Here is a 56,997-nt window from a genome sequence, read left to right on the forward strand (position 1 = left end):
GAAGAATGTGCTCCATTTTTGAAGTGCGTCGCCCAAGTGATGGCCGCGCCACCTCGCCGCACTGTTAGGCGGAGAAACTCGAACGACACCGTTCGAGTCGTGGAAATTATAGAATGGCACCCAAAGCAATCCGATATACGGAATGAGCAGAAGCCAGAGCACAGGTCGTGAGCGTTTTTCCATCGTCATTTCCTCTCCAAATCCAGGTCAAGGTGTTACCGCAACGGTCGCAGTCATACCCGCCACCAATTGAGTGTTTTCAGGTAGGTCGTTGAGCGCTATCCTCACCGGAATACGCTGAGCGAGACGAACCCACGTGAAAGTTGGATTGATGTTGGCAAGAAGGCCAGAACCTGCCGTTCGTTCACGATCTTCGATCCCTGCCGCGATGCTGTCGACATGGCCTTCGATGGTGCCAGGTCGTCCCATCAGTTTGATCCTTACCGGATCGCCAATGTGAATGCGCGAGAGCTTCGTTTCTTCGAAGTAACCCTCCACGCGGAGTGAATCCGTATCGACGAGCGCCATTTCGGCACTTCCTGTCGTCACATAATTGCCCGGGCGAAGGGAAAGATTGGTGATGGTGCCGTTGACGGGCGCCCTCACCTGCGACCGTTCCCTGTTGAGGCGGGCAAGATCGAGATTCGCTGATGCCTGGAGAAAGCTCGCCTGAGCTTGCGCTTCAGCGGCCTGGGCCTCTTCCTTCTGTTGCTGCGATATCACCCCGCCGAGTTGTTCGCGACGCTTGCGGTCACGTGTCGCTTGGTCCAACGTCGCCTTGGCTCCTGCAACTGCAGCTTCTGCCTGCTCCTCGGCAATCTGGAAACGCTTCTCGTCTACCTTGAACAACACGTCGCCTTTCTTGACGACATCATTGTCTTTAACGAGAACTTCACTCACCAGCCCTGATACGTCTGGTGCAACCGCAACAATGTCGGCGCGGACACGAGCGTCACGCGTCCAAGGGTCATTCATATAATGGTTCCAAAGCTCGCGGCCGACGAACAGGGCGCAAACAACCAAGGACAGGGTCACGAGCACGCGCCCTGCAGTTTTCAAATTTTGATTCATGACAATAACCGTTGGGTCAGGAAAGTGATGGCGCCAAGCGTGACGACGTAAAGTGCAACATCGAACAACCCCCGATGCCAGACGATTGCATAAAGGCCGATCCATGAAAGCGCCCGGCGCAGCACCACGTTGAACAGAAGCGTGACAAGCATCAGCCCGAGAAGTCCGGGTACGTAAACGCCATAGATATCAAACTCACCTAACATTCTGTTTTTACTCCGCGGCCAACAGCATTTCTGGTGCGGATGGTCTCATATCGACGCCTGGAGGCGCGGACGGCGCAGCCGCATAGGGAAACAGTGCCCGTCGCAGGCCGACGAGCGCGTCTAATACCTTGCGTCCACGAACATTCTCTTGAAAGCTGAAGGAAACGAGAGCGCTATCCAATTGCTCCCGCAACTTTACACTTGGCCTCACTGCCTCACGTCGTGCCACGCGCTGCCGGAACAACTCGGCAATCCCTAAAAGGACTGCGTTCACTCGGGATCGTTCCTCCCCGGTCAAATGTTGACGCTCCCGCTGGATTGCGAGGATGTTGAAGCCCATGCGCACTTCTGCAAAGCCATCGATATCCGACAGGTATCGATCGTCCAGGGATGCCAGCCTCGGTATGAGTTGCCCCATCCGGTCCAGCATCCGTCCCGAGAGCTTTTCATAGTCGCTTCGCTTCAATCCGGCGGCAGTTTCAGCGAGATCAGACCAGCCAGCACGGACAAGGCGACGAGCTGCAATCTCGGCACCAAACGGCCTTGCAAGTTGCGTCCAGACCAGAGCGAAACCAATGCCGGCCATTGCAGCAATCCCTTCGTTGGCAAATGTAATAAAATCAGCGCTGAGGCGGTTCTGCATTGCGACGAAGGAGGCCGTGTTCACCGTGAGAAGCATCGCGAGCATATTGAAATGCGGTCGCGGGATCAGCGTCCCGATGAAGAGGAATGCTGGTGCAAAGACCAGCACAAGCATTTCATAACCGCTGATCGCCGGAAGGATCGCAAACAGATAGACGAAGGATGCCACGAGACTCACACCGCACCACACGAACATCGCTGATATGAAAGGTGCCGGCCTGTCCATGGCAGCAAAGAATGAACAGGCAACAGCCGTCATCATCACGAAGCTTGCTCCGCTCTGCCATCCGATCTGTATCCAGATCAGGCCAGCAACGAGAGTTGCTACGACGACTGAACCCGACGAAAAGAACATCATGGCATAGTCGTAGTAGCGATTGCGGCCAACGACCTGGCGGTGGCGGAAGACTGGGCGCCACCGTCCGGAATACTGACCCTTGGCTATTTGCTCACGAAGGGTCAGGCAATCGTGCCAGAGGTTGACGATCTCCAACAATCGGGCAAGTGCACTAGAAAGTATCAGCCTTTCCCATGCCGCAGACTCATCCATTGATTCCAGTCGCTTGATCTGCGCCGCAAAATAATCCGGACCCTTCTCTGTGCCTGATGCTTTGGATGTCAACCAACCGGCGACCTCGCAAAGAAGCGCGCCGAGTTCCGGAGGCAATTGCCGGCCATCAGCCTTAAGGGCATGGAGCCTGTCCGCCAACGACGAAAGCAGAGGCAGAAGCATCATGAGGCGTCCACGCAGTTCTCTCGCATGCCGGGCAACGTCGCGGGTGCCCGCATCATAGGTCAGCTGGCTAATAACGAGATCAAGTCCGGCTATATCCGATGCCAACTTCTGACGTCGTGCTGGCGTAGCGGGAATGGCACCCTCCCCACGTAATATCTCATCCGCCCAGTCCGCGGCATCATCGAGCCATCCAGAAATTCTGGCGCCGAGAAGTGTTCCAACGCTGCTGGGAAATACAAGCAAGCCTACGACAGTCGCGCAGGTAATGCCGATAATGATCTCTTCCGTCCGCGCGAGCGCTGTATCGAAGATCAATTCCGGCGTCATTACTGTTGGAAGCGCAATGAGCGGTAGAGAATAGCCTGCCAGCATGAAAACATAACTGCGCGGCGTACGGTCGAGCATGGATATGTACAGTAGACAACCAGTCCAGAGCGCGACGACAAGCGATAGGAGTTCCGGAGCATTAACAAAGAGCGGCACAAAAAACACGGCGGCGCTGGCCCCGATAATCGTGCCAAGTGCACGATAAAGGCCTTTGGAACTCGTCGCGCCTGCAAGCGGATTTGCAACCACGTAGACAGCCGCCATGGCCCAGTATGGTCGCGGCAAATCGAACCACAGCGCGATATAGAGGGCCATCATCGATGCGAGAAAAGCTTTGGCCGAAAATACCCACTCCCGCCAGGACGGAAAAGTCACGGTGTCAGCTCCGCCTCGCTCGCCGGAGGCCCTATCGTGGTTGAATTGCTTGCGCGATCAAATGCATCAAGTACGCGTAACGCGGCCTCAAGGTCTTCCTTGCTGACATCAGCAAGGATCTGCGCGCGCAAACCGACGAGGATATCCTCAAGTTCTGCCGTGAATTGCTTACCCTTTTCGGTAAGCCAAAGCGTCTTGGCGCGGCGGTCGCTACTATCTTCTTTCCGGATAACAAGTTCCGCCGCTTCAAGCTGATCGAGCAGACGGACCAATGACGGCCCCTCAATCCCTACATATGATGCAAGGGTAATCTGCCGCACGCCGCCGCCAAGCCGTCCAATCCAGATTAACGGCGCAGCCGTGGCTTCAGAGACATTCGAAGCCACCAGCGCCTGATCTGTAATGCGCCGCCATTGCCGCCCTGTCTGAAGCAGGCTCGCTGTAAACGCTCTGCGAAGATTATCAATCTCGTTCATATAGAAATAATTAGCATACGAATAATTAGATATCAATCTTTTATTCGCGGACTTACCAGAATTGTGCGGTCCGTTTGAACTTGCCCCACCTGGTGTTCATCCGGCTGGCGCTCGTCGTTTCGAGATGGCCCTGCCAGCCGATCACAGCGCCAATGGCACGATGCAGGTCAGGACTTTCCGCACGTTCCCGAATATTCGACAGAAGAGTTCGCGAAGTTCTGATATCATTGGCTTCGCCCAGTACATCCTGCAGTCGAGACAGCTGCTTGAGATATTTTCCGGTCGATGCCCGGTTTGCAAAAAGTGGCAAAAAGAACTCTGTAGCATAGCGCAGTTTCTTCAAGGTCAGTCGCAGCTTGTGCCGCGCTTCAGGTCGAAGATGGCGAAAATGTCGCCCGCGCTTGAGTACCTTTCGCTCGATGTGGGTAAGGACGTTGGACGCAAATTTCGTAAGTGGCTCGGCAAGTGTCCGCAAATCCTCGCTGGCAACCTCGTTTCGCCAGCTTTTCCGCTGAATAACGAGCCCCAGTGACAAAAGAAAACGGTTGGTTTGCGAGTCAGCGATATTATCGCGCACAATGCCATAGCCCTCATTCCGGAAGGGTACGCTCGCGTTGCGCAAGCTGGAGAAGTCGATGTCCGGCAGATTGGTCTTCTCGATATCGGCGAGCGTTGAATCGATAAAAACATCCCAGTTGCGTGCTGGTCCCAATGTTCGTGCGAACCACCTCGCCTCGGCATCGAGTGCCTGCAGTGATGGCGTCTCAAACTCGCGCCGTAAAAAATACAAGGCCGTTCGCAGACGTCGTAACGCCACGCGCAACTGATGGACGCCTTCGCCGCCATTTTCTGCCGGAGACAGATTTGCCAGTATCTGTTGTTGGCAGCTCGACAGGAGTTTGGCGATACCTTCATCCACGGTGCCTTGACAATCAAGATTAGACGAGGCCGCCTTCACAGCCACTGGATCAATACCAAGCGCGAGCGCATAGCCGCGCGCAGATTTGCTCTGTGTTTCAAGGCACAGTGGCGAAATATCCATCAAGCCGAGGCCGAGTTGGTAGAGCGCTGCTGCCCTGCCCTGTTTCAATTCAAGTTCGACCTCGCATAACGGTTTCCTTTGCGATCCGGCCTCTACCACGCCGTCGTCGAACGCAACCTCGATCTGCCCCTCAGACACATCGACAGTAACCCGATGCCGGCGGACCTTGGTTACAAAGATCGGCACGAGTTGATCGACAGCGATTTTATCAAAAATCCCATCGATTTCCGACACTGGCAGCACTCCGAGATCCGGGGCCAGGGTCTGGACCGGCGCTTCCCATTCATCGCGCGTCAGTGCATCATCGACGGACACTCGCTTGATGGTTTGCACCAGGTGCTTGCCGCTGCGCCGTACCCGCAGGGAAATGCCGGCGCCAAATAGCTTATGGTCAGCCGTATCGTAATACGTTGTTTCCAGCCGGCGTATCGTACCCTTGTTCCGGGAATCTTGCAGAATAACGGGGGACGTTCGAATCCGGTCGAGCGAACCTGGAGAGGCACGCAGCTTCAGTTCGACTTCGACCGGAGCCGGTGGAGAGGCAACATCGACATCCTTGATGCTCGCTCGCTTCTCCTTGTCACGATCCACCGCGATCATCCTGTAAAACGCCTTTCTTATTTCCTTCCCATCTCAATTCTATATTATCCCTTAGGACCCAAATTGGTAGATGCGTTTGGCCCTTCCCGTTTGGGTCGATGGTCGCGATCTCAACCCAGTACGGTAAGACTGATGATGCGCAGGCTAATGCTTCTTCGTCATGCCAAGTCGGACAGGCCCGACAACGTTGACGACCACGCGCGCCCGCTTGCGGAACGCGGCCGTCGGGCGTGCCCGCTGATGGGCGCATACATGGTGGAACAGGGACTTGTACCCGACCTTGCCATGATATCAACAGCCCGTCGCACGATGGAAACATGGGAACTTATCCGAGCTGCCTTTCCGAAGGATATTACGCAGATCGATGAGGCGCGCATTTACGATGCTTCCGCCAAGGCGATCCTTGACGTCATCCACGAGACGCCACCTGATGTTAAGGCGTTGCTGGTCGTCGGACATAATCCCGGACTCCATGAGCTTGCTCTCAAACTGATCAGAACGGGAAGCCAGCAAAATCTATCCCGATTGCAACAAAAATACCCAACTGCGGCGCTTGTCGTGATCGACTTCGATGCCAGCAAGTGGAACGTCACATCGGAAGGCACCGGCCAACTCGAACGGTTTGTGACGCCGAAGTCGATCAGCAGCGGTTTATCCGGATTGGTATAGTATGTGTCATTGCTGCAGGCGGCGGCGTGAGATCCGTCAAGCTACAAGAGCGGGAGGATGTCAGCCATACGCCACAAGGTCCTTGTCATTGCCCTCCTCTTCGCAGCTCCCGCGTTCGCTCACGACGCCCCGCTTGGCTGGGCCTATGGTGCGGAATGTTGCAGCATGACCGACTGTTGGCAGGAGAAGGATAGCGCCATCCTGGAAACGCCAAATGGCTACCGTGTTGTCGGTACCGGGGAAATGATCACCTACGGTGATAGCCGCATCAAACCGTCAAAGGATCAGTTTTTTCATCGCTGTACTGTCGGCGCCGACCCCAAGGCAAGGCGATCGATCTGCCTCTATGTTCCGCCAAGATCATTGTAGAGCGCTACCCCCTGGCGTGCACGTTGTGGACAAGCAATTAACCGCAGCGCTTCGCCATATTCGCCGCTACTGACTTGGCCTATCCTGCATCCATGAAACCATCACGCGATATAACCCGCTTGCTCGATATCATGGCTGCCTTGCGGACGCCGGTGACCGGATGCCCCTGGGATCTCGAACAGGATTTCAAATCCATCGCACCCTACACGCTCGAGGAGGCGTTCGAAGTGATCGATGCCATCGAGCGCAACGACATCGACGATCTGCGCGAGGAGCTCGGCGATCTGCTGCTGCAGGTTGTCTTCCACGCTCGCATGGCCGAAGAGCTCAAGGCGTTCGATTTTGGCGATGTCGTTCAGGCCATCACCCATAAGATGATCCGCCGTCATCCGCACGTTTTCGGTGAAGAAGCTGCCCGCGGCGCAGGTATGGCCAAAGGCATGTGGGACAAGATCAAGGCCGAGGAAAAAGCTGAGCGCCGCGAACGCCGCGCCGTGCTCAATCCAGGTCTGGCCGAAGCCGACGGTTTTCTCGACGATATTCCCCATGGCTTCCCCGCGCTGATGCGGGCTTTGAAACTGCAGCAGAAAGCCGCCAAAGTCGGTTTTGACTGGTCAGAAGCTGCGCCGATCCTCGAGAAGATCGAAGAGGAGATCGGCGAGTTGAAGGATGCAATCGCCAGCGGCGATCGACAGGATACCGAAGAAGAATATGGCGACCTGCTCTTTGCCCTCGTCAATCTCGGCCGTCACCTGAAGCTGGAGCCCGAAAGCGCCCTGCGCGGAACGAATGAGAAGTTCCGCAAACGCTTCCACTACATCGAACGCAAACTGGCCGAACAGCAACAATCTCTCGACGCGGCGACGCTCGAGGAGATGGAAGCGCTGTGGCAGCAGGCCAAGACGGCGAAATAGCGCCCACTTCTCATGCATCATTGTTAGGCAGTTTCGAAATGCCGAATAAACATTGGGCATTCGATACATCCAATCACAACTGTTGCTTGGTGATTTTGGCCGGGTAGCGTGAATTTAACGCGTCCAAATGGCCCGTCTCGGTTTAAATTAAGTATTCGGCTCCAGCGGAAGCAACATTCCGGCCCAGTATGTTCACTTGGCACGTTACTTGCTCAGAAAGCGTGTGGTTCGATTAAACCACGAAACGCTACGACCAATATTTTCAGCAAATTTGCTCTGGAGTCATAGATGAAAGAAATTTTTGAAACGGGCCGTCCGTCGGCTCGCGATACCGATCAGCCCTCCCCGATGCGACGGAGAATTTTGAAGGCCTGCGCCTATTTGCCGACAGCGCCGCTGCTGGCGATGCTGGGCGGATGTGATGGGGACAGCGGTGGCAGCGGTCTCTCAGGTGACACATCCACATTCACGCCCGAACAGCTAAAGGCAATAGAAACCGAGGTAACCAAGCGTCTGAACCTCAGAATTCCGCCGTTCAGCACAACAGACCCGGTGAAATTGCCGGAGAATAAACTGGACACGCTGACGACCGGCTCGGTCGAGGTCACCCATGTTCCGGACAAAGCGCCGGCACCATCCAAGCAAAAGAAAGTCGGTATTTACAGCCTGCAATATAATGCATTTACGCAGATCTCCACACGCAAGAAGGCGCCAGTCGGAACACCGGAAGGCGATGCACTGGCCGCAACGCCCGGCAGCGTTGAATTCACTGTTGCCGATCCTAACGATGATACCCAGACAATTACGACAATCTATGAAGGGATCGAGCCTTATCTGAAGCGTGCTTTAGAAAATCGCTTCGCGCTTGTCTACCGGGCGATGGTAACGGGCTTTCAAAAGCATTCGCCCAAGGAATTCGATGTCAGCTTCTTCACCGCGCCGGAATTCTACTGGAACGTGCCGTTTAGCGATTTCCTGAATGAGGCCGAACTGCAGGTGGCAGGAGACATATGCCAAGGCATCGTAACGAACAATGTGAAGACCCTCATATCCAAATTTCCGGCGAACCAGTATGGCAACGTCGTCATGCTGCCGGGTACGATCGCCACGCTGAAAGCAACCACCGATGCTGTAAAATCAGATGGCACGCCGGTCGGCGATACCGTCTATATCGCTTCCAATCACCTTACCTGTACGCATAATCTGCCGCTCAACGACAGCAAATATCCGCGCCCCGCATATATGATATGGCCAAAACGGGCGGTATCGGGGATTGATTATATCGATGAGTTTGTTAAGCGGAATAGATGTGGTGATGATGGCAACGAATTGATGCCGAACCCTGCCCATCCTGGTCTCCGTAATCCAATCATGGATTGCCTGCTGAGCAAAAAGAGCGGACTAACGGTTCTGATCGAACATGTGTCTTCATCGCTGGCGCAATCATTCGATATAAACGGCAATCTGCTTTCCAGCAAATTCAACAACAGGATCGTTGAGGACTTGCCCTTCGGCGTCGATATCTGCCTGGATTATATCGAGGCAGACGTCCAGCGGGATCCGGTCCGCATGAGGCAACTTGATGAACAGAATTTCAAGCTGGATTTCCTGATTGCCGCAGGTATGGGTTTGTCTACATCCAACTATGCAAACACACCATTCATTCAATATGCGATACGCAATGAAGGGTATAGTGGCACGACCGGTAAGACCGAGGTCTGGAAACTGAATTGGACCAAAGGTACCGAAAGAAGTTTGGGAAAACTGAGCAAGGACGACGTGGCGCCGCTGGATGCAGCGTCGGCGAGTGACACGAAAGCGGGTGAGATCACCGTCGATCTGACTGCAGCATTCATAGCCCCGAAGGATGCTGATACCACCGGTATTCCCAACATTCTCGATGAGATGAATGCCGGTATTGTCAAGGTCTGGCAGTTGGATGTCGATCAACCTGTGGAGGCGGTTGTCGCCAGCAAAACGGCGCCTGTTAGGGCCATAGCTGACCAGACTATACAGTTCATAAAATAGCGGCGTACCGCCAATAGCGGGGGCGGTGTGGCTGTCCTCGCCGTCCCCAAAATCGCAAAATAATTCGCTTACCTGCTGCTCCTGCTCAGGATCTTCTCGTCGAGCATCGCTTGCGAGTTGACTGTCATATCCATCGTCAAGGCGATTGAACCGTCATCGAGATCCTTGCGCTTCACATTGCTGGAGTGCTGATAAATCCAGTCCATGAGCCGCATCTGGTTGTGCTGCAACGTGACCTTGACCTTGGTGAGCTTGCCGGCGATCCGGTCCTCGATCTCCTTGAGCAGGGCGTCGACGCCCTCACCCGTGATCGCCGAGACCGGGATCGGATGTTCATTACCAATCGCCGCGGCGCTCAAGCGCTGCGCTGCCTCGCGGCCGGCATCATCCAGCAGATCGATCTTGTTCCAGACTTCGATGATGCGCTTCGTATCGCCGCGCTCGATGCCGAGGCTTTCCATGATCGCGTGCACATCTTCCGCCTGTGCTGCGGTGTCCGGATCGGAAATATCGCGCACATGCAGGATCAGATCGGCCTCGACCACTTCTTCCAGTGTCGCGCGGAAGGCGGCGACCAGATGGGTCGGCAGGTTGGAAATGAAACCAACTGTATCCGAGAGAATGATCGTTTCGCCATGTTCGAGCTTGATGCGCCGCAGCGTCGGGTCCAGCGTGGCGAAGAGCATGTCTTCCGCAACGACCCCTGCTCCAGTCAGCCGGTTGAACAGCGTGGATTTTCCAGCGTTGGTATAGCCAACCAGGGCAACAACCGGATGCGGCACCTTCTTGCGTTTGGCGCGGTGCAGCGTACGCGTGCGAACGACCGTCTCAAGCTCCCTCTTGATGCGCAGGATTTTTTCCTGCAAGGCGCGCCTGTCGGCCTCGATCTGCGTTTCACCCGGACCACCAAGGAAGCCGCCACCACCGCGCTGACGCTCAAGGTGCGTCCAGCTGCGCACCAGGCGGCCCTTCTGATAGGTCAGGTGCGCCAGTTCCACCTGCAGCGCGCCCTCCTTTGTTTGAGCGCGGCGGCCGAAGATTTCGAGAATAAGCCCGGTCCGGTCAAGGACCTTGGCATTCCATTCTTTTTCGAGATTGCGCTGCTGTACCGGCGTCAAGGAATGGTCGACTATAACCAGTTCCGCATGTGAAGCCTCAATGATCTCGCCAATTGCCTCTACCTTGCCGGTCCCGAGCAATGTAGCCGGGCGCGGCGCAGAAACCTGCACAATATCGGAATGGACGATGTCGAGGTCGATGGCGCGCGCGAGCCCCTCGGCTTCTTCGAGCCTCGCCTCATCGCTGCGCTGGAACTCATGCTTGAATTGGGACCGATTGGTCTCGCCATTGCCACTATTACTGAAGCGTTGTGGCAAAATTGGCACGATGACAACCGCACGCGTAGCTTCTCTGGCGGTTTCACCGTTATCAGCAATCCCACCAGTTTTCTGTGCGTTGCGCGTAAAGTCCTTGGTCAAATGTGGTCTCAGTCGCTCTCTTCAACTTCGAACATCTGCACGGGCTGGCTCGGCATGATGGTCGATATAGCATGTTTATAGACGAGCTGTGAATGGCCGTCACGGCGCAAAAGAACGCAGAAGTTGTCGAAAGATGTAACAATTCCAGTCAGTTTTACACCATTAATGAGGAATATTGTCAGAGAAATCTTCTGTTTTCTGACTGAATTCAGAAAAAGGTCCTGAAGATTCTGCGATCGTTCAGCCATTGTTTTTGTCCTTTTATGCGATCAGCAAACGTGTCTCATACAAAATTCTGCGGCGGAAGCAAACTTTCTTTGCTCCAGCAGGAGGTGAAAAATAGCGCTCTGTTAGTCCCCTCACTCTCCGGTTAACAGGATGGCGTTTTTTCCGCAATGTCAAAAAACGCTTCCCGCAAGGAAAGTGTAGTTGTTCCAGGATGGCCATTTGCTACCGATTCGCCGTCAATCGCAACGATTGGCATGACAACTGTTGACGCAGCGGTCATGAAAACTTCCTTGGCCTTCTTTGCTTCATCGACCGAAAAGCCCCTTTCTTCGATCTTCAGCCCCAACTTTTTTGCCACGTCGAAAATGGTGGTGCGAGTGATACCGCGCAAAATTCCGCTTTCGGCCGGACGCGTGACCAGAACGCCATCCTTGGTAACGATCCAGGCATTCGTCGCGGCGCCCTCCTTCACGATACCATCCCTATCGATGAACCATGCTTCCTGGGCACCCTGGTCCTTCGCCTGCTGGCGGGCCAGCACATTTGGCAACAAACCGATGGACTTGATGTCGACACGATCCCAGCGGTTTTCCTGCGTGGTTATCACCTTGATGCCCTTGGCTGCCCGAGCGGCCGATACGGCAGGGCTGGTGCGCTTGGCGGTGACGACAATGGCTGGCGGTGTATCTGGCGAGGGAAAGACGTGATCGCGCCTGGCAACGCCGCGTGTGACCTGCAAATAGACAAGACCGTCGTGAACCCGGTTCCGTCGGACGACTTCCTTGACAATGACCTGGAGTGCCTTGCGAGCCATTGGCCAGGAAATCTTCAATTCAGAAAGCGAACGATTCAACCTGTCGAGGTGGCGGGTCATATCCATGATATTGCCACGCGCTATCTCGCAGACTTCATAAACACCATCGGCGAACTGATAGCCGCGGTCCTCGATGTGGATACCAGCTTCGGAATGCTGGACATATTGACCGTTTACATAGGCAATGCGCGACATCGCGGCTCCTTTTAGTGGAATGTACCGAATACGATGCGCATGGGCGTCTCCAGCGCAACGCGTTTGCCGGTATCCTCAAGCGCTCCCGTATGAATATCGCGTTTGAAGATGGCGATACCGCCCCCTTTCTGATTGGCGACCAGCATGAACTTGCCGGACGGGTCAATTGCGAAATTACGCGGACCAATCCCTTGCGATGGCGTCCAGCCGATCAAGGTAATTTCACCCGAAGCTGCGATGGAATAGCTGACTATACTGTTGTGACCACGGTTGGATCCGTAGAGGAACCGACCGTCGGGGCTCACGGCGATTTCCGCGCAAGTATTGGTTCCGGTGAAGTCGTCCGGCAGTGCCGGCAATGTCTGGATTACGGTGAGCGTCGCGTTTTCCGGATTGTAATCCAAAACTGAAACGGTGCTATTCAACTCGTTGATGACATAGGCAATTTTGCCATTTGGGTGAAATACCATGTGGCGCGGGCCTGCGCCTTCTGGCATTTGCGTAAATGGTGTTACGGCAAGTGACAGGCTTTCGCCCTTCTTCGGCAACCTATAGGCCATGATCCGGTCGAGCCCGAGGTCGCAGACAAAGACAGTATGATTGTCGGGGCTTGCAACCGCACAATGGCCGTGCTGGCGCTTCTCGGTCGGCAAGATTGCGTTTTGGCCTTCATGGATCGCAGCGGCAAAGGCAGGCTCCAACCCGCCGTCTGCTCGTAGCGCAAAGGCAGTAATCGCATTACCTGGCCGCACGCCCAATTCAGCGACTGTGTAGTTCGACGCGAAGATCATTTCGCGGGTCTGGTCGAAACCGAGATGGCAGGTAGTGTTACCCAACGTCGATTGCATATTGATATAGGACAGCGCACCGGTCGACGGATCGATGTCGAAGGCTGCGGCGAGATTCTCGTTCCACGCCGGAACTTCCGCAGCGGCGTAGAGCCGCTGGCGCTTCTCATCAATCGCCAGATACCCCGGATTGTCGATCGCCAGATATTCGCTCGCGAGCGTCATATCTCCCGTCTCACCATCGAATTGAAAGACGCTGATTCCCTTTCCCTTACCGGGCAAGGCATTGCGATTCAGGTTACCGACAAAAGCAAAGGTTTTTGGCATTGTTGATCTCATGCGTTCGGAGCGGAGAGGTGGAGAATCTCTCCGTCGCTGGGAATAAGCAGCTTTTGCTTAGCGATGTCGTGGGCGTTCGCATAGGCCTGCAGATCATCGCGGGAAACGGTCGCGTGATCCAACGCTTCCATATGCGTCGCAATGATTCTCGTATCTTCGGGAGCAATGCGGCAGATCTCGATAGTCTGTTCGGCATCCATAACAATCAGCAGATCGTCCCATTTTGCCCCGCAGGAATGGGTGATGACAATGTCCGGAGCAAATGTTGCAATTGTTTCGCGCACGGGCGGATAGAGGATCGTATCGCCAGCCCAATAGACCGATGGTTCGCCCTCGGCCTCGATCGTGAGGCCGATAACGTGTCCCATCTTCTCGAGCACAGGACCTGAGCCGTGATTGCCATCGCGGCGCGTCAAACGAATACCCTCATATGTCAAGCTGTCTGTCAGCGGCGTAACATCGGTGAAGCCGAATGACCGGATCTTTTCCTCGTCGCCTGGTTGGCAAATGAGAGGCAAATGTTTGGGAACGAGCTCCTGCGCGACCTTGTCGAAATGATCCGCATGCAGATGCGAAACAATGACAAGTTCCACTCCGGCAAGGATTTCATCCGTCGATACCGGAAGTTCGACCATTGGATTGGGTGAGCGACCGGTGAAGGACGGACGGCTGTGCTTCGATCCGAAATCCGGGTCAATCAGGATGGTCTTTCCAGCATACTCAAGTTTCAGCGTTGCGTTGCGGAGGAGTTGCAATTTCATAGGGTTGCTTCTCTTTCTGGTGATATTCCACGACATTGCATTAAACGTTCATGCAAATCGGGAGCAAGGGGTGTGCCGGACGTCGAAGGGCTGCCAAAACTAGATGCTTTGATCAGACTCCGAGGGACTTGAGCTTGCGGTGCAGTGCTGACCGTTCCATACCAACGAATTCGGCCGTGCGTGAGATGTTTCCACCAAAGCGATTGATCTGGGCGATCAGATATTCCTTCTCAAACCGCTCGCGTGCTTCGCGTAATGGCAGCGCCATGATGTGCTGGTCCGATTCCGTTGGTGGTTTTGGCAGTGTATCACCAATCTCGGCGGGTAGCAGATCAGCGGTAATCACCGATTCAGGATCGTCGCCCCGGGCAAGAATGATCAGGCGCTCGATATTGTTGCGCAACTGACGAATGTTGCCCGGCCATGAATGCGACTGCAACACTGCCATGGCATCGGGGCCAATCTTTCGCGGCTTGATACCCGCCTGATCGGCGATCTGCCCCATAAAGAACTCGACAAGCGCAGGAATATCATCCCGCCGGTCAGCCAATGGCGGGACGATGACCGGAACGACCGCGAGCCGATGAAACAGATCTTCGCGGAAACGTCCCTCGGCAATCATTGCCTCGAGGTTCTGTGCGGTCGAGGAAATAATACGAACATCGACCTTGATCCGCTTGGTGCCCCCGACCCGCTCGAACTGCTGATCCACCAAAACGCGAAGGATCTTGTTTTGGGTCTCTCGCGGCATATCGGCTATCTCGTTCAGGTAGAGAATGCCGCCATGCGCTTCTTCCAGGGCGCCGACCTTGCGCTCACCACCATCGGATTCGGTGCCAAATAGTTCGACTTCCATTCGTTCCGGTGTGATCGTTGCCGCGTTCAGATTGACGAACGGCCCTTTGGACCGTGTCGACAGGGCATGGATGGCACGCGCGGTCAGTTCCTTGCCTGCACCGGAAGGGCCTGTGATCATGATGCGGCTGTTGGTTGGCGCAACCCGTTCAATGGTCTGGCGAAGATGGTTCATGGAGAGCGAACTGCCAAGAAGTTCGAAGCTTTCGCTCGAGCGCTTGCGCAAGTCGGAAACCTCGCGGCGCAGTTTCGATGTTTCCAAGGCGCGCTCGGCAATCAAGATCAAACGGTCTGCCTTGAAAGGCTTCTCGATAAAATCATAAGCACCGCGGCGAATGGCCGAAACGGCCGTTTCGATATTGCCGTGGCCAGAAATCATAACAACCGGAATCTCCGGATGCCGCAGCTTGATCTCGTCCAGGAGCGCCAAGCCATCCAGGCGGCTGCCCTGCATCCAGATGTCGAGGAAAATCAGCCGGGGTATGCGGTCGTCTATCGAAGCGAGCGCGCTATCGGCGTCGGATGCAACACGGGCCTCATAGCCTTCGTCGCTGAGAATGCCAGCCACAAGCTCACGGATGTCGACCTCATCGTCGACCACAAGAATGTCAGATGCCATATTAATTCACCTGTTTTGCCGATTTATCGGTCTCTGCTTCGACCGGCGTAACGGTCTGTGTGGTTGGAAAAGTCATGCGGATCATGGCGCCCCGGCCCCCGTAAAAATCTTCCGGCGCGTCATGCAATTCGAGGTGTCCAGCGTGGTCCTCGACAATCTTTTTGACGATAGCAAGACCAAGTCCGGTACCCTTTTCGCGGGTCGTCATGTAGGGCTCGAGCAGTCGCTGGCGGTGTTCGCGCGGCAGGCCTTTGCCATTATCAAGTATCTCCACGACGATCGCCGCATCATCCTGTCTGGATCTGACAAGAATGTGTCCGTTCGCATGAGTCTCTTTCACAATGGATTCAACGGATTCAGCGGCGTTCTTGATAACATTTCCGAAAGCCTGTCCCATCAAACGACTGTCAAACTGACCGATGAGCGGGGTATTGCCAAAGTCGCGCTCGAAACGGATATCGCTGCGGCTGACTTCGACGAGGAACGAGGCCTCGCGCAGAGCTTCGCGCAAATCCATCGTTTTGATCTCCGGCTTGGGCATACGTGCGAAGGACGAAAATTCATCGACCATGCGGCCTATATCACCGACCTGCCGAATGATCGTTTCGGTACATTGGTCGAAAACTTCCCGATCTTCAGTAATCACCTTGCTATAGCGGCGGCGCAGGCGTTCAGCCGAAAGTTGGATCGGCGTCAGGGGATTCTTGATCTCGTGAGCGATGCGCCTTGCAACGTCAGCCCATGCAGACGAACGCTGCGCCTCGACCAGATCGGTGATATCATCCACAGTCACAACGTAGGAATGATCAATCGATTCAGCGTCTTCTACGGTAATCTGGACATTGAAGGTCCGTGCGCTGCCGCGACGCGACATGGTCACCTGCTCGCGATAGACGGAGCGGCCCGTTGCATGCGCGACTTCGAAAACCAGTCCGATCTCCGGAACGAGCGCAGTCAGGTTCTTGCCAATCGCGGTTGCCGGGTCGAGCGATAGCATCGTTTCAGCAGACCGGTTGACAATGCCTATGACACCATCACCATTCACACTGATGACGCCAGCGGTCACACCTGAAAGCACGGCTTCGGAGAACCGTCGCCGCTCATCGATCTGATCTTTGGCGGCAACGAGATCACTGCGCTGAGTCCCCAACTGCCGAACCATTGTGTTGAACGTCTGCGAAAGAGAACCAATGTCCCCGTCATTGCGATGTACAGGAACCGAGACATCGAGATTACCAGTTGCCACATCATCAGCTGCACCAATCAACAGCCGAATGGGGCGCACGAGCCTGTCCGCAACCGCTATGCCAGTCCAGATAGCCGATAGGAGCAGCGTCAGGGTCAGGCCGAAATAGAGCAGTGCAAAAAGGATCTGCGTGGTTACCCCGTCGCCGGCGGATGCCTGCTCGTCAGCGGTTCGTTTCTCCATCAATCGGCTCGAACTGAGGATGTCCGCATCGACGGGCCTGACGGTATAAAGAAACAGACCCGGTATTTCTCGCATCATGATGACTGCACTGAGAAGATTGGTTTGTTCTGGCGGAATAAGCACGGGCTTGCCGTCCGATGCAGTCTCCAACACCGACCTTGCTATTGCAGGTATGGCGATATCGGTCTTGATGTCGGCGCGCACAGCGGTTTCACCATTTGACCTGACAAGTGATGCGCCAAGAAGCCCCCGCCCCAGCGCCTGTTGCGTGAGTAAACGCGTAAATCCGCTGCGATCGAGATTATAAAGCGTGCGCTGGTTATCAAGGTCATTGACCATTTCCAGCGTCGTGCCTTGCAAATTGCGTGCACTTTCCTGGATGTAGGAATTGGCAAGGCTGATCGACGAATTCACGATGGTCGTACTTCGCATCTCGAACCAGCGGTCAAGTCCAAGATCGAGTGTAATGGACGCGACGATAGCGACGATCATTGCCGGCACGGCGGCGACGAGCGAAAACAGCACGATTAGACGCACGTGCAGGCGAGATGCGGCTTTCCCGCGTGTTCTGGCTCGCGCAATGCGGTAGGCTTCGCGTCCAATAAGCATCATGAGCGCCGCGATGAGAGCGGCATTGATACTTGTAAGCAGCAACGTAGTCTGGCTGTCCGGGTGGATCGGCGTCATTCCGGTCAAGATCAGAAAAGTGACGCCCGTGGTGAGAAGCGCGAGAACAACCGTGGCAATTCCGGCCCTTGAATAAAACTTCTGTATGCCGCCGCTTGTTGCGCCAGCTGCCGAATTTCCAGATAGGTTGACCGAATTCGATAAAAGCATTGCTGTCGTGATTCCTTACACGTGGCACTCATGCAACACATTGTGGCGGAAATGCAACGTTTTGTCTTGGTTCAACATGGAATATTCAACACTCACCACAATTGCAGGATCTGTGTCGGGGCCAACCTCGCGTCAATTTGTTGTTACAGGTTCATATCGGCATTTCAAAATTGACAAAACGGCTTACGACTGTGGAGACATCGTCCATTTGCCGCGTTGGCAAGAGCCGCCTGCAACAGGCTCCAACGTTCGTGCTTAGACTAAATATGGAGAACTGAGATGGAATATGTACGTTTCGGAAACACCGGCCTGGAAGTCTCGCGGATATGTCTCGGGTGCATGAGTTACGGTGAGCCTGATCGCGGCAACCATGCCTGGACGCTTTCAGAAGAAAAAAGCCGGCCATTCATCAAACAAGCGCTGGAACTTGGTATCAATTTTTTCGATACGGCGAATGTTTATTCGGACGGCTCCAGCGAAGAGATCATTGGCCGTGCGCTGAACGATTTCAGTACGCGCGAAGAAGTTGTCATCGCCACAAAAGTGAACAGCCGGATGCGCCAAGGGCCAAATGGCGCGGGCCTTTCCCGCAAAGCCATCTTCGCGGAAATCGATGCGAGCTTGCGCCGGCTGGGCACTGACTATGTCGACCTCTACCAGATCCATCGCTTTGACTACGAAACGCCTATCGAAGAGACATTGGAAGCTCTTCATGAAGTCGTGAAATCCGGCAAGGCGAGGTATATCGGGGCATCTTCCATGTATGCCTGGCAGTTCGCTCAAATGCTTGCGACCTCTAGTCAGAAAGGATGGACACGCTTCGTTTCCATGCAAGACTACGTGAACCTCCTCTATCGCGAGGAAGAGCGGGAAATGTTACCGCTCTGCAAGGCCGAGGGCATTGCCGTCATTCCATGGAGCCCCCTCGCCCGCGGCCGGCTTACGCGTGACTGGGACGAAACGAGCGCCCGTTCTGAAACCGACGAATTCGGCAAAACGCTTTATGCCGGTACTGAAGATGCTGACAAGAAGGTTGTAAGTGCAGTTGCAAAAATAGCAGAGCAACGGAAACTGCCACGCGCGCAAATAGCACTTGCCTGGGTTCTGACCAAGGTTACTTCGACTATAGTTGGCGCTACGAAAGCATCACATCTAGATGATGCTGTTGCGTCTCTTCAAATAAAATTATCTGACGATGAAATTGCTGCGCTAGAAGCGCCCTATATTCCGCATCGCGTCATGGGTTTTGTTTGATAGAAAATAGTTTTGCATTCTTTTGCGATAGTTCCAGCCGCGAGCGCGTTTATAAAACATGTGGCTGAAATAATTTGCCTCAGATGAACATCCGATAAAAAATAACAACAGTTAAAATTACACTCTTCGTAAAGAGCTTTCCTTATGGTCCTGTCGATATATGGAGTAAGAACACACTCGGCGGACGGCAATGACGACCTACGATTTATGGATGACGAAATTCGGCGACTTGCCACCTTTAAAACAGGTCGCGATCATGGTCGGCATGGCGATTGCTGCCTCGGATTTGCTCACGGTTCTTTTCTTTTTGGTCGTAAGACTGGATCGTCTCGATGTGGCGCTCATCGTCACAACAATCATTGTTATTATCGTGAGCGTCCCGCTCGGCGCTTTTCTCGTCGGGCTTAACTATCGTCTCAAGCAAACCGCTCTAAGACTCGACCTCGCTCTGCGCAAAGATGATCTCACCGGCCTCTCGAACCGCAACGAATTCTACATGCAGGCGCAGAAACAGATTGCCTTGTGCGACCGGGAAAAAAGTGCCGGTGCAGTCCTCTATATCGATGCTGATCATTTCAAGTCGATCAATGACCGGTACGGCCACGCCGTTGGAGACGGGGTGCTGCAGGAGATTGGAATCCTTATCCGGTCCACCATCGGTGAGTGGGATTTCGCCGCGCGGTTCGGCGGTGAGGAGTTCGCCATTTTCCTGACGGGTGCGGATCTTGGAAAGGCCGATTGGATATCGCATCGGGTGCTCACAGGTGTTCGGGATATCTCAAAATATCTCGGGATAAGCGATCTCGACGTCACGGTAAGCGTCGGGATATCAATCCACCGACCTGGACAGGATCTGGAGGAGGCGTTGGTTGCTGCTGACAAGTGCCTCTATGCAGCGAAGAACCAGGGGCGGAACCGCATAGTTCATGCCGACGAGAGTCCCCCCACAATTTTCGAACCCAAGCTTCGCAAGATTTAGCGACCGGGTGGCCTTGAAAAAGAGAGGCCGCGACGTATTTGCGCTTGGCACGCTACAATGTCACAACTCCATTCTAAATTTCATCTCGATCATAGATTCTGCTAGTTCTGAAATGCTTCAAAGGAGCACGCCTATGTCATTATCCATGCACAAGATTTCCGTTCCGGCATTTGTCCGTGGTTTCTCCGTTCTTTCGTCGTTGATCGACAAGGCTGAGGCATTCGCTGAGGAGAAGAAAATTGCTCCGGCTGTTCTCGTCAACGCGCGTCTGGCGCCGGATATGCTGCCGTTCTCCGGCCAAATCCAGCGGGCTAGTGACACATCGAAGGGCGTAATCGCCCGCCTGACGTCAATCGAAGTTCCGAAATTCCCCGATGAGGAAGCGGATTTTGCCGAGTTGCGAGAACGCATAGCCAAGACAGTTGCATTTTTAGAGAGCGTCGATCCTTCAACGCTCGATGGCACTGCAGATAAGGAAGTTACGCTGAAATTCGGCAAGTTGGGGATAACGCTGAGCGGCGAAGACTACATTCAGAAATTCGTCCTGCCGAACTTCTATTTTCATGTCACGACAGCTCAAAACATTCTGCGCCACAACGGCGTGCCTGTCGGGAAACTCGACTACCTTGGCTCATTGGGTTGAACGTCAAGCCTGAATGATTGTGGCCGGCATTGCCGGCCACAATCATTTGTATCTGTGCAGGTCAAGCGACCAGATGTTCGATCTGGTCAGCGGAAAGCTCGCGCTTCCTGCCGATTTCGTCCCATCGCTTCAGCATGGTGCGATATTTTTTGAGCTGCAGTTCCGGCCGATTGTCAGGGCTGTTCGAGACTTCCAGCGGGAACTTCAGGATGTTGCTGAGGAAGTCGGCATAAGCGAAACGCTCGTCAGGCTGGCCGGAGCCAAAGCCAACAAACTCCGTTTTGCCCGGCATGTTGCTGGCCGCACCCCCACTTGAAGCCTTTATTGCGCGGAACAGCGCAAGGATGTCGTCCATTTCCTGGGCCTCTTCCTTGCTCAGTGTCGTCGTTGAAATTCCGAGATCCTCATAAAGACTCTCGAAACCCTTCTCCACGACTTCCTGATGCCGCGCGTAGAGGCTCGATTTTTGAGGATCAAGCTTCTTCAAGATTTCGTACTGATTGAACAACATCAATCGTTCTGCAAAACTGAACACCATGCACCTCCGTATGATCCAATGGCAATTCGGCGCTAACCGATTGCGTTTAATTCACGAGATTTCTGGTGATTACTCTGCACATACTCACCTTAAAAAGGCTCTGTTGCAGTAGTTACAATTTTATCTTCTATTGATATTGTTAGAACTGGTGAATCATTTGATAATACTTAATGATTTCTTAAAGAGCAAAGGCCGCCTGTTCAGCGTTCGCTCTTGGTGCTCTTGTAGATGTTGACGCCCAGTTCGCGGATTTTCTTACGCAATGTATTGCGATTGAGTCCCAGCAATTCGGCAGCCTTGATCTGGTTCCCATGTGTCGCCGTCAGGCAAGAAAGGATAAGTGGATACTCCATCTCCTCCAGCACGCGCTGATAAAGACCGACGGGTGGTAGGTCGTCCCCATAGGAAAGGAAGTAGCGCTGCATGTTCAGTTCGACCGCCTGGCCGATAGTTACATCCTGGTCCGCCATCGAATTCGACGATGGCTCGGTTGGCCGCAGGTCGGCCTTGAGTTCCGCCTCGATGACGTCCGCATTGATCTCTTCCTGGGGATAGAGAGCGGCAAGACGGCGGACGAGGTTTTCCAGTTCGCGCACGTTACCTGCCCAAGGGTAACGCCGCATAAGATCGAGGCCATCAGCCATGATACGTTTTTCAGGCAGACCGTCTTTCGCTGCCATCTTGAAAAAATGGCGCACGAGATCCGGAATATCTTCGCCGCGTTCGCGTAAGGGTGGCAGGCGCAGCGGCACGACATTGAGACGATAGTACAGATCTTCGCGGAAAAGGCCTTGATTGATCAGGGTGCGCAGATCCTTATTGGTGGCAGCAACAATGCGCACGTCGGTCTTGATCGGTGTGCGCCCGCCGACGGTCATATATTCACCCTGCTGCAACACGCGCAAAAGCCGCGTTTGTGCTTCCATCGGCATATCGCCGATTTCGTCGAGGAACAGCGTGCCGCCATCCGCCTGTTCGAACCGTCCGCTCGACCGGTTCTGCGCGCCAGTGAAAGCCCCGCGCTCATGGCCGAACAATTCTGACTCGATAAGGTCACGCGGAATCGCTGCCATATTGATGGCGACGAACGGACCTTTGCGCCGGCGGCCATATTCATGCAGAGCCTTCGCCACCAGCTCCTTGCCGGTACCGGACTCACCGGAAATCATCACCGTCAGATCGGTTTGCATCATGCGCGCCAATACCCGATAAATGTCCTGCATCGCTGGCGAGCGGCCGACCAGCGGCATTGTATCGGGTTGCTCGTCGGCAGCCCATTTTTCCGGCTTTTTCTTCGGTTCCGAAAGTGCTCGACCAACGATGCTGACCAGTTCCGTCAGATCGAACGGTTTGGGCAAATATTCGTAGGCTCCCGCCTCAGAGGCACGAATGGCGGTCATGAAGGTGTTTTGCGCACTCATGACGATGACGGGCAGATCGGGTCGCGATTTTTTGATGCGTGGCAGGAGATCGAAAGCGTTTTCATCGGGCATCACCACATCGGTGATTACGAGATCGCCATCGCCCGCCGATATCCAGCGCCACAGGGTGGCTGCATTCGACGTTATGCGGACGTCATAACCTGCACGGGAGAGCGCCTGATTGAGGACCGTTCTGATTGCTGCGTCGTCATCTGCGACGAGAATACTGCCCAAACTCATGATCAGGATCCTGCTTTCTTCGTATATGGACTGTCGTCTGCATGGTCGTCATCAAGCGGACCGCTCTGCCATGCGGGCATGAGAATTCTGAATGTCGTCTTGCGCGGTACGGAATCGCATTCGATGACGCCGCCATGGTCCCCGACAATCTTGGCGACCAAAGCGAGGCCAAGCCCGGAACCATTCGGCTTTGTGGTTATGAACGGGTCGAACAGATGCGGCATAATATCGGGCGTCACACCCGCACCCGTGTCCGAAACGCAAAATTCGAGCGGCAGCGACACTCGGGTGCGCATACCTGGAACCGACAGGCGAATACCTGGACGGAACGCGGTTGAGAGTGTGATTTCGCCTGGCTCGTTGGCGCCGATGGATTCGGCTGCATTTTTTACGAGATTGAGGAACACCTGAACAAGCTGATCGCGATTTGCGAACACATAAGGCAGCGACGGATCATAGTCCTCGTGAAACTTGATATGGCTGGCAAATCCGTTCTTGGCGATGGCTTTGACGTGATCGAGCACCACGTGAATATTCACCGCTTCCCGTTCTATCGGGCGTTCGTCGGAAAAAACTTCCATACGATCGACGAGTGACACGATCCGGTCGGTCTCATCGGTGATCAACCGTGTCAGCGCCCTGTCATCGTCAGAAAGGCCGGTCTCAAGCAATTGCGCTGCTCCCCGGATGCCAGAGAGCGGGTTCTTGATTTCATGCGCCAGCATGGATGCAAGGCCAGTAACCGAACGCGCCGCGCCGCGATGCGTCATCTGCCGATCGAGTTTTTCCGCCATCGAGCGTTCCTTGAAAAGAATGACGATCGAACCCGGCGATTCACTGACGGGAGTGACATAGAGATCGACAATCCGGTCCTGGCCGAGCCGCGGTGACGAGACATCGACGCGGTACTCGTTCACTGGCGACGGGTTTTCGCGCACTTGCTTGACCAGCGCCAGCAGTGGGCTGCCGAACGGCAGCAGCATATCGAGCGTGTTGCGGCTCAAAATGTTGGCGCTTGAGCGGAAGAACGCTTCAGCATCGGCGTTGGCATAAGAAATATAACCTGCATCATCGAGCATGATCACCGGGTGCCGGATCGAATTCAGGACGATGCCCGCCAACCGGTCGCCCAGCATAGATTTATCCGATGCTGTCATCAGGCCACCTTCCTCATTTCTTCTGTATTTGTGAGCGCAGCGTGGAGACGTCGTGCAACGTGCTGGGGATTGGTTTCGGTCATGATCGATGCGCGGACAAGGGGCCCTACGTCGCATCCGTGTTTGTCGAGATACCAGCCAAGATGTTTGCGCGCATGGCGAATACCCGTGGCTTCGCCGTAATGCGAGAGCATCGCTTCGTAATGCGCGACTGCATAATCGGCGATCATGTGGCTGGCATCTGGTTCGTTTCCGTGAACGATCGTTCCTGGTAGCCAAGGTTGACCGTAAGATCCGCGGCCTACCATGACCGCATCGGCACCCGAGGCCTCTAGGATTGCCTTTGCATCGTCACGGTTAAGAACATCGCCATTAGCCACGAGAGGGATCGAAATGGCGTCCTTGACAGCTCGAATAGCGTGCCAATCAGCTTTGCCTTCGTAGAACTGGCAGCGCGTGCGGCCATGCACGGTGATCATCTTGATACCGGCCTGCTCTGCACGCGCAGCTAGCTCCGGCGCATTGATACTATCGTCATCCCAGCCGAGCCGCATTTTCAACGTAACCGGAATCTGCACAGCACCGATTGTTGCTTCAACCAGTGTCAACGCATGATCGAGATCGCGCATGAGTGCCGAGCCCGACAAGCCACCCGTTACCTTTTTGGCCGGGCAACCCATGTTGATATCGACGATATGAGCGCCCTCGCCTTCGGCGATCCTCGCTGCTTCAGCCATCCATCGCGTTTCACGGCCTGCGATCTGCACAACGTGCGTGCCCAATCCATCACCCCTGAGGCGCAACAGGTTGCCGCGTTCGCGCGTGCAAAGCTCTGCACTTGCAACCATTTCCGAGACGACCATGCCGGCTCCGGCCTGCCACGCCAACCGGCGAAACGGCAGGTCAGAGACGCCAGACATCGGCGCCAGAAACACGCGGTTACGCAAATGTACCCCGCCGATATCCAGTGGTTGATCCAATTCGATCACGCGATTCTGCCTGTTTCGTATGCAATTTCGTAATAGCCTATCCTTTAGACACGTCCGTGCCTCTTCGCAAGGCATTGCGTACAGCGAATGGCCGGATTTCGACCCGGTCGTTGCTAAAGTTCTGGTCTTTCCGTTTGGCAAAGGGTAACGCAGTCTGCATCGAACGGAGAGAAGCGTGCCGGGGAAGTCTGACAATAAGGAAATGCGGGTATCTGCGGTCATTGTAGCGGCCGGACGCGGTGAACGCGCAGGCCAAAGCGTTGAAGGACCAAAGCAATACCGCAAGATTGGCGGAGAGGCCGTTCTGGCGCACACGATGCGCGCATTTCTTGATTGCCCGTTGATCGACCACGTCGTTGTGGTAATCCACAAGGAAGACAATGCGCTGTTCGCCTTGGCTCTTGGAGATCACGCCGCAAGAGTTACTGCGGTGACAGGTGGACCAACCCGCCAGGAATCGACACGTCTCGGGCTTCTGGCTCTCAAGGAGAAAACACCGGATCACGTGTTGATTCACGACGGTGTTCGCCCCTTTATTTCGGCAGATCTGCTGGAGCGGGTCATTTTCAATCTGACCCCGCATATCGGGGTCCTGCCGGTCCTTGCTGTGTCGGATACGTTGAAAGCTGCCGGACCGGACGCGATGGTCAGCTCAACGGTACCGCGCGCAGGCCTTTATGCAGCGCAGACTCCGCAAGCATTTCCCTATTTGCCGATCCTCAATGCGCATAACGCAGCATTTACAGCTGGCCGATCCGACTTCACGGACGATTCGGCGATCGCCGAATGGCATGGCCTGCCGGTGCGGATCGTTGAAGGATCGGCCGACAACACGAAATTGACTTGGGCAAAGGATATCGAAATGGCCGATGATCGCCTGTCGCAAAAATATTCGGCATTTCCGGACGTGCGCACCGGGAACGGTTACGATGTGCATGCTTTCGAGCCGGGCAATGGCGTGATGCTCGCCGGCGTATTCATCGAACATGATCAAAAACTGTCCGGGCACTCGGACGCCGACGTTGCCCTGCACGCTTTGACCGACGCCCTGCTCGCAACACGCGGCGCCGGCGACATCGGCACGCATTTTCCACCGTCCGATCCACAGTGGAAGGGCGCTGCCTCGCATATCTTCGTGGAGCATGCGGTGAAAATCGTCAAGGAAGCCGGCGGCCGGATTGCCAATGCGGATGTTACGCTGATCTGCGAAGCGCCGAAAGTAGGTCCGCACCGTGAGGCGATGACAGCAGCATTGTCAAAAATGCTGGGCATTTCCGTGGATCGCATTTCTATCAAGGCCACGACCAATGAGAAGCTCGGTTTCATCGGTCGTAAGGAAGGCATTGCAGCCATTGCGACGGCATCTGTGATCTACCCGGGAGGGCTGCCGGAATGAGCGGGCTCATCGCAGAAGCCAAGGCAATTGCGGTCCTTGAAGCCTGCCGTCGTCACGGCATTCTACTGGCCACGGCTGAATCCTGCACCGGTGGTTTGATCGCAGCGTCGCTGACTGATATCGGTGGCTCGTCAGATGTCGTGGACCGCGGGTTCGTCACCTATTCCAACGAAGCCAAGCAAGAAATGATTGGCGTCCCGGCAGAACTGATCGCCAAACACGGTGCGGTATCTGAGGAAGTCGCTTTGGCTATGGCAACAGGCGCCCTCGCACATTCGCGCGCAGGCATTGCGGTTTCGGTAACAGGTATCGCCGGACCCGGTGGCGGTTCGGACGCCAAGCCCATAGGACTTGTCTGGTTTGGGTTGGCCCTGAAAGACAAGCCGCCGGTCGCAGCGCGCCACCTGTTTGTTGATCACGGTCGCGCATCAATCCGCAATGCCGCCGTCAATGCTGCGCTTGATATGCTTTTGCGGGCGCTACGGTAGGACTAACGGTTACGCAGCAGATGGTAATAACAGCATCAGCGCGCCTATTGCAGCAACCACAAGGCCCGGCCAATTCGCTTTCAAACCGAGAAAACGCAGACCGCGATGGCGCGGTTCAAGACCGGCAGAATCACCGTTGCGCGAATGGGATTCACTCATCTCACCGCGATAAACCGCAATTCCGGCCATATACAAAAGCCCGCAAACAACGAATAGCGCACCGATCAGTTTGGTCGTTAACATCACAACCTCCTTGCGATTAACGTAACGGATAGCGCGCGGTTTCGTTCCTGCGGGCGGGCCGGGCAGCGTGGCGGATCACTTGCCGTAGATTGAGTCCGCTCGTTTTTCAAAAGCTTCGGTGAATTTCCTGAAGGCTATGTCGAACATCGACCCCATGAGAAAGCCAAGCGTGCGGCTCTTGAATTCATAATCGATATAGAATTTCACTGCTGAATGTTCCGGATTTTCATCCAGGACGAATTGCCAGCGATTGTCGAGATAGCGGAATGGCCCGTCTATATATTTGGTGATGATGACTTTTTCTTCCGGCTTCAAAAGAACCTGGCTGGTGAAGGTCTCACGGATCAGCTTATAGCCGACAGTCATGTCGGCAATCAGCAACGTCTTACCATGACTTTCCTTGCGTGAACGCACTTTCAAGCTCTCGCACATCGGCAGAAATTGCGGATAAGTCTCAATATCGGCGACCAGATCAAACATCTGTTCGGCGCGATGCTTCACATGGCGGGTCGTTTCAAATTTCGGCATCGGTCACGCGCGGTTTGCGTGCAGCGCCTCGCGTGCAGCCTTCAGCCTGGCGAAATCTTCACCGGCATGATGCGATGAACGTGTTAGCGGACTTGATGCTACGACCAAAAACCCCTTGGTTTTGGCGATTGTCGCATAGGATTTGAATTCGTCCGGCGTTACATAGTTCAGTACGGCGTGATGCTTGCGTGTTGGCTGCAGATACTGGCCAATCGTCATGAAATCCACATCCGCCGAACGCAGATCATCCATCAGCTGCAGCACTTCGTTACGCTCTTCTCCAAGCCCAACCATAATGCCGGATTTTGTAAAGATCGTCGGATCAAGTTCCTTCACCCGCTGCAACAGGCGGATCGAGTGAAAGTACCGTGCGCCCGGACGAACTTTGAGATAATTGGACGGAACAGTCTCAAGATTGTGGTTGAAGACATCTGGACGGGCAGCCACGACAATTTCCAAAGCGCCTTCCTTGCGCAGGAAATCCGGTGTCAAAATCTCGATGGTCGTTCCGGGCGAAATACGGCGAATGGCATGGATCACATCGGCAAAATGCTGCGCACCGCCATCAGCGAGATCGTCACGATCGACCGAAGTGATGACCACATGCTGCAAACCCATTTTCAAAACGGCCTTGCCGACATTCTCCGGCTCATTCGGATCAAGCGCGGTTGGCAGACCAGTCGCGACGTTGCAGAACGCGCAGGCACGGGTGCAGATCTCGCCCATGATCATGAATGTTGCGTGCTTCTTGTCCCAGCACTCGCCGATATTGGGGCAGCCGGCCTCTTCACACACCGTGACAAGATTGTGCGAGCGCACGATGTCACGCGTTTCCGAATAGCCTTTCGACACGGGAGCCTTGACTCTTATCCAGTCCGGCTTCTTCAGAATCTCCGAGTCCGGGCGATGCGCTTTTTCGGGATGCCGAAGACGCCGCTTTTGATCGATCGTGTCGAGTACCGTTACCATCAAATTATCCTAGACTAGCTTGCGGGCCTGGCTTTGCCGAAGACCCACAGAATGAGAATTGCGCCAACTGTCGCAACGATCAGGTTTCCAAAAAAACCGTAGAAATTGAAATCCAGCAGACCTGCCAGCGTGCCGCCAACGAAAGAGCCGGCGATGCCTACAAGAATGTTGGTTAAAAGGCCATGATTACGGTTCGTTGCCTTTTCTGCGATATACCCGGCGAGGAAGCCGATAAGTAGCATTCCAAAGAAACCGACACCGGGCATGCCCATAATACCAACTGGCTGATCCATGCTTCTCTCCCCTCGCTAGCGCCCTGATGCAATGGCAATTGCGCGCAACACCAAGGCCCATATAGCACCGAAAAGAAAACCACCCAACCCGCAAGCAAAGGTAACAATCCAGACACCAAGCCAACCGCCGATTGCCGTTCCGTTAATGGATATGGTGTTGCCTGAAACCAGACTCAAGGCGGACGGCACAAACCCGAGCCCAAGGCCGATCAAGGTCGACCATTTGAGGATCGCCCATGAAAGGCTGATCCAGGGTCTGCTATCCTTGATGGTGACCAAGAGCCAAATTTCCTTCGTTGCTTACGCGTTTAACACACGGCCATAGGCATCCAGCACGCTTTCCTTCATCATTTCCGACAAAGTCGGATGCGGGAAGACAGTGTGCATCAATTCCTCTTCGGTCGTTTCGAGGTTCATGGCGACGACGAAGCCCTGGATAAGTTCCGTGACTTCCGCACCGACCATGTGGGCGCCGATCAGCTGGCCGGTCTTTTTGTCGAAGATCGTCTTGACCAGACCCTGATCTTCGCCAAGCGCAATCGCCTTGCCGTTTGCGGCAAACGGGAAACGCCCGACGCGAATCTCGCGACCATTCTCCTTGGCCTTCGCTTCAGTGAGGCCAACGGACGCAACCTGTGGTTGGCAATAGGTACAGCCCGGAATCTTGTCCTTCTCGATAGGATGAACGCCCGGGAAGTTTGCAATCTTCTCGATACAGATCACACCTTCATGCTCAGCCTTGTGCGCGAGCATTGGTGGTCCGGCAACATCGCCAATGGCATAGACGCCGGGCACGTTGGTCCTGCCGTAACCGTCGATCACGACGCAACCACGATCGGTCTTCACGCCCAAAGCCTCGAGCCCAAGATTTTCGATATTACCCTGAACACCAACCGCCGAAATCAGTCGGTCCGCAGTGATCTTCTCTACCTTGCCGTCCTTGGTCTCGACATGTGCGGTGATTGAATTCGCGGCTTTATCGACCTTCGTCACCTTGGCGTCCGTGATGATTTTCATACCCTGCTTTTCGAACTGCTTGCGAGCGATCCCGGAGATTTCGGCATCCTCGACAGGCATCACGTTGGACAGAAGTTCGACGACAGTCACCTCTGCACCCATGGAACGGTAGAACGACGCGAATTCGATCCCGATTGCGCCAGATCCCATAACAACAAGTGATTTAGGCATTTCCGGCGGCACCATTGCTTCGAAATAGGTCCAGATTAGCTTGCCGTCCGGCTCGATGCCCGGCAGCGCGCGCGGGCGGGCGCCAGTGGCGAGAATGATATGCTTAGCCGAATAAGTACCCTCGCCCAAAGCATTTTTCGGTAGCGGCGGTTGTGGCTCCATCGGCTTTTTCGAGGTCTTGGAGACAACGATCTCGCCGGGCTTCGACAGCTTGGCCTCTCCCCAGATCACGTCGACCTTGTTCTTCTTCATCAGGAATCCGACGCCGGCATTGAGTCTGCCCGAAACCCCGCGTGACCGCTGAACGACTGCTTTGACATCGGCGGAAATCTTTCCCTCGATGGTCAATCCGTAATCCTTGGCATGCTGGCCATAATGAAAAATCTCTGCCGAGCGCAATAAGGCTTTGGTCGGGATACAACCCCAGTTCAGGCAGATGCCACCAAGATGTTCACGCTCGACGATTGCGGTCTTGAAACCGAGCTGTGCGGAGCGGATGGCGGTAACGTAGCCGCCCGGGCCCGAACCAATGATGATCACGTCGTAATTATTGGCCAAGACCTTGGTCCTCCTGCTTAAAGCTCGAGTATATCTCGAACGATGGGTGCAATGGCTTTGCCGATTGCCCGTGTATTCTCTGCATCAAGATGAACGCCATCTAATGGCGAAGTTCTGGCGACCGAGCCCGCATCGAAAAATGCACAATCAACAAGTTCAGCGGCATTCTTGTAAAAGGCAGCGAGCAGGCGTGACTGTTCGATGCCCTGTTCGAAAGTTCGTTGGAACTCCAGTTCGTCAATCGCCGTAAGCGCTGGAGGCGACATGATCAGGATCTGCGGCGCCTTTGCGTTCATTTGATACGGCGCGGTGCGGACAATCTCGATCAACCGCTGCATACCGCGCTTGGTGCCTTGGGCATTACCACAGATAAAGTTCTTCATGTCATTGCTACCAAGCATGATGATCACGAGATCGAGCGGAAAATGCGCACCAAGTACGGTGGTCAGTGTCTTGGCGCCGTTGCGCTCGAAACCGGACAAATGGTCGTCAAAAGCCGTCGTGCGGCCATTCAAACCATCGGTAACGACGTGAACCCCGCGCCCGAGTTCAGTTTGAAGAACCTCCGGCCAGCGATCCCCGAGCGCATGGCGACCCGAGCCATCGGGAATGTATCCCCAGGTCAGCGAGTCGCCATAGCAAAGGACCGTTTTCATGGCGCCCCTCAGACCAGCATGCCCATCGGGTTTTCGATATGACGTTTGAAGGCTTGGGCAAGTTCTGCACCCAAGGCGCCGTCAACGGCGCGGTGATCAGTCGAAAGCGTCACGGACATAACGGTTGCAACCTTGATCTCACCCTTCTTGACGACCGCCCGCTCCTCGCCCGCGCCGATCGCAAGAATGGTCGCGTGCGGCGGGTTGATGATGGCCGCAAAGTCCTTGACGCCAAACATGCCGAGATTGGACACGGCGGTTGTTCCGCCCTGATATTCCTCGGGCTTCAGCTTGCGGTCGCGAGCGCGCTTGGCAAGATCCTTCATCTCATTTGAAATGGCGGAAAGCGTCTTCTCTTCAGCCTTGCGGATGATCGGCGTGATCAGGCCTCCGGGAATGGAGACAGCGACGCCAACATCCGAATGCTTGTGCTTGACCATATTGGCTTCCGTCCAGGAGACATTCGCCTCAGGCACATCGCGCAGCGCCAACGCCATCGCCTTGATGATCATGTCATTGACGGAGAGCTTGTAAGCTGGAACATCGCCCTTTTCCGTCTTGCGCATGGGCGAAGCGGCATTGATCTGCGCGCGAAGAGCCAAAAGTGCATCGAGCTCACAATCCACCGTCAGATAGAAATGCGGAACCGTCGACTTGGCTTCGAGCAGACGCTTGGCGATAGTCTTGCGCATGCCATCATGCGGTACGAGCTCGTAAGAGCCTTGCTCGAACAGTTTGAGCACTGCATCGTCAGACATTGGCTTCGGTGCTGCTGGCGCTGCAGCGGATGGCGCGGCTCCTGCAACGGGAGCCGCCTTGGCTCCACCACCGGAAATCGCCGCCTCGACGTCCTTCTTGATCACACGGCCATGCGGGCCCGAACCTGTCACCGCGCCAAGATCAATACCTGCATCCTTGGCGATCCGCCGCGCAAGCGGTGACGAAAATGGACGATCGCCGGTCTTCGCAGCTGCGGAAGCTGCCGCCGGCGCTGGAGCAGCGGCCACCTGCGGTGCTTCAGCCTTCGCGGCTTCAGGTGCAGCGTCAGCCTTCTTGTCTTCTTTCGGTGCTTCCGCTTTGGCTGGCGCCGCTGCGTCACCGCCGCCTTTGGCAGCTGCCGCGACGTCCTCGCCCTCGCCCGCCAGAATGGCGATCAGCGCGTTGACCTTGACGCCTTCAGTACCGGCAGGAACAACGATCTTGGCCACAGTGCCTTCGTCAACCGCTTCGACTTCCATCGTCGCCTTGTCGGTCTCGATTTCGGCAATGACATCACCGGACGTGACCTTATCGCCTTCCTTGACCAGCCATTTGGCAAGATTGCCCTCTTCCATCGTAGGAGAAAGCGCCGGCATGGTGATATTTATCGGCATATCGGGTTCCTCCCCTTAGGCGGTGTAGGTCACAGCTTTGACGGCGTTGATGATTTCCTGAACATTAGGCAAAGCCAGCTTTTCAAGGTTTGCCGCGTAAGGCATCGGCACATCCTTGCCGGCGATTGTCAGGATCGGTGCGTCGAGATAATCGAAGGCTTGCTGCATGACGCGGGTAGCGATTTCCGTTCCAACCGAAGATTGCGGGTAGCCCTCTTCAATCGTGACGCAACGCCCCGTCTTCTTCACCGATTCAATGACTGTTGGAATGTCCATCGGCCGGATCGTCCGCAAATCGATGATTTCCGCGTCGATGCCCATCTTCGCAAGCTCGGCTTCCGCCTTCACCGTGTAATTCATGCCGATGCCGAAGGAAACGAGCGTTACGTCCTTGCCCTTCTTGTGAATGCGGGCCTTGCCGATCGGGAGAACGAAATCGTCCAGCTTCGGCACATCGAACGAGTGACCGTACAGTATTTCATTTTCGAGGAAGATTACCGGATTTGGATCGCGGATGGCAGCCTTGAGCAGGCCCTTCGCATCGGCAGCCGAATATGGCATCACGACCTTCAGACCCGGAATATGGCTGTACCAGGCGGCGTAGCACTGCGAGTGCTGGGCAGCGACCCGGGCGGCGGCGCCGCTTGGACCACGGAACACCATCGGTGCGCCCATCTGGCCGCCAGACATATAAAGTGTCTTGGCCGCGGAATTGATGATCTGGTCGATCGCCTGCATGGCGAAGTTGAAAGTCATGAACTCGACGATCGGACGCAAACCCGTCATCGCAGCACCAACACCGACGCCGGCAAAGCCGTGTTCTGTGATCGGCGTATCAACAACGCGGCGCGGACCGAACTCGTCAAGCAAGCCCTGGGTGATCTTGTAGGCGCCCTGATATTCGGCGACTTCCTCGCCCATGATGAAGACGTTAGGGTCGCGGCGCATTTCCTCCGCCATTGCGTCGCGAAGCGCTTCGCGGACGGTGGTGGAAACCATCTCGGTTCCCTCGGGTATATCCGGGTCAGCAGCCACTTCAGCCTTAGGCGCTGCAGGAACGGATGCAGTTGGCTTTTCCGCCACAGCTTCCTGTTTCGGCGCTTCTTCCGCAGGCGCTTCAGCATTCGCCGCCTTGGGCGCGCTGGCGGCATCGGCGCTTTCGCCTTCACCAAGCAAAACGGCAATCACCGCATTGACTTTTACGTTGTCGGTGCCTTCCGGAACAAGGATCTTGCCAAGCGTTCCTTCATCGACAGCCTCGACTTCCATCGTCGCCTTGTCGGTCTCGATCTCAGCGAGCACGTCACCGGAAGTGACCTTGTCGCCTTCTTTTTTTAGCCATTTTGACAGTTTGCCCTCTTCCATAGTCGGCGAGAGCGCGGGCATCAGAATTTCTACAGGCATGATAGCGCCTCCCTTAGAGCAGAATGTCGGTGTAAAGCTCGGACGGATCCGGCTCAGGATCGGACTGGGCGAAATCGGCTGCATCGGCCACGATATCGCGAACGTCCTTGTCGATCTTCTTCAGGTCGTCCTCAGTGGACCATCCGTTTTCGATCAACCGGTGCTTCACCTGCTCTATGGGATCATGGTCGGAGCGCATTTTCTGCACTTCGTCCTTGGAACGGTATTTGGCCGGATCCGACATGGAATGGCCGCGATACCGGTACGTCTGCATTTCAAGAATCATCGGCCCCTTGCCGGAGCGTGCCCAGGCTGCAGCCTCTTCACCTGCAGCATTGACCGCACGCACGTCCATGCCGTCGACCTGAATTCCCGGAATATTGAATGAAATACCGCGCTTGGAAAAATCCGTCTCGGCTGAAGCGCGCGAAACCGATGTGCCCATCGCGTAACGATTGTTCTCGATGATATAGATAACCGGCAGCTTCCACAGGGAAGCCATATTGAAGCTTTCGTAGACCTGACCCTGATTGGCAGCACCATCGCCAAAGTAAGCCAACGAAACATTGCCGTTATCACGATAGCGATTGGCGAAGGCGAGACCGGTACCGAGCGAAACCTGGGCACCGACGATGCCGTGTCCGCCGTAAAAGTGCTTCTCCTTGGAGAACATGTGCATCGAACCGCCCTTCCCCTTGGAAAGGCCGCCGCGCCGTCCTGTCAACTCCGCCATGACACCGCGCGGGCTCATGCCGCAAGCCAGCATGTGGCCATGGTCGCGATAGCCGGTGATAACCTGATCACCTTCCTTCAGCGACATTTGCATGCCGGTGACGACAGCTTCCTGACCGATGTAGAGATGGCAGAAACCACCGATGAAACCCATACCGTAGAGCTGACCGGCCTTTTCTTCAAAGCGGCGGATCAGCAGCATGTGCCGGTAGGCTTCTAATTCTTGTTCCTTGGTGAACTGGATTGGTTTTGGTGCTTTAATAGCGGAGGTCTGCGCAGAACGCGCAGGGCTTTTTTTCGCCCTCGTGGCCATATCTCACTCCCTGTGAATTGGTCGCACGAGAATAGCAGCAGGGGCGCAACTTACAATATGCAGAATCGAATAAGTGCTATGCAAATAAGATGTTCAAAATACAGAGAAAAACGTCGATTAACCAGAAATCAGTTAATAGCTAGATCGCCGGAGCCACGCATGATAGTGACTTCGTCCGGCCGAGATACATTCAACCCCTTGCGGGCCTGTTCGTCTAGCATATCCTTCTCGATCGTACCATCATGCATAAGTTGAACCTGGCGTTCAAGCTCGGAACGCGTTGCCTTGACCGCGTCGAGTTGCGCCTGCAGCAACTGGGTTTGCTCTTGCAGCTTGATAGTTGAATAGAGTCCGTATTCGCCATGGTATGCGTGAAAACCAAAATAGGCGAAAAACAGAGTGGAGAGCAACGGAACGATCAACCGCCCCCGTTTGGTTTTTTTTCGCTGTTTTGTCCACATTTCCATAGACCCGCAAACCCAAGGAATCAGACTCACTGGCCCGATTTTTCTCCAGTCCATAAGACAATGTTTTGCTTAACAGGCGATTACCAACAGCGCAGGACAAAACGAAATGGCGGGCATTACGCCCGCCATTTTGCTGTAGATCGACAGTTTATCAGGCGCTGCGGAAGATACCGCGCCCTGCATAGCTTGCCTGCGGTCCGAGCTCTTCCTCGATACGAATGAGCTGGTTGTATTTCGCGACCCGGTCTGAACGGGCGAGCGAACCGGTCTTGATCTGTCCGCAATTGGTTGCAACGGCGAGATCTGCGATGGTCGTATCTTCAGTTTCTCCCGAGCGATGCGACATAACCGCGGTGTAGGCAGCGCGATGTGCTGTATCGACGGCGTCGAATGTTTCAGAAAGCGTGCCGATCTGGTTGACCTTGACGAGGATCGAGTTCGCGACGCCCATCTTGATGCCATCGCGCAGGCGGGCCGAATTGGTGACGAATAAGTCATCCCCAACGAGCTGGCACTTGTTACCAACGAGCTCTGTCAGATATTTCCAGCCGTCCCAATCGTCTTCAGCCATGCCGTCTTCGATGGTGATGATCGGATAATCGCCGACGAGCTCAGCGAGGTATTTCGCCTGGGTCTTCGGATCGCGAGATTTCTTTTCGCCCTCATAGACGTAGTTATCGTCCTTGAAGAATTCGGTCGAGGCGCAATCGAGACCAAGCGCGATTTCTTCGCCTGGCTTGAAACCCGCCTTCTCGATCGACTCCATAATGAAATCCAGGGCGTGCTGCGCCGTCTTCAGGTTCGGTGCGAAACCGCCCTCGTCGCCGACATTGGTGTTGTGGCCCGCATCTTTCAAACGCTTCTTCAACGTGTGGAACACTTCCGAACCATAACGAACGGCCTCGGCAAAAGTAGACGCGCCGACCGGCAAGATCATGAATTCCTGAAAGTCGATCGGATTGTCGGCATGCGCACCGCCGTTGATGATGTTCATCATCGGCACAGGCAATACGTGGGCGCTCGGACCGCCGAGATAGCGATAGAGCGGCAAGCCTGACGCTTCAGCTGCGGCTTTGGCAACGGCAAGAGATACGCCAAGAATCGCGTTGGCCCCGAGACGGCTCTTGTTCGGCGTACCATCGAGGTCGATCATCGTCTGATCGATGTGGATCTGGTTTTCCGCTTCCATGCCACCAATGGCATCGAATAATTCGCCATTGACCGCGTCGACAGCCTTTTCAACACCCTTGCCGAGATAGCGTGTACCACCGTCGCGCAATTCAACTGCTTCGTGCGCGCCGGTCGAGGCACCTGAGGGGACCGCTGCGCGGCCCATGGAACCGTCTTCGAGAACGACATCGACCTCAACAGTCGGGTTCCCGCGGCTGTCCAGAATCTCGCGGCCAATAATATCGACAATAGCAGTCATGGAGTATTCCCTTTCAATGAGCATTGAGCCTTGGGCTGGCCACTGAATAGCGAATGAACATGACAAGGAAAATCCCCACAAAGACGAATTGTGGATCAAAACAGAAAAAAGGCCGTCAATGACGGCCTCAATCCATGATGTAGCGCCTGTCAAGCCGCTACGTCATCGTAATACGAGAATGATCTGTCGCGGACCTGCAGACCGTCATTCTCTGTCAGTTCGGTTATGCCATGAGCCGGTGCTTGCTCCAGCTGTTCCTTGGTGAATGGCACAACATACCCGCCCGTTGCTTCATCGAAGTCGAGGAGCTTCCACGGCACGGCATGATATTTCTCGCCAATTCCAAGGAAGCCCCCAAAACCGACGACCGCGAACATGATACCGTCCGTGGTCTTGTCGAGCATCACATCCTCGATTTCACCAATCTTATCACCGCTGCTATTGTACACATTGGTACCAATGACGCGCGACGCACGAATAGCTTTTGTATGTCCTGAACTGGTTGGCATTTGCTCTTCTCCTCTTTTGCTTTGCCTATGAGGATAATGAGCAAGGCTGCATCACGGTTGCATCAAAACTTAATTTTCTGCGAAGGAACTTTTATGCCGTAGGCTCAAGCCCTCTTGGCAATCCGGTCGAATTCCAGAAGTTTTTCCAGGAGCCGCGGCATCTGGTCGAGTGGCACCATATTTGGGCCATCCGACGGCGCATTGTCCGGATCCTGATGCGTTTCGATGAATACGCCCGCTACACCGACAGCAACTGCCGCGCGCGCCAGCGTCTCGACAAATTCGCGTTGACCGCCTGTCGAGCCACCCTGCCCGCCGGGCTGCTGCACCGAATGGGTTGCATCGAAAATAACCGGGGCCCCAAAACCAGCCATGATAGGCAGGGACCGCATGTCGGAGACAAGCGTGTTATAGCCAAACGAAGCGCCCCGCTCAGTGACCATCACGTTGGGATTGCCGCTTTCTGTGACCTTGGCAATGACATTCTTCATATCCCAAGGCGCGAGGAACTGGCCTTTCTTTATATTGACGATCTTGCCGGTGTTGGCAGCCGCGATCAAAAGATCAGTCTGCCGGCAAAGGAAAGCCGGTATTTGCAGGACATCGACCACTTGGCCAAGGATAATACATTGCTCTTCCGTATGGACGTCAGTCAACGTCGGCAGACCGAGTTCACTACGGATATCGGCGAATACCGGCAGGGAGTTCTCCAGTCCAAATCCACGCTTCCCTGTCAACGAGGTGCGGTTCGCTTTGTCGAAGCTCGACTTGTAGACAAGGCCGATCCCGAGTTTTGCTGTCAGCTCCTTCAGCGCCCCGGCCATGTCGAATGCGTGCTGGCGGCTTTCCATCTGGCAAGGCCCCGCAATGAGAGACAATTGGCCAGTGTTGGAAAATGCAACATTGCCGGCGGAAACCGTAGAATTCAGGGACATCAGGAAGCCTCAAATGCGATGGCAGCGCCCTGCCCTGGTGCCTTGTGCACAATCAGGCGGGAGCCGCGCTTTTCGAACGGAATATTGTTGCTGGCCAGCAAAGTTTCAACCGCAGCGAGGTCACGCACTGCCAGCACGAAGGCCTGAAGCCACAAACCACGCCCGGTTTCCGAAACCTCGATGCCGAAGAACGACTGCAAGCCCTGAGCTGTCAACACTGTCACATTGGCGTTCGCGGCACGCAGATCCATACCGAATGAGTGCGCGTTGACGTCGCGCTGGCTGATGATCTCCTGCAGCGGATACTGGAAATCCGTCGGATTGACTTCGGACAGGATGACTTCGCGTAGTGCAACCGCGCCGTTCCGGTGCGTCTGCAGCGGCGTGCGATCAACCTTGGGCGTGTTCACCCGCTCGCAAGTGAAGAAGAAAGCGTCTGGCGCGCGCAAATCAGCCGCAAAAGCCAAGCGGAATCCCGCGATATCCTCTTTCCCGTCCGGTGTTACGAACGGGCGGGAAAAATTGAGAATTCCGCCAGCGGAAATGCCCGCTTTGACGAAAGCCTTGTGATCGCCGAGTGCGTCGTGCGTGCCCATGACAAGAGCAGAGAAGCCTTCATTGCCATTGCGGAACCGCCAAGCCTGATCACGGGCGACAAACACATTGCCGTTCCGCGCCTCTTCCTCGCACGTCTCACGCTGGCCGACTGCCAGAAATTCGAGAAAGCAGTCATCGCCGAAGAAAACGCAGACATTTTCGGTACCAAATGGATGCTTCCCGACAGGCGCTACGATGAAGCCCAGCTGTTCTAGACGCGCGCGCGCGACGTCAAGATCAGCGGTCGGCAGAACCAGATGATCGACAGGACGCGGGGTGCGGGGAGATGAAATGGTCATGTCAAATCGCCCCCAACGATTTTTGTCACACTAGCCGGTTCTGTGCCATTGCCGCATTGATGAACGACGCAAACAGTGGATGCGGTTCGAACGGGCGAGACTTCAATTCCGGGTGGTATTGAACGCCGATAAACCAGGGATGGTCGGGATATTCGATCGTTTCGGGCAATACGCCATCCGGCGACATGCCAGAGAACACGAGGCCGCACTCTTCCAGGCGATCCTTATAATCGATATTCACTTCGTAGCGATGACGGTGGCGTTCCGAAATATCGGTTGACCCGTAAATATCAGCGATGCGCGTACCGGATTTAAGCAAAGCTTCGTAGGCACCAAGCCGCATCGTTCCGCCGAGATCACCGGTCTGTGCACGCTTCTCCAGCATGTTGCCTTTGAGCCACTCTGTCATCAGGCCGACAACAGGTTCGCTGGTCGGACCGAACTCACTTGAAGATGCTTTCTCGACCCCTGCCAGAGATCGGGCCGCTTCGATCACCGCCATCTGCATGCCGAAGCAAATACCGAAATACGGCACCTTTTTCTCCCGTGCAAATTTCGCCGCCAGAATCTTGCCTTCTGAACCACGTTCGCCGAAGCCGCCGGGCACCAGAATGCCGTGTACCTTTTGCAGATAAGGAGCCGGGTCTTCCTGCTCGAAAATTTCCGATTCAATCCAGTCGAGGTTGACCTTTACCTTATTGGCCATGCCGCCATGGTGCAGCGCTTCGATTAGCGACTTATAAGCATCCTTGAGGCCGGTATATTTGCCGACAATGGCAATTGTCACCTCACCTTCCGGATTATGAATACGCTGGCTGACCTCGTCCCAACGCTCCATGCGCGGCTTTGGGGCTGGATCGATGCCGAACGCGGCAAGGACCTCAGAATCAAGGCCTTCCTTGTGGTAAGCCATCGGCACGTCGTAGATCGTATCGACATCGAGCGCCTGGATGACCGCCGATGCGCGCACATTGCAGAACAACGACAGTTTGCGACGTTCGGATTCCGGAATCTCGCGATCGGCACGAATCAAAAGGATATCCGGTGCGATGCCAATCGACCGCAGTTCCTTGACGGAGTGCTGCGTCGGCTTGGTTTTGAGTTCGCCTGCTGCCGGAATATACGGCATCAAGGTCAGGTGAATATAAACAGCGGTGCCTCGCGGCAAATCATTGCCAAGCTGGCGAATAGCCTCAAGGAACGGCATCGCTTCAATATCGCCGACCGTACCGCCAATCTCGCACAAGACGAAATCATAATCCTCATTGCCTTCGACAATGAAATTCTTGATCTCGTCGGTAACGTGCGGAATTACCTGAACAGTCGCGCCGAGGTAGTCTCCGCGGCGTTCCTTCTCGATGATGTTCCGGTAGATCCGCCCGGTGGTGATATTATCCTGCTTGTTGGCAGGACGTCCGGTGAAGCGCTCGTAGTGACCGAGGTCGAGGTCAGTTTCAGCGCCATCATCGGTCACGAAGACCTCGCCATGCTGATAAGGCGACATCGTGCCGGGGTCGACGTTGAGATAAGGGTCGAGCTTGCGAATCCGTACACGGTATCCACGAGCCTGGAGGAGTGCCGCCAAAGCGGCAGCAGCGATGCCTTTTCCGAGGGAAGAAACCACGCCGCCAGTGATGAAAACATATCGGGCCATGGGCTTATCTCGTTAGTCCTTTGCAAGTGATTTGGCCACAAAAAAATTCGGCCCGAAAGCCGTTTTCCCCGTTCCAATCATTTTCCATTCCAAACGAAACGGCCAGACGCGAGGTCTGGCCGTTCCAACAAATTCAACAATAGTTCTTACAGAACAATAACTTCCGTGCCAATGCTGACGCGGTTATAAAGATCGATCACATGGTCGTTGACCATGCGGAAACAGCCGTTCGATGCGGAACTTCCAATGCTCGACGGCACGATCGTTCCATGAATGCGGATATGCGTGTCCTTGTTGCCCTGCGACAGGTAAAGTGCGCGCGCACCGAGCGGATTGCCTGGGCCGCCATCCATGCCGTTTTCATATTTGGCGTAATGGGCAGGTTCCCGTTCGATCATCTCTTTGGTCGGAATCCAGCGTGGCCATTCACGTTTCGTCTGGACCACGGCTGTGCCCTTGAATTCAAGGCCTTCCTTGCCGACTGCAATACCGTAGCGGCGAGCCGTGTACGAGCTTTCGACGAGGTAGAGGAACTTTGCCTTCGGATCGATCACGATCGTGCCCGGCCTGTAGCCCGTGAATTCGACGTCCTGCGGCATGTATTTCGGATCGATCCCGTATTTGTTCTTGGCTTTGGCAGGCTGCACCGGCTTGCGAACTTCTGCAACCTCGATCGGCTGCGCCGCCGCTTGGGCATCAGTGTCGGCCTTGTCATTGCCGCCAAGCCCGAATGGATTCAGAATTTTTTTGATAATTGGTTCTGCGGATGCCGGCCCCGACAAGGCCAGGAGCGACATTCCTATAAGCAGAGAGCGACGTGACAGCATAGTTTAAAGTTCCCGCGTAGATTGCAAAACGCCATCAGCAGCGTTTGCGAGGCCCCAAGGCCAATCTGATATCGCGATATCCGAAGACCAGTTTCTTCTCAATGCAAATCGCTGTGAAGAATACCACAGATTCATTGTTCGCATCAAAAGGTTGCGGAAGCGCAACACATTTTACGCGCTTCCGTCAATCAAACGATTTGGCGGTCCGAATTACTGCGAATTCGGGACCGGATTTGCCGGTTGTGCAGGCGTAACCGGAGCTGTCGGCGCAGGTAGCGTCGATTCGGGCGCAGCCGGAGCAGTGGTACCCGGCGCTGCCGAACCTGGGGCTGGCTCATTGGAGGCAGGCGGCGTTGCATTATTGGACGAGGGGCCACCCAACTGGTTGAGAATGCCACCGCTTGTGGGAGGCTGCTGGCCTGCGGGCTGAGTGCCTGTGGTCGTGGGGATACGGTTGAGAATATCAGTCGGATTTTCACCGTAGCGGGCCATGATGCCGAGCGCCAAAGACGTTATGAAGAACCCCGTTGCAAGGATCGCCGTCGCCCGTGTCAGCACGTTTGCAGCGCCTCGGGCCGTCATGAAGCCGGAGCCACCACCAATTCCGAGACCGCCGCCTTCGGAGCGCTGCATGAGCACGACCCCAACAAGGGCAAGTACAATCAGAAGATGAATGACGATGACGACGGTTTGCATGGGGTATTTTCTGCTTTCTAGGGGTCGGACGCGGCTCTTTACACCGTATCGGCCAATAAACCAAGCCCGTCAGGTGACAGTTTTCTTGTGCTTTTCGCGGTTTTTCCGTCACTCAAAGAGAATGATAAGCCTCACAGATGGCGAGGAAGTCCGCTGCTTTCAAGCTTGCGCCACCAACAAGTGCGCCGTCGACATTTTCGACCCCCAGAAGCTCCACGGCGTTGCCTGGCTTTACTGATCCACCATAGAGGATACGAATCCTATCACCTTCACCACCGAAACGCGTACTCAACGCCGAACGGATAAAGGTATGCACTTCCTGTACATCCGTGGCGGTCGGTGTCAGACCCGTTCCAATGGCCCATACGGGTTCATAGGCTATGATGCTGTTGCCGGCGTCGGCACCATCAGGAACCGAACCCGAAAGTTGTGTAGCCACCACGTCGAGCGTAGCGCCTGCCTGACGCTGCGCTCCTGTCTCGCCAATGCAGATGATCGCCACAAGACCCGCTTCCCAGGCTGCCCTCGCCTTTGCGTTGACCATATCGTCAGTTTCGCCATGGTCCGCCCGGCGTTCGGAATGTCCAACAATGACATGGGATGCGCCGGCGTCTTTCAGCATGTCCGCGGAGGTATCGCCTGTATGCGGGCCTGACTTCTGGGTATGGCAGTCTTGCCCCCCTATGCTCAAGGCTTCACCCTCGACGGACTGGGCAGCACGGAAGACAAGCGTCGCCGGCACACAGATCAACGCGTCGATCTTCTCGCCAATCGCGGAATTCGGCCTGTTGACGATGATACGCAGTTCCTCGAGCGACTCTCCGGTACCATTCATTTTCCAGTTACCAGCAACGAGCGGACGGACATCTGGGGTCATTGAGCGTTCCTTATGCGATTGTTTTGGCAATTTCTCAGTCTGACTAGCAAATTCACTCGATAAAGCAATCGACACAAGCCTTCCATGACGCTATTCCCCTATGGATTCAATTAAGCCTCTTGACTGATACGGTGACTTTTAATGCTCGACTCTCTCCGCAATGTTGCACAAACCTGGGTGGCAAAAGTGCTCATGGGCCTTCTCGTGGTCAGCTTTGCCGGATGGGGTGTTTCCAGCACGATCCTCGGCGCAATAAGCGGCAGTGCAGCCATTCGTGCCGGACATTCCGAAGTGTCACCAGTCGATTATCGCTTGGCCTACGACCGCCAACTTGCTGCACTATCGCAGCGCTTCGGTCAGCGCCTCACGCGCGAGCAGGCCGATGCCATCGGGATTGGTCATCAGGTGCAGGGGCAGTTGGTTGCCGGCGTGGTTCTCGACGAACAGGCGCGTACCATGTCGCTCGGCCTGTCAAAGGATCGCCTGGCACAGCTCGCCGCTGAAGATCCGGCATTCCAGGGCGCCGATGGCCGCTTCAATCCAGCGCAGTTTGATATGGTGCTTCGCAACGCCGGCATGAGCCCGCAAAGCTATCTCGACAACCGTGCACAAGTCGCACGCCGTCAGCAGATCGTCGAAGCCGTTGCCGATGGCGTCAAGGCGCCTGACACCCTTCTTAAAGCGGTTGCTCTTTATAAGGGCGAGTCACGCACGATCGATTACGTCGCCATGCCGAAGAGCTTCGTGAGCGATATTGCCGATCCCAGCGATGCGGATTTGAAGACATATTTCGATGCAAACAAGGAAGTTTACGGCGCGCCGCAATACCGCAAGGTAAGCTATGTCAAGCTTGAGCCGAAGGATATCGCCAATCCGGCTTTGGTGACCCCCGAAGAGATCAAGACTGAGTATGACAAGAACATTGCGCGCTATTCGACGCCGGAAACGCGCACCATCGAACAGTTGACGTTTGCAAATGAAGACGCAGCAAAAGCTGCACATGACAAGATCGTGGCCGGAACCAGCTTCGATGATATCGTCAAGTCGGAAGGCAAGACGATGGATGACGTTCGTCTCGGCACATTCCCGAAAACCGGCCTGCCCGATCAATCAATTGCCGATCCGATCTTTGCGCTTCAGGCAAACGGTGTCAGCGACGTGTTGAAGGGTGCATTTGGGCCAGTTCTCGTTCGCGTATCGGCTATCAATCCTGCGGTCACCAAGCCTCTCACCGAAGTTGAGAAGGATATTCGTGAGACCATAGCTTTGACACAGGCAGCGTCCGCGATTGCGGATGTGCACGATGCCTATGAGAATGCGCGCGCTGACGGTGCGAGCATGGCAGAGGCCGCAGCAAAGCAGAACCTGAAGGTCGTAACGATTGATGCAGTCGATTCCAGTGGCCATGGTGCCGATGAAAAGGAAATTGCCAATCTGCCGTTCGATGAGAACCAGTTGGCAGCAGTATTCCAAGCGGACGTTGGTTTCGACAATGAACCGTTCAATCTCGGCACGAACAGCTATCTTTGGTACGACGTCGACAGTGTAACGCCTGCCCGAGAGCGCCCGCTTGATGAAGTGAAGCCGCGTGTTGTTGCTGCATGGAAGGCGGCTGAAGCCGAAAAGCGTCTCAACGAAAAAGCCGAGGAGGTGCGCAAGCGTGTTGCCGGCGGCACATCGCTCGACGACATAGCGGCCGAATTCAAATTCACCAAGGATACGAAACGCGGCATCACGCGCCAAAGCAAGGATGCCGATCTCGGTGAAGGCGGCGTCGCATCGGTCTTCGATGGCCCGGAAGGGCTTGTCGGTGTAACAGAATCGGCGTCCGACGGCTCGAAACTCATCTTCAAGGTCGTCGAGTCGATCGAACCGGCGAATGTCGGACCGGAAACGCTGACGACCGTGGAACGAGATGCATTCGGTTCTCGCATTGCCGACGATCTGCTCGACCAGCTCGTTGCGCAATTGCAGACCGTATATCCCGTGTCCATCAACCAGACCGTCATTAATCAGGCACTTGCACGTTAGGTCAGACAGAAAATGGCTGAATTAAAGCGTTTCATCGGCATAGCGGCTACAGGCAAAGCGCTCTCGCAGGAGGAAGCCGTCGAGGCTTTTGACATCATGATGTCGGGACAGGCCACCCCTGCCCAAATCGGTGCCCTGTTAATGGCGCTGCGGGTGCGTGGCGAAAATATCGACGAGATCAGCGGCGCTGTTTCCGCCATGCGTTCAAAGATGCTGAAGGTGAATACCTCTTCGAATGCCATCGATATTGTCGGAACGGGTGGCGATCAATCGGGTTCATATAATGTCTCTACCTGCGCCGCATTCGTTGCCGCCGGTGCCGGTGTTCCCGTCGCCAAGCACGGCAATCGTGCCTTGTCATCGCGTTCCGGCGCGGCCGATACACTTGCTGCTCTTGGCATCAACATCGAAATTGGCCCAGAACTGATTGCCACCTGCATTGAACAGGCCGGGATCGGCTTCATGTTCGCGCCCATGCATCACCCGGCCATGAAACATGTTGGTCCCGCACGTGTCGAACTTGGCACGCGGACCATCTTCAATCTGCTTGGCCCTTTAACCAATCCGGCAGGCGTCAAACGTCAACTTGTCGGCGTGTTCGCGCCTGAATGGGTCGAGCCCATAGCGCATGTGCTGAAAAACCTCGGATCCGAAGCCGTATGGGTTGTGCATGGCGATGGTCTGGACGAGATCACCACGGCCGGCGTGACCAAGGTCGCGGCGCTGGAAAACGGAAAAGTTCGCACTTTCGAGATCGATCCGGAATCCTTTGGCTTGCGGCTGGTGGATCCGCAGGATTTGAAGGGCGGTACGGCCGATGAGAATGCAGTGTCGCTTCTTTCGGTACTTGATGGAGCGCACGGCGCTTACCGCGATATTACCCTGTTCAATGCCGCTGCAGGGCTTGTAATTGCCGGCGTAGCGGCCGATCTCAAGGTTGGCATAGAAATGGCTGCACATTCGATTGACAGCGGTGCTGCCCGAAATGTGCTTAAAAAGCTGGTTCATGTTTCCAACAGCGAGGCGCTTTGACCATGGTTGATATCCTTCGCAAGATCGAAGCCTATAAGCGCGAGGAGATCGCTGCTGCCAAGACACGCGTCACACTTGATGAACTGAAGGTACAGATAAAGGATCAGGACTCGCCGCGCGGTTTTCTCGGTGCCCTGCAGAAGAAACGCGCCGCCGGACAGTTCGCACTGATCGCCGAGATCAAGAAGGCCAGCCCATCCAAGGGCCTGATCCGTCCGGATTTCGATCCGCCAGCCTTGGCGAAAGCCTATGAGGCCGGTGGAGCCGCGTGCCTCTCCGTACTGACCGACGCACCATCATTTCAGGGTGCTCCGGAGTTCCTGCAAGCCGCCCGTGCGGCGACTAGGCTACCTGCCCTGCGCAAGGATTTCCTGTTCGATACCTATCAGGTTTATGAAGCGCGCAGTTGGGGTGCCGATTGTATTCTTGTCATAATGGCAAGCGTTACCGACGACGTAGCCCGCGCGTTGGAAGAAGCGGCCGTTGCCCTCGATATGGATGTGCTTGTCGAAGTGCACGATGAGGCGGAACTCGAGCGCGCGTTGAAATTGAATTCGCCATTGCTCGGCATCAATAATCGTAACCTGCGCACGTTCAACGTGGACCTGGCCGTATCGGAACGCTTGGCGAAAATGGTACCGTCGAGCAAGTTTCTGGTCAGCGAGAGCGGTGTGTTCACGCATGCCGACTGCCAGAGGCTGGCAAAATCCAACATCGGCACATTTCTGGTCGGCGAAAGCCTCATGCGCCAGGATGACGTGGCGGCAGCCACGAGAACACTATTGCAGGGCACCGTAGACAAGCAGACAGACGCGGCATGACAACACCCAAGCTTACGCATCTCGACGAGACGGGCGCCGCCCATATGGTCGATGTTGGCGCCAAGGTTGATACAGAACGGGTGGCGGTTGCCGAAGGCTTGGTGAAAATGCGCGCGGAAACGCTGGCGCTTATCAAATCCGGCAATGCCGCCAAGGGTGACGTGATTGGAACGGCGCGGATCGCCGGGATCATGGCGGCGAAAAAGACCCATGATCTGATCCCGCTTTGTCATCCGCTGCTCTTGAGCAAGATATCCATCGATATCGAGGCCGATGACGCCTTGCCAGGTCTGCACGTCGTCGCAACGGTCAAATTGACCGGCAAGACAGGCGTCGAGATGGAAGCGCTGACCGCTGTTTCTGTGGCATGCCTGACGATTTACGACATGGCGAAGGCTGCAGACAAGGCAATGGTCATCCAGGATATCCGCCTTCTGCAGAAGACCGGCGGAAAGTCCGGAGCATGGTCAGCAGCGCATGAGAGATAATATGTCAGGACTTCTTCCGGTTGACGAGGCGTTAAGGCGTATTCTCGCCAGCGCAGAGAAACTCGAAGCAGAGCTTATCCCTCTTGCCGCCGCCGGTGGCCGCGTTCTCGCTACTGATGTTTATGCCAAACGGCAGCAGCCCCCCTTTGCAGCCTCCGCCATGGACGGATACGCGGTTCAGGCCGCCGACGTGGCGACAGTTCCGGTCACGTTGAAACTGATCGGACAATCGGCAGCAGGGCATGCGTTTTCCGGCACTATGAAATCAGGTGAAGCCGTTCGTATTTTCACTGGAGCGCCGGTTCCCGAGGGTGCGGACAGTGTCGTGATCCAGGAAAACACGATTCCGGGAGACCGCGAGGTCGGGATCACAGAAACCGTCACATTCGGCAGAAATATCCGCAAAGCCGGTCTGGACTTCGACGAAGGCGATCTGCTGCTTGAGGCGGGACGCGTTCTTGATTCAGCCGCCCTCGCCCTCGCCGCCGCAGCCAATCACCCGACGCTTGAAGTGGTTCGGCTGCCTCGCGTGGCCATTCTCGCTACCGGCGACGAATTGGTCACCCCAGGTGAGAATTATCGGCCGGATCAGATCATTGCCTCCAACAGCTATGGACTGGCCGAAATCGTGCGACAGGCTGGCGGAGTGCCAATCGATCTTGGTATTGCCGAGGACCGGCTCGAAGCCTTGAGCGATGCACTCGATGAGGCCGTGGCGGCCAAGGCAGATATTTTGGTCACGCTTGGCGGCGCGTCGGTCGGAGATCATGACCTCGTTCAACCGGCACTCGCTGCCAAGGGCATGGAACTCGATTTCTGGAAGATTGCGCTGCGCCCAGGTAAGCCGTTGATGTTTGGCCGCCTGCAGGACATGAAAATCCTAGGCCTGCCCGGCAATCCGGTCTCCAGCCTGATTTGCGCGCATATATTTCTGATCCCGCTGATCCACGCCATGCTCGACTTGCCCCATACGCCTGATCTTCGTTCGGCGGTTCTTGGCACCGACATGGGCACCAATGACCAGCGTCAGGATTATGTTCGCGCGCGCATCACCAAAGACGATCGCGGACAACTGATCGCGACGCCCTTCGTTATGCAGGATTCGTCGATGCTGAAGTTCCTGGCGGACGCCAACGGCCTGATTGTGCGTGAACCGCATGCGCCCGCGATCAAGGCGGGATCGGCTTGCAGTGTGATGATGCTACGCTGATCCTTCGAGACGGTGTTCCTTGCGGTCGACTTCGGTGACGGTAGCAAGGTCGATTGCCTTCTGCAATTTGGCCGCGTGACGGAATGACGGTTCGAGCGTCCGGCCTTGCCCTACAGCCTCGACAAAGCGTTGATAATTGGTCGGTACCGGCTCGACATCGATTTCCTTCCAGGTCGCCGTCTCGATATCGTCACCTAGGCAAACGAAGAGCTTGGATCCATCATGACGATGCTGGATTTCAAATGAACCCTTGTCGCCATAGACACGCAAACGCAATTCATTGACGTGTCCAGTAGCCCAGCGACTTGAATGCACTACGCCAAGCGCTCCATTGGTGAAGCTCACCGTCATGGTGAAACTGTCATTCGCATCGAGTTGATATTCACCGATCCTGTTGCCGTCGGCTTTGTCAAAGGCTTTCAGACGGCAGAAAACCTCGTCAATCTCCGTATCGGTCGCGTAGACGACAAAATCGAGAATGTGGACGCCCACATCGCCGAGGGTGCCGTTGGACCCATGCTGTTTCGACAAGCGCCACAGCCATTGGCTTTCCGTGCGCCAATCGCCCCAGACTTTTGATACAAGCCAGCTTTGGAGGTAGGACGCCTCGACATGCCTGATCTTGCCGATCTGGCCGCTTGTCACCAATCGGCGAGCAGTTTGTAGCTGTGCTACATTGCGGTAAGTGAGGTTGACCATGCCGACCAGATTGGCGTTTTCGGCGGTCTCGGCCATTTCCATGGCATCGTGATAGTTCGTTGCCAGAGGCTTTTCGCAAAAGACATGCTTGCCGGCGGCAAGACATTTCATCGTTGTGGAATGATGAGCGCTGTCAGGGGTTACATTGGCGACGGCATCGAATTCCCCCCAGGCAAGCGCATCCTCAAGTGACGTGAACGCTCGTTCGAATGAGTATTTGTCACGGAACGCTTCCGCCCTGCCCTTGTCGACGTCAACCGCACCGGCAAACGAGACACCTTCAATGTCGATAAAGTTTCTGGCGTGGGCGCTCGCCATGTGGCCAGTCCCCAGGATTAATAGACGCATTAACGAAAGCCTTCCTCACCAGACTCGTGCAAACTGCCGCCGCGTGCCGTGATCGGTTCCAAAGCTTTCTCAATCGGCACATTCGGCGCCTGTGTAATATCCGGAAAACGCAGCGGATTATACGCCCAGTTCACCGCATTGCGCAGCACGAGCCCCACAGTTTCGTCATGATACGTCGGGTAGGTTTCATGTCCCGGGCGGAAGTAGAAAACATTGCCTGCGCCTTTGCGATAGGTAAGCCCCGAGCGAAAGACTTCGCCGCCCTGGAACCACGATACGAATATTGTTTCCAATGGTTCCGGCACAGAGAATGGTTCGCCGTACATTTCCTCGTTTTCCAGCTCGAAAAATGCCGGCAATCCTCTGGCGATAGGATGTCCGGGGTTAACGACCCAGAGACGTTCCCGTTCGCCCGCCTCGCGCCAGTTCAAAGCGCAGGGTGAACCCATCAATCTCTTGAAAATCTTCGAAAAATGCCCCGAATGCAGAACGATCAGTCCCATCCCTTCCCAGACCCGCTGGGCCACACGCTCGACTACCTCGTCGGCAACGTCGCCATGAGCGCGGTGCCCCCACCAGACAAGGACATCGGTCTCTTCCAGTACCTTGTCCGTCAGGCCATGCTCCGGCTCCTGCAAGGTCGTGGTTTTGACGCTGAGGTTGGTGTCGCTCTGCAAAAGCTTGGCGATCTGGTTGTGCATGCCTTTCGGATAGATTTCGGCAACTGTTTTATTGATCTGTTCATGGACGTTCTCGCCCCAGATAAGCGTGCGAATTGCCATTGGTCTTTCCTTATCTTTGGTATGGAGGTTTTATCAATTTGCCGCCGGGCGGCCCGATTGGTCGAAACGGTGGATGTTGTTGTTAACGGGCGCAACGCAAAGCAGTTCCCCCGGCTGCTGGTGTGCCGAGCCGTCCTGCCGTACCACCAAGGGTTCCTTGGCGCCGATATCGATATAGAGGAAGCTCTCGGATCCTAGATTTTCCGCCAAAAGAAGCTTGCCTTTCCAGAGACCGTCCTTGTCCTTGATTTCCAGATGCTCCGGCCGCACTCCCAATATGTCGGTCTTGTAGGCATCCGCGAATTGCTCAGTGAGGAAATTCATCTTGGGTGAGCCTATGAAACCGGCAACAAAGATCGATTGCGGCTTTTCATAAAGCTCCAATGGCGTGCCAACTTGCTCGACATTGCCATCCCGCAGAACACAAATCCGGTCTGCCAGCGTCATCGCCTCCACCTGATCGTGGGTTACATAGATCATCGTCGTCTCATGCATCTTGGCGTGGAGCTTGGCTATTTCAAGACGGGTGGCGACACGTAGCGCGGCATCGAGATTGGACAGCGGCTCATCGAAGAGAAAGACCTTCGGATCGCGAACAATTGCCCGGCCGATGGCAACCCTCTGCCGCTGGCCGCCGGAAAGCTGCTTGGGAAGCCGGTCAAGATAATCCGTAATCTGCAGCATTTCCGCGGCCTTATGCACTCGCCGCTTGACGTCGTCCGCGCTGCCCTTTGCCAGCTTCAGGCCAAACGCCATGTTGTCATAAACGGTCATATGCGGATACAGCGCATAGGATTGAAACACCATGGCGATACCGCGCTGGGATGGCGTCAGACTGTTGACGATCTTCTCATCGAAAGCGAGCGTCCCTGACGTGATGTCCTCAAGCCCGGCGACAAGCCGCAGCAGCGTCGATTTTCCACAACCCGACGGGCCAACGAAAACCATGAACTCGCCGGGCTCGATTTCAAGGTCCACACCTTTGATAACGTCGAACGTGCCGAAGGATTTTCGGAGATCTTGCATACGAATAGTGGTCATTTGAAGCTCCTTAGCCTTTGACACCGCCAGCCGTGAGGCCGGAAATAATCTTGCGTTGAAAGATGAGGACGAGGACGACCAAAGGTACCGTGACGATCACCGAGGCTGCCATGACGATCCCCCACGGTACCTCGTGCGCGCTTGAGCCGGTAAAGAGGGCGATGGTGACCGGAACCGTGCGCGTTTCCGTCGAGGACGTGAAAGTCAACGCGAAAAGGAACTCGTTCCAGGCCGCGATGAAGGCAAGCAATCCGGTCGTTACCAGCGCAGGCCACATGAGGGGCAGGAACACCCTTGTTATGATCACCCAGGGCGTGGCGCCATCGACGATGGCAGCCTCTTCGATCTCGACCGGCAGATCACGCATGAACGTCGTGAGTACCCATACCGTAAATGGCAAGGTGAAGATCATGTAGGAAAAGACCAACCCGCCGAGCGTGTTATAGAGGCCGAGAAGCCGGATGACTTCGAACAGCCCGGCGAGGACGGCTATCTGCGGGAACATCGAAACTGACAGGATCGTCAGAAGCAACAACGAGCGCCCGCGAAATCGAACCCTGGACAAAGCAAAGGCGGCCGTAACCGCCATCAGCAAAGAGAGGGTCACGACGCATGCCGATACAATGATGGAATTCAACAGGTTGCGGGCAAAACTTCCCGAAGCGATAACGTTCACATAATTCGCTACGGAGAATGAAGTCGGCCAATATTCGATTGTGAAGATCGCACTACCGGTTCTAAAACTTGTGATGATCGCGTAGTAAAACGGGAAAACCGCGCAAACAACGATCACAGCGACAAGTGCATAGAACGCTGTGTTTTTGATGATGGACATGGGCATCAGCGCTCTCCTCCGTCCAGCTTTACACGGCCGATCCAGATCGCCAGCATGGTCATGAGCGCTATAACCAGAAACAACAGCGTCGACTGTGCCGAGCCATAGGCGAACTTATCGAAGTCGATCAGATTCTCGCGCGCCAGAACCGACATGGTCTTGGTCTGGGCACTGTTTGGCGTCAGCACGTAGATCAAATCGAAGATGCGCATTGCATCGAGCAGCCGGAATATGATCGCCACCATCAGCGCTGGTTTCACTAGCGGCAACGTGATCCGAAAGAACTGCTTGACGGGATGAACGCCATCGATGCGCGCCGCTTCATAAATGTCACCCGGGATCATCTGTAGACCTGCGAGGATCAATAGCGCCATGAATGGCGTGGTCTTCCACACATCGACGATCAGCACAGCGATCATCGCGGTATCGGAACTTGCGGTCCAGGCAATCGGATGGTCGATCAGGCCGACGCGCATGAAGAGATCGTTGAGGATGCCAAACTGATCATTCATCATCCATCCCCACATGCGGGCCGATACGATGGTCGGGATCGCCCAAGGGATAAGGATTGCCGCTCGAACGATGCCCCTGCCCTTGAATTCGGCATTAAGGACGAGAGCTATGATCATTCCAAAAACGGCCTCGAGCGCCACCGAGATAACGCTGAAGCGAACCGTGTTCCAGACAGCATTCCACCATGCCGGATCGACCAGCAGACCGGAATAAATCGTCCGCCCGCTTTTGAGCTGTATCCACGAAAGATAATTCTTGAAGCCTACCCACTTGGCCGCATCGATGTTGGTCAGCGAGGCATCAGTAAAGGAAAAATAGATCGTACGGAGCAGCGGCCAGCCCGCAACAACCGCCAAAGCCAAAATCATGGGAAGAAGAAACAGTCGTGCGGAGCGCGACCGCTGACGCAAGAGTTCCGAACGTACAGTGGGAGACGCTGTCATCAAATTCCTGCCCGCGAAGGTTACATTCAGGTTTGATCAGGCAATCGGTACGAATGGTCTATGATAAGTCCAATCGCACCGCGCCGTCGACTGGCAGGGATTACCAGCTACCACCCTGAAGTTCCGTCAGCTTGGCTTCCAGAAGCTCAAGATTATCTGCAGCAGTTCCGTTGCCGGACAACGTGTCGTGGATCGCGCTCCAGAACATCGACGACACTTCGTTGTATTTGACCTTCGTGGGTGCGGATGGACGAGGCACGGCCGTCTCGAATACTGGCTTCCAGTTCGTGATTACCGGTTGAGCCGCGGCAATGTCCTTGTCGTCATAGAGTGCCTTCAGCGTAGGCAAATTGGCGATTTCGATCGCCCGTTCCTTCTGTTGTTCGGGTGCAGCCAGGAATTTGACCAGTTTGATCGCTTCCTCGGGTGATTTTGTATATTTCGAGATCGCAAGATTCCAGCCGCCCAACGTCGCGGCAGAACTCTGCCCCTCTTTCGAGCTCGGCAGGGTCGTCACGTCGAACTTGCCCTTGATCGCGCTGTCCGGGCCATTGCCCAGCGCATAGGCATAAGGCCAGTTGCGCATGAAGACGGCGTTCCCCGTCTGCCAGACACCGCGGCTCTCCTCTTCCGTATAGGCAAGGACGCCCTTCGGTGTAATCGTATCGATCCAGCCCTTTGCCCGGTCGACTGCAGCGACTGCTTCTGGATTGTTGATTGAGATCGTACCGTCAGGCTCGATAATCTGGCCGCCGCCAGAAGACTTGATCCATTCAAGCGCGTTGCAAGTCAGGCCCTCGTAGGCGTTACCCTGGAAAACAAAACCATACATCGCCTTGTTGCCGGCGCCGCGTTCGCCCTCCTGGATTTCCTTGGCGGTCGCAGCCATCTCGTCCCAGGTTTTGGGAACCGGCTTCTTGTATTTCTCCAGAAGATCCTTGCGGTAGTAGAAGGCCGGCGCGTCCGTGTACATCGGCATGGCAACGAGTTTGCCATCAACCGTCTGGCTTTGGATCATCGATGGAAAGTGTTGATCGACGACATCCTTCATGGCCTCTGTCAGATCGAGAAACTGGTCAGCCAATTGCGGCGCCCAGATCACATCCGTACGGTAGACATCGATGTCCGTATTTCCCGCAGCAAGCCAGAGCCTGTACTGGCCAAACTGGTCGGAGCTGTTTGCAGGCATCGCGACAATTTTGACTTTGTTGCCCGTTTCCTTTTCGAAACGATCGAGCTGCTTGCGCAGGAACTCGCGCCCGTTACCCGTATCGCCGGAGACGATTGAAAGGTCGGCGGCGAACGCGCCCGAACAGATCAACGTTGTAGCCAAAAGGCCTGCAAGGATTGATTTCGCTCTCATGATTTCCTCCCGTAAATCCACGACGGAACAACGCGTACTGGTGGTGCGCTGTTCCAACTTATGAAAACTCCTCCTCAAACACTTTGAAGCATTAACGTAAAATACCAATCCAAAGCGCTTTGGGTAAAAGGTGACAAAGGCCAGTCCTGCTGTCAAGTTGGAATATCCGATGTCTGTTAGAATCCAGCGGATAACGGCGATCTGATTTCTACCCGCTTCCATCTTGAGTTGAAATTACTTCCAAAGCGCTTCGAAATTGCGCTATGGTAAGGCGCTAGATGCCCTCTGATTAACTGGAATTTTTCACTCTTGGATCGTCTGATATGAAACTCAAGGAACTGGCCGAACAACTTGGGCTCTCGCAAACGACGGTCAGCCGCGCACTCAATGGCTATCCGGAGGTCAACGAGGCAACCAGGGAGCGGGTCAACAAGGCCGCCCTCAAGTTTGGCTATAGCGCCAACGCCAATGCGCGCCGTTTGGCGATGGGGCGTGTCGGCGCGATTGGAATTGTCGTGCCTATTCACAGCAGCGAGCGTTTCGGCCCGCATACCAGCGAGTTCTTGTCCGGCCTTGCCGAGCGTCTCTCGCGTGACGAAATCGATTTTCTGATCACCCCCCTGATCAACAATGACGAGATTTCCGCCTATAAGCGTCTGATTTCCAGCAAGCGCGTCGATGCGATGATTGTCTCGCACCCTTCCCTTGTCGATGAACGCGTTGCCATGCTTGCCGAAGCGCAATTTCCGTTTGTGCTTCACGGGCGGACTAACATAGATACACCGCACGCCTGGCTGGATATCGACAACAAGGGTGCCTTCTATCAAGCAACGTCGCATCTGCTCGATCTTGGCCACAAGCACATTGCCATGATCGACGGCCTCAAAGGTTTCACCTTCTCGGAGCACCGTGAGGAAGGCTATCGTAATGCGCTTAACGAACGCGGCATTTCGATTGACCCCAATTTTATCGTGCATGATTGTTTTTCCGACGAGATCGGTTTCCGCGAAACACAACGTTTCCTGTCCTTGAAGCCTCATCCAACCGCCATTCTCGCAGGATCGATGATGACAGCATTGGGCGTTTCCCGGGCGATCCGCGCCAAGGGCTACCAGCTTGGCAAGGAAGTTTCGATCATCGCCCATGATGACGTCTTTCCCTACCTCAATGCCAGCAACATGGTTCCGGCGATGACGACGACACGTTCTTCGATAAGAGCGGCAGGTACTCGGATTGCAGAAATGCTTGTTCGCTTGCTTGATGGCGAGCCACCGGAAACCATCCACGAAGTTTGGCCGGTTGAACTGATCCTTCGCCAATCCAGCGGCCCGCCGGTTGTTCCGGCTAAGTAACAGCCAACCCACGTTTCTCGGCTTCCGTACACCTCATATTAATCCTTGTGGAACACAACTGGAACAGATAGTGTTTGTTCTGGTTTTGTTTTTTCCGATTCCACGCAAAGGATCGCCGATGCTCACGCGTAAACAACATGAACTTCTGCTCTTCATCCACGAGCGTTTGAAGGAGACAGGCATCCCACCTTCGTTCGACGAGATGAAGGATGCATTGGATCTTGCGTCGAAATCCGGCATACACCGGTTGATCACTGCTCTCGAAGAGCGCGGCTTCATTCGCCGGCTTGCAAACCGTGCAAGAGCGCTGGAGGTTTTGCGCCTGCCGGACTCCATCGCTCCCGGCCTCAACGCCCAACGGAAATTCTCGCCGAGTGTCATCGAGGGAAGCCTTGGCCGAAATGTCGCCCCTGCCCGCCCACCGGCGCGTTCCTCCGACGATATAGGCGCATCGACGGTCGTCAGCATCCCGGTCATGGGCCGCATTGCCGCTGGTGTGCCGATTTCCGCGATCCAGAATCAGACCCATATGATCGGCCTGCCCCCGGACATGATTGGGAGCGGCGAACACTACGCACTCGAAGTCAAA

The 56,997-nt window shown here is 55.3% G+C and carries 57 protein-coding genes and 1 pseudogene (1 of these 58 only partly in view); 16 read left to right on the top strand and 42 right to left on the bottom strand.

Annotation, left to right across the window (positions count from 1 at the left end; all coding sequences use genetic code 11):
• From LB462_RS07355 to LB462_RS07380, 6 genes and pseudogenes are all read right to left on the bottom strand, one after another.
• A pseudogene (locus LB462_RS07355) lies at window positions 1–183 on the bottom strand (hypothetical protein); the annotation flags it as partial.
• A 24-nt stretch (window positions 184–207) separates the two neighbouring features.
• Entirely contained in the window at window positions 208–1,071 is an 864-nt protein-coding gene (locus LB462_RS07360; RefSeq protein WP_224506660.1) for an efflux RND transporter periplasmic adaptor subunit, read from the bottom strand.
• The gene (locus LB462_RS07365) at window positions 1,068–1,277 is read right to left on the bottom strand and encodes a DUF1656 domain-containing protein (protein WP_224506661.1); all 210 of its coding nucleotides are present in this window, start codon (window positions 1,275–1,277) and stop codon (window positions 1,068–1,070) included. Before LB462_RS07365 ends, LB462_RS07360 begins: the two co-directional genes overlap by 4 nt.
• Before the next feature lie 7 nt (window positions 1,278–1,284).
• Window positions 1,285–3,357, bottom strand: a complete 2,073-nt coding sequence (locus LB462_RS07370) for an FUSC family protein (protein ID WP_224506662.1) — start codon at window positions 3,355–3,357, stop codon at window positions 1,285–1,287.
• Window positions 3,354–3,833: a MarR family winged helix-turn-helix transcriptional regulator gene (locus tag LB462_RS07375; protein ID WP_224506663.1), complete on the bottom strand. Its 480-nt coding sequence runs from the start codon at window positions 3,831–3,833 to the stop codon at window positions 3,354–3,356. Before LB462_RS07375 ends, LB462_RS07370 begins: the two co-directional genes overlap by 4 nt.
• 52 nt (window positions 3,834–3,885) lie before the next feature.
• A complete protein-coding gene (locus tag LB462_RS07380; protein ID WP_224506664.1) occupies window positions 3,886–5,466 on the bottom strand; it encodes a CYTH and CHAD domain-containing protein in 1,581 nt (526 codons plus the stop codon).
• Between the two features lie 144 nt (window positions 5,467–5,610).
• Between LB462_RS07380 and LB462_RS07385 the strand changes: the two genes are divergently transcribed.
• The 4 genes from LB462_RS07385 to LB462_RS07400 all read left to right on the top strand — a co-directional run bounded on the left by LB462_RS07385 (window position 5,611) and on the right by LB462_RS07400 (window position 9,455).
• Window positions 5,611–6,144 carry a SixA phosphatase family protein gene (locus tag LB462_RS07385; RefSeq protein ID WP_224507089.1) on the top strand — a complete coding sequence of 178 codons (534 nt, stop codon included), beginning with the start codon at window positions 5,611–5,613 and terminating at the stop codon, window positions 6,142–6,144.
• 57 nt (window positions 6,145–6,201) lie between these two features.
• Window positions 6,202–6,513 carry a hypothetical protein gene (locus LB462_RS07390; protein ID WP_224506665.1) on the top strand — a complete coding sequence of 104 codons (312 nt, stop codon included), beginning with the start codon at window positions 6,202–6,204 and terminating at the stop codon, window positions 6,511–6,513.
• A 92-nt stretch (window positions 6,514–6,605) separates the two neighbouring features.
• On the top strand, window positions 6,606–7,427 hold the full coding sequence (gene mazG / locus LB462_RS07395; protein WP_224506666.1) for a nucleoside triphosphate pyrophosphohydrolase: 822 nt from the start codon (window positions 6,606–6,608) through the stop codon (window positions 7,425–7,427).
• Window positions 7,428–7,715: 288 nt separating this feature from the next.
• Window positions 7,716–9,455 (top strand): hypothetical protein, encoded by a 1,740-nt coding sequence (locus LB462_RS07400; protein ID WP_224506667.1) that lies wholly within the window; start codon window positions 7,716–7,718, stop codon window positions 9,453–9,455.
• A gap of 68 nt (window positions 9,456–9,523) precedes the next feature.
• On the opposite strand, the gene hflX is transcribed toward LB462_RS07400, so the two are convergent.
• The 7 genes from hflX to LB462_RS07435 all read right to left on the bottom strand — a co-directional run bounded on the left by hflX (window position 9,524) and on the right by LB462_RS07435 (window position 17,798).
• Window positions 9,524–10,933 (bottom strand): GTPase HflX, encoded by a 1,410-nt coding sequence (gene hflX / locus LB462_RS07405; RefSeq protein ID WP_255626525.1) that lies wholly within the window; start codon window positions 10,931–10,933, stop codon window positions 9,524–9,526.
• An 8-nt stretch (window positions 10,934–10,941) separates the two neighbouring features.
• Window positions 10,942–11,181, bottom strand: coding sequence for an RNA chaperone Hfq (hfq, locus tag LB462_RS07410; protein WP_008129219.1), 240 nt, complete (start codon window positions 11,179–11,181; stop codon window positions 10,942–10,944).
• Window positions 11,182–11,303: 122 nt separating this feature from the next.
• Window positions 11,304–12,170 (bottom strand): D-amino-acid transaminase, encoded by an 867-nt coding sequence (locus tag LB462_RS07415; protein WP_224506668.1) that lies wholly within the window; start codon window positions 12,168–12,170, stop codon window positions 11,304–11,306.
• A gap of 11 nt (window positions 12,171–12,181) precedes the next feature.
• Window positions 12,182–13,285 carry a lactonase family protein gene (locus LB462_RS07420; RefSeq protein ID WP_224506669.1) on the bottom strand — a complete coding sequence of 368 codons (1,104 nt, stop codon included), beginning with the start codon at window positions 13,283–13,285 and terminating at the stop codon, window positions 12,182–12,184.
• Window positions 13,286–13,293: 8 nt separating this feature from the next.
• The gene (locus tag LB462_RS07425) at window positions 13,294–14,058 is read right to left on the bottom strand and encodes an MBL fold metallo-hydrolase (protein ID WP_224506670.1); all 765 of its coding nucleotides are present in this window, start codon (window positions 14,056–14,058) and stop codon (window positions 13,294–13,296) included.
• A gap of 112 nt (window positions 14,059–14,170) precedes the next feature.
• Window positions 14,171–15,532 (bottom strand): nitrogen assimilation response regulator NtrX, encoded by a 1,362-nt coding sequence (gene ntrX, locus LB462_RS07430; protein ID WP_112529193.1) that lies wholly within the window; start codon window positions 15,530–15,532, stop codon window positions 14,171–14,173.
• A gap of 1 nt (window position 15,533) precedes the next feature.
• Entirely contained in the window at window positions 15,534–17,798 is a 2,265-nt protein-coding gene (locus tag LB462_RS07435; protein ID WP_224506671.1) for a sensor histidine kinase NtrY-like, read from the bottom strand.
• A 279-nt stretch (window positions 17,799–18,077) separates the two neighbouring features.
• Between LB462_RS07435 and LB462_RS07440 the strand changes: the two genes are divergently transcribed.
• The 3 genes from LB462_RS07440 to LB462_RS07450 all read left to right on the top strand — a co-directional run bounded on the left by LB462_RS07440 (window position 18,078) and on the right by LB462_RS07450 (window position 20,674).
• Window positions 18,078–19,052, top strand: a complete 975-nt coding sequence (locus tag LB462_RS07440) for an aldo/keto reductase (protein ID WP_224506672.1) — start codon at window positions 18,078–18,080, stop codon at window positions 19,050–19,052.
• A 190-nt stretch (window positions 19,053–19,242) separates the two neighbouring features.
• Window positions 19,243–20,031, top strand: a complete 789-nt coding sequence (locus LB462_RS07445) for a GGDEF domain-containing protein (protein ID WP_224506673.1) — start codon at window positions 19,243–19,245, stop codon at window positions 20,029–20,031.
• Between the two features lie 133 nt (window positions 20,032–20,164).
• The gene (locus LB462_RS07450; protein ID WP_224506674.1) at window positions 20,165–20,674 is read left to right on the top strand and encodes a DUF1993 domain-containing protein; all 510 of its coding nucleotides are present in this window, start codon (window positions 20,165–20,167) and stop codon (window positions 20,672–20,674) included.
• 61 nt (window positions 20,675–20,735) lie between these two features.
• Here the strand turns inward: LB462_RS07450 and LB462_RS07455 are convergent, their stop codons facing one another.
• The 4 genes from LB462_RS07455 to dusB form a co-directional block, all read right to left on the bottom strand.
• A complete protein-coding gene (locus tag LB462_RS07455; protein WP_224506675.1) occupies window positions 20,736–21,212 on the bottom strand; it encodes a YfbU family protein in 477 nt (158 codons plus the stop codon).
• Between the two features lie 200 nt (window positions 21,213–21,412).
• Entirely contained in the window at window positions 21,413–22,873 is a 1,461-nt protein-coding gene (gene ntrC, locus LB462_RS07460; protein WP_224506676.1) for a nitrogen regulation protein NR(I), read from the bottom strand.
• A 2-nt stretch (window positions 22,874–22,875) separates the two neighbouring features.
• Window positions 22,876–24,030, bottom strand: a complete 1,155-nt coding sequence (locus LB462_RS07465; RefSeq protein ID WP_224506677.1) for a two-component system sensor histidine kinase NtrB — start codon at window positions 24,028–24,030, stop codon at window positions 22,876–22,878.
• Complete coding sequence (gene dusB, locus LB462_RS07470) at window positions 24,030–25,019, bottom strand: tRNA dihydrouridine synthase DusB (protein ID WP_224506678.1); 990 nt, start codon at window positions 25,017–25,019, stop codon at window positions 24,030–24,032. The genes LB462_RS07465 and dusB overlap by 1 nt, the downstream gene beginning before the upstream one ends.
• A gap of 202 nt (window positions 25,020–25,221) precedes the next feature.
• Here dusB and LB462_RS07475 point away from each other — a divergent pair, with 202 nt between their 5' ends.
• Both LB462_RS07475 and LB462_RS07480 read left to right on the top strand, forming a co-directional pair.
• Window positions 25,222–26,415 (top strand): bifunctional 2-C-methyl-D-erythritol 4-phosphate cytidylyltransferase/2-C-methyl-D-erythritol 2,4-cyclodiphosphate synthase, encoded by a 1,194-nt coding sequence (locus tag LB462_RS07475; protein ID WP_224507093.1) that lies wholly within the window; start codon window positions 25,222–25,224, stop codon window positions 26,413–26,415.
• Complete coding sequence (locus LB462_RS07480) at window positions 26,412–26,903, top strand: CinA family protein (RefSeq protein WP_224506679.1); 492 nt, start codon at window positions 26,412–26,414, stop codon at window positions 26,901–26,903. The genes LB462_RS07475 and LB462_RS07480 overlap by 4 nt, the downstream gene beginning before the upstream one ends.
• Before the next feature lie 9 nt (window positions 26,904–26,912).
• Here LB462_RS07480 and LB462_RS07485 read toward each other — a convergent pair whose 3' ends face one another.
• The 19 genes from LB462_RS07485 to tpiA all read right to left on the bottom strand — a co-directional run bounded on the left by LB462_RS07485 (window position 26,913) and on the right by tpiA (window position 43,450).
• Complete coding sequence (locus tag LB462_RS07485; protein ID WP_224506680.1) at window positions 26,913–27,146, bottom strand: hypothetical protein; 234 nt, start codon at window positions 27,144–27,146, stop codon at window positions 26,913–26,915.
• A gap of 75 nt (window positions 27,147–27,221) precedes the next feature.
• A complete protein-coding gene (locus tag LB462_RS07490) occupies window positions 27,222–27,674 on the bottom strand; it encodes a type II toxin-antitoxin system RatA family toxin (RefSeq protein ID WP_224506681.1) in 453 nt (150 codons plus the stop codon).
• A 3-nt stretch (window positions 27,675–27,677) separates the two neighbouring features.
• Complete coding sequence (gene lipA, locus LB462_RS07495) at window positions 27,678–28,643, bottom strand: lipoyl synthase (RefSeq protein WP_112529217.1); 966 nt, start codon at window positions 28,641–28,643, stop codon at window positions 27,678–27,680.
• A gap of 14 nt (window positions 28,644–28,657) precedes the next feature.
• Window positions 28,658–28,936, bottom strand: a complete 279-nt coding sequence (locus LB462_RS07500; protein ID WP_112529219.1) for a GlsB/YeaQ/YmgE family stress response membrane protein — start codon at window positions 28,934–28,936, stop codon at window positions 28,658–28,660.
• Window positions 28,937–28,951: 15 nt separating this feature from the next.
• Window positions 28,952–29,215 carry a hypothetical protein gene (locus LB462_RS07505; RefSeq protein WP_370637088.1) on the bottom strand — a complete coding sequence of 88 codons (264 nt, stop codon included), beginning with the start codon at window positions 29,213–29,215 and terminating at the stop codon, window positions 28,952–28,954.
• A 21-nt stretch (window positions 29,216–29,236) separates the two neighbouring features.
• Complete coding sequence (gene lpdA, locus LB462_RS07510; RefSeq protein ID WP_224506682.1) at window positions 29,237–30,682, bottom strand: dihydrolipoyl dehydrogenase; 1,446 nt, start codon at window positions 30,680–30,682, stop codon at window positions 29,237–29,239.
• A gap of 17 nt (window positions 30,683–30,699) precedes the next feature.
• Window positions 30,700–31,338 (bottom strand): SGNH/GDSL hydrolase family protein, encoded by a 639-nt coding sequence (locus LB462_RS07515; RefSeq protein WP_224506683.1) that lies wholly within the window; start codon window positions 31,336–31,338, stop codon window positions 30,700–30,702.
• Between the two features lie 8 nt (window positions 31,339–31,346).
• The gene (locus LB462_RS07520) at window positions 31,347–32,711 is read right to left on the bottom strand and encodes a pyruvate dehydrogenase complex dihydrolipoamide acetyltransferase (RefSeq protein WP_224506684.1); all 1,365 of its coding nucleotides are present in this window, start codon (window positions 32,709–32,711) and stop codon (window positions 31,347–31,349) included.
• A 15-nt stretch (window positions 32,712–32,726) separates the two neighbouring features.
• The gene (locus LB462_RS07525) at window positions 32,727–34,115 is read right to left on the bottom strand and encodes a pyruvate dehydrogenase complex E1 component subunit beta (protein ID WP_224506685.1); all 1,389 of its coding nucleotides are present in this window, start codon (window positions 34,113–34,115) and stop codon (window positions 32,727–32,729) included.
• A 13-nt stretch (window positions 34,116–34,128) separates the two neighbouring features.
• Window positions 34,129–35,160 carry a pyruvate dehydrogenase (acetyl-transferring) E1 component subunit alpha gene (gene pdhA, locus LB462_RS07530; RefSeq protein WP_224506686.1) on the bottom strand — a complete coding sequence of 344 codons (1,032 nt, stop codon included), beginning with the start codon at window positions 35,158–35,160 and terminating at the stop codon, window positions 34,129–34,131.
• Between the two features lie 128 nt (window positions 35,161–35,288).
• A complete protein-coding gene (locus LB462_RS07535; RefSeq protein ID WP_114430194.1) occupies window positions 35,289–35,621 on the bottom strand; it encodes an FtsB family cell division protein in 333 nt (110 codons plus the stop codon).
• 157 nt (window positions 35,622–35,778) lie between these two features.
• A complete protein-coding gene (gene eno, locus LB462_RS07540; protein ID WP_224506687.1) occupies window positions 35,779–37,056 on the bottom strand; it encodes a phosphopyruvate hydratase in 1,278 nt (425 codons plus the stop codon).
• 149 nt (window positions 37,057–37,205) lie between these two features.
• A complete protein-coding gene (locus tag LB462_RS07545; protein WP_114430069.1) occupies window positions 37,206–37,565 on the bottom strand; it encodes a PRC-barrel domain-containing protein in 360 nt (119 codons plus the stop codon).
• A gap of 104 nt (window positions 37,566–37,669) precedes the next feature.
• On the bottom strand, window positions 37,670–38,503 hold the full coding sequence (kdsA, locus tag LB462_RS07550) for a 3-deoxy-8-phosphooctulonate synthase (protein ID WP_224507095.1): 834 nt from the start codon (window positions 38,501–38,503) through the stop codon (window positions 37,670–37,672).
• Window positions 38,500–39,396, bottom strand: a complete 897-nt coding sequence (locus LB462_RS07555; RefSeq protein WP_224506688.1) for a VOC family protein — start codon at window positions 39,394–39,396, stop codon at window positions 38,500–38,502. Before LB462_RS07555 ends, kdsA begins: the two co-directional genes overlap by 4 nt.
• A 25-nt stretch (window positions 39,397–39,421) precedes the next feature.
• A complete protein-coding gene (pyrG, locus tag LB462_RS07560; RefSeq protein WP_112529239.1) occupies window positions 39,422–41,050 on the bottom strand; it encodes a CTP synthase in 1,629 nt (542 codons plus the stop codon).
• A gap of 146 nt (window positions 41,051–41,196) precedes the next feature.
• Complete coding sequence (locus LB462_RS07565; protein WP_224506689.1) at window positions 41,197–41,877, bottom strand: L,D-transpeptidase; 681 nt, start codon at window positions 41,875–41,877, stop codon at window positions 41,197–41,199.
• A gap of 210 nt (window positions 41,878–42,087) precedes the next feature.
• Window positions 42,088–42,573, bottom strand: coding sequence for a preprotein translocase subunit SecG (gene secG, locus LB462_RS07570; RefSeq protein WP_224506690.1), 486 nt, complete (start codon window positions 42,571–42,573; stop codon window positions 42,088–42,090).
• A gap of 112 nt (window positions 42,574–42,685) precedes the next feature.
• The gene (tpiA, locus tag LB462_RS07575; protein WP_224506691.1) at window positions 42,686–43,450 is read right to left on the bottom strand and encodes a triose-phosphate isomerase; all 765 of its coding nucleotides are present in this window, start codon (window positions 43,448–43,450) and stop codon (window positions 42,686–42,688) included.
• A gap of 141 nt (window positions 43,451–43,591) precedes the next feature.
• On the opposite strand from tpiA, the gene LB462_RS07580 reads away from it, so the two are divergent.
• Genes LB462_RS07580 through LB462_RS07600 form a run of 5 tightly spaced genes read left to right on the top strand, consistent with a single transcriptional unit; the run spans window position 43,592 to window position 49,032 of the window.
• On the top strand, window positions 43,592–45,481 hold the full coding sequence (locus LB462_RS07580; protein WP_224506692.1) for a SurA N-terminal domain-containing protein: 1,890 nt from the start codon (window positions 43,592–43,594) through the stop codon (window positions 45,479–45,481).
• 12 nt (window positions 45,482–45,493) lie between these two features.
• The gene (gene trpD, locus LB462_RS07585; RefSeq protein ID WP_224506693.1) at window positions 45,494–46,513 is read left to right on the top strand and encodes an anthranilate phosphoribosyltransferase; all 1,020 of its coding nucleotides are present in this window, start codon (window positions 45,494–45,496) and stop codon (window positions 46,511–46,513) included.
• A 2-nt stretch (window positions 46,514–46,515) separates the two neighbouring features.
• Window positions 46,516–47,334 carry an indole-3-glycerol phosphate synthase TrpC gene (gene trpC, locus LB462_RS07590; RefSeq protein ID WP_224506694.1) on the top strand — a complete coding sequence of 273 codons (819 nt, stop codon included), beginning with the start codon at window positions 46,516–46,518 and terminating at the stop codon, window positions 47,332–47,334.
• The gene (gene moaC / locus LB462_RS07595) at window positions 47,331–47,822 is read left to right on the top strand and encodes a cyclic pyranopterin monophosphate synthase MoaC (protein WP_224506695.1); all 492 of its coding nucleotides are present in this window, start codon (window positions 47,331–47,333) and stop codon (window positions 47,820–47,822) included. The genes trpC and moaC overlap by 4 nt, the downstream gene beginning before the upstream one ends.
• 1 nt (window position 47,823) lies before the next feature.
• Window positions 47,824–49,032: a molybdopterin molybdotransferase MoeA gene (locus LB462_RS07600; RefSeq protein WP_224506696.1), complete on the top strand. Its 1,209-nt coding sequence runs from the start codon at window positions 47,824–47,826 to the stop codon at window positions 49,030–49,032.
• Here LB462_RS07600 and LB462_RS07605 read toward each other — a convergent pair.
• The 6 genes from LB462_RS07605 to LB462_RS07630 all read right to left on the bottom strand — a co-directional run bounded on the left by LB462_RS07605 (window position 49,024) and on the right by LB462_RS07630 (window position 55,056).
• Window positions 49,024–50,079, bottom strand: coding sequence for a Gfo/Idh/MocA family protein (locus LB462_RS07605; protein ID WP_224506697.1), 1,056 nt, complete (start codon window positions 50,077–50,079; stop codon window positions 49,024–49,026). The genes LB462_RS07600 and LB462_RS07605 overlap by 9 nt on opposite strands.
• The gene (locus LB462_RS07610; protein ID WP_224506698.1) at window positions 50,079–50,861 is read right to left on the bottom strand and encodes a ThuA domain-containing protein; all 783 of its coding nucleotides are present in this window, start codon (window positions 50,859–50,861) and stop codon (window positions 50,079–50,081) included. Before LB462_RS07610 ends, LB462_RS07605 begins: the two co-directional genes overlap by 1 nt.
• 33 nt (window positions 50,862–50,894) lie before the next feature.
• Entirely contained in the window at window positions 50,895–51,902 is a 1,008-nt protein-coding gene (locus tag LB462_RS07615) for an ABC transporter ATP-binding protein (RefSeq protein ID WP_224506699.1), read from the bottom strand.
• A gap of 10 nt (window positions 51,903–51,912) precedes the next feature.
• Window positions 51,913–52,743: a carbohydrate ABC transporter permease gene (locus LB462_RS07620; protein WP_112529263.1), complete on the bottom strand. Its 831-nt coding sequence runs from the start codon at window positions 52,741–52,743 to the stop codon at window positions 51,913–51,915.
• The gene (locus LB462_RS07625) at window positions 52,743–53,693 is read right to left on the bottom strand and encodes a carbohydrate ABC transporter permease (RefSeq protein WP_224506700.1); all 951 of its coding nucleotides are present in this window, start codon (window positions 53,691–53,693) and stop codon (window positions 52,743–52,745) included. Before LB462_RS07625 ends, LB462_RS07620 begins: the two co-directional genes overlap by 1 nt.
• Window positions 53,694–53,793: 100 nt before the next feature.
• On the bottom strand, window positions 53,794–55,056 hold the full coding sequence (locus LB462_RS07630; protein WP_224506701.1) for an ABC transporter substrate-binding protein: 1,263 nt from the start codon (window positions 55,054–55,056) through the stop codon (window positions 53,794–53,796).
• A 323-nt stretch (window positions 55,057–55,379) separates the two neighbouring features.
• On the opposite strand from LB462_RS07630, the gene LB462_RS07635 reads away from it, so the two are divergent.
• Both LB462_RS07635 and lexA read left to right on the top strand, forming a co-directional pair.
• On the top strand, window positions 55,380–56,408 hold the full coding sequence (locus LB462_RS07635; RefSeq protein ID WP_224506702.1) for a substrate-binding domain-containing protein: 1,029 nt from the start codon (window positions 55,380–55,382) through the stop codon (window positions 56,406–56,408).
• A gap of 118 nt (window positions 56,409–56,526) precedes the next feature.
• Window positions 56,527–56,997, top strand: partial view of a transcriptional repressor LexA gene (gene lexA, locus LB462_RS07640; protein ID WP_224506703.1) — the 5' portion only. The gene runs 249 nt beyond the window's last position; the window shows 471 of its 720 coding nt (coding positions 1–471); the start codon lies at window positions 56,527–56,529; the stop codon falls past the right edge of the window.

Origin of the sequence: Phyllobacterium chamaecytisi, from assembly GCF_020164455.1 — a bacterium.
GTDB lineage: Bacteria > Pseudomonadota > Alphaproteobacteria > Rhizobiales > Rhizobiaceae > Phyllobacterium > Phyllobacterium chamaecytisi.

Bases quoted from the DNA above. Each gene is read 5' to 3' on its own strand.
- LB462_RS07360 (WP_224506660.1), bottom strand. From the start codon at position 1,071: ATGAATCAAAATTTGAAAACTGCAGGGCGCGTGCTCGTGACCCTGTCC.
- LB462_RS07365 (WP_224506661.1), bottom strand. From the start codon at position 1,277: ATGTTAGGTGAGTTTGATATCTATGGCGTTTACGTACCCGGACTTCTC.
- LB462_RS07375 (WP_224506663.1), bottom strand. From the start codon at position 3,833: ATGAACGAGATTGATAATCTTCGCAGAGCGTTTACAGCGAGCCTGCTT.
- LB462_RS07385 (WP_224507089.1), top strand. From the start codon at position 5,611: ATGCGCAGGCTAATGCTTCTTCGTCATGCCAAGTCGGACAGGCCCGAC.
- LB462_RS07390 (WP_224506665.1), top strand. From the start codon at position 6,202: ATGTCAGCCATACGCCACAAGGTCCTTGTCATTGCCCTCCTCTTCGCA.
- mazG (WP_224506666.1), top strand. From the start codon at position 6,606: ATGAAACCATCACGCGATATAACCCGCTTGCTCGATATCATGGCTGCC.
- LB462_RS07400 (WP_224506667.1), top strand. From the start codon at position 7,716: ATGAAAGAAATTTTTGAAACGGGCCGTCCGTCGGCTCGCGATACCGAT.
- hfq (WP_008129219.1), bottom strand. From the start codon at position 11,181: ATGGCTGAACGATCGCAGAATCTTCAGGACCTTTTTCTGAATTCAGTC.
- LB462_RS07415 (WP_224506668.1), bottom strand. From the start codon at position 12,170: ATGTCGCGCATTGCCTATGTAAACGGTCAATATGTCCAGCATTCCGAA.
- LB462_RS07420 (WP_224506669.1), bottom strand. From the start codon at position 13,285: ATGCCAAAAACCTTTGCTTTTGTCGGTAACCTGAATCGCAATGCCTTG.
- LB462_RS07425 (WP_224506670.1), bottom strand. From the start codon at position 14,058: ATGAAATTGCAACTCCTCCGCAACGCAACGCTGAAACTTGAGTATGCT.
- ntrX (WP_112529193.1), bottom strand. From the start codon at position 15,532: ATGGCATCTGACATTCTTGTGGTCGACGATGAGGTCGACATCCGTGAG.
- LB462_RS07435 (WP_224506671.1), bottom strand. From the start codon at position 17,798: ATGCTTTTATCGAATTCGGTCAACCTATCTGGAAATTCGGCAGCTGGC.
- LB462_RS07440 (WP_224506672.1), top strand. From the start codon at position 18,078: ATGGAATATGTACGTTTCGGAAACACCGGCCTGGAAGTCTCGCGGATA.
- LB462_RS07445 (WP_224506673.1), top strand. From the start codon at position 19,243: ATGACGACCTACGATTTATGGATGACGAAATTCGGCGACTTGCCACCT.
- LB462_RS07450 (WP_224506674.1), top strand. From the start codon at position 20,165: ATGTCATTATCCATGCACAAGATTTCCGTTCCGGCATTTGTCCGTGGT.
- LB462_RS07455 (WP_224506675.1), bottom strand. From the start codon at position 21,212: ATGGTGTTCAGTTTTGCAGAACGATTGATGTTGTTCAATCAGTACGAA.
- ntrC (WP_224506676.1), bottom strand. From the start codon at position 22,873: ATGAGTTTGGGCAGTATTCTCGTCGCAGATGACGACGCAGCAATCAGA.
- LB462_RS07465 (WP_224506677.1), bottom strand. From the start codon at position 24,030: ATGACAGCATCGGATAAATCTATGCTGGGCGACCGGTTGGCGGGCATC.
- LB462_RS07475 (WP_224507093.1), top strand. From the start codon at position 25,222: ATGCGGGTATCTGCGGTCATTGTAGCGGCCGGACGCGGTGAACGCGCA.
- LB462_RS07480 (WP_224506679.1), top strand. From the start codon at position 26,412: ATGAGCGGGCTCATCGCAGAAGCCAAGGCAATTGCGGTCCTTGAAGCC.
- LB462_RS07485 (WP_224506680.1), bottom strand. From the start codon at position 27,146: ATGTTAACGACCAAACTGATCGGTGCGCTATTCGTTGTTTGCGGGCTT.
- LB462_RS07490 (WP_224506681.1), bottom strand. From the start codon at position 27,674: ATGCCGAAATTTGAAACGACCCGCCATGTGAAGCATCGCGCCGAACAG.
- lipA (WP_112529217.1), bottom strand. From the start codon at position 28,643: ATGGTAACGGTACTCGACACGATCGATCAAAAGCGGCGTCTTCGGCAT.
- LB462_RS07500 (WP_112529219.1), bottom strand. From the start codon at position 28,936: ATGGATCAGCCAGTTGGTATTATGGGCATGCCCGGTGTCGGTTTCTTT.
- LB462_RS07515 (WP_224506683.1), bottom strand. From the start codon at position 31,338: ATGAAAACGGTCCTTTGCTATGGCGACTCGCTGACCTGGGGATACATT.
- LB462_RS07520 (WP_224506684.1), bottom strand. From the start codon at position 32,711: ATGCCGATAAATATCACCATGCCGGCGCTTTCTCCTACGATGGAAGAG.
- LB462_RS07525 (WP_224506685.1), bottom strand. From the start codon at position 34,115: ATGCCTGTAGAAATTCTGATGCCCGCGCTCTCGCCGACTATGGAAGAG.
- pdhA (WP_224506686.1), bottom strand. From the start codon at position 35,160: ATGGCCACGAGGGCGAAAAAAAGCCCTGCGCGTTCTGCGCAGACCTCC.
- LB462_RS07535 (WP_114430194.1), bottom strand. From the start codon at position 35,621: ATGTGGACAAAACAGCGAAAAAAAACCAAACGGGGGCGGTTGATCGTT.
- eno (WP_224506687.1), bottom strand. From the start codon at position 37,056: ATGACTGCTATTGTCGATATTATTGGCCGCGAGATTCTGGACAGCCGC.
- LB462_RS07545 (WP_114430069.1), bottom strand. From the start codon at position 37,565: ATGCCAACCAGTTCAGGACATACAAAAGCTATTCGTGCGTCGCGCGTC.
- LB462_RS07555 (WP_224506688.1), bottom strand. From the start codon at position 39,396: ATGACCATTTCATCTCCCCGCACCCCGCGTCCTGTCGATCATCTGGTT.
- pyrG (WP_112529239.1), bottom strand. From the start codon at position 41,050: ATGGCCCGATATGTTTTCATCACTGGCGGCGTGGTTTCTTCCCTCGGA.
- LB462_RS07565 (WP_224506689.1), bottom strand. From the start codon at position 41,877: ATGCTGTCACGTCGCTCTCTGCTTATAGGAATGTCGCTCCTGGCCTTG.
- secG (WP_224506690.1), bottom strand. From the start codon at position 42,573: ATGCAAACCGTCGTCATCGTCATTCATCTTCTGATTGTACTTGCCCTT.
- tpiA (WP_224506691.1), bottom strand. From the start codon at position 43,450: ATGACCCCAGATGTCCGTCCGCTCGTTGCTGGTAACTGGAAAATGAAT.
- LB462_RS07580 (WP_224506692.1), top strand. From the start codon at position 43,592: ATGCTCGACTCTCTCCGCAATGTTGCACAAACCTGGGTGGCAAAAGTG.
- trpD (WP_224506693.1), top strand. From the start codon at position 45,494: ATGGCTGAATTAAAGCGTTTCATCGGCATAGCGGCTACAGGCAAAGCG.
- trpC (WP_224506694.1), top strand. From the start codon at position 46,516: ATGGTTGATATCCTTCGCAAGATCGAAGCCTATAAGCGCGAGGAGATC.
- moaC (WP_224506695.1), top strand. From the start codon at position 47,331: ATGACAACACCCAAGCTTACGCATCTCGACGAGACGGGCGCCGCCCAT.
- LB462_RS07600 (WP_224506696.1), top strand. From the start codon at position 47,824: ATGTCAGGACTTCTTCCGGTTGACGAGGCGTTAAGGCGTATTCTCGCC.
- LB462_RS07605 (WP_224506697.1), bottom strand. From the start codon at position 50,079: ATGCGTCTATTAATCCTGGGGACTGGCCACATGGCGAGCGCCCACGCC.
- LB462_RS07610 (WP_224506698.1), bottom strand. From the start codon at position 50,861: ATGGCAATTCGCACGCTTATCTGGGGCGAGAACGTCCATGAACAGATC.
- LB462_RS07615 (WP_224506699.1), bottom strand. From the start codon at position 51,902: ATGACCACTATTCGTATGCAAGATCTCCGAAAATCCTTCGGCACGTTC.
- LB462_RS07620 (WP_112529263.1), bottom strand. From the start codon at position 52,743: ATGCCCATGTCCATCATCAAAAACACAGCGTTCTATGCACTTGTCGCT.
- LB462_RS07625 (WP_224506700.1), bottom strand. From the start codon at position 53,693: ATGACAGCGTCTCCCACTGTACGTTCGGAACTCTTGCGTCAGCGGTCG.
- LB462_RS07630 (WP_224506701.1), bottom strand. From the start codon at position 55,056: ATGAGAGCGAAATCAATCCTTGCAGGCCTTTTGGCTACAACGTTGATC.
- LB462_RS07635 (WP_224506702.1), top strand. From the start codon at position 55,380: ATGAAACTCAAGGAACTGGCCGAACAACTTGGGCTCTCGCAAACGACG.